General features: G+C 74.1%; 53 protein-coding genes (1 of these 53 running past the window's edge). 26 read left to right on the top strand and 27 right to left on the bottom strand.

The genetic code is table 11. The annotated features are described in order from the left end of the window. Both ACA514_RS43330 and ACA514_RS43325 read left to right on the top strand, forming a co-directional pair. Positions 1 to 1036, top strand: partial view of a protein kinase gene (locus ACA514_RS43330; protein ID WP_375047304.1) — the 3' portion only. It extends 668 nt beyond the left edge of the window; 1036 of the gene's 1704 nt are visible here — the last part of the coding sequence; its start codon lies beyond the left edge, outside the window; the stop codon is at positions 1034 to 1036. A 21-nt stretch (positions 1037 to 1057) separates the two neighbouring features. Then, the gene (locus tag ACA514_RS43325; protein ID WP_375047303.1) at positions 1058 to 2398 is read left to right on the top strand and encodes a serine/threonine-protein kinase; all 1341 of its coding nucleotides are present in this window, start codon (positions 1058 to 1060) and stop codon (positions 2396 to 2398) included. A gap of 27 nt (positions 2399 to 2425) precedes the next feature. Here the strand turns inward: ACA514_RS43325 and ACA514_RS43320 are convergent, their stop codons facing one another. The 10 genes from ACA514_RS43320 to ACA514_RS43275 form a co-directional block, all read right to left on the bottom strand. Then, on the bottom strand, positions 2426 to 3646 hold the full coding sequence (locus tag ACA514_RS43320; RefSeq protein WP_375047302.1) for a DUF6114 domain-containing protein: 1221 nt from the start codon (positions 3644 to 3646) through the stop codon (positions 2426 to 2428). Positions 3647 to 3650: 4 nt separating this feature from the next. Next, positions 3651 to 4253 carry a DUF6230 family protein gene (locus ACA514_RS43315; RefSeq protein ID WP_375047301.1) on the bottom strand — a complete coding sequence of 201 codons (603 nt, stop codon included), beginning with the start codon at positions 4251 to 4253 and terminating at the stop codon, positions 3651 to 3653. Positions 4254 to 4526: 273 nt separating this feature from the next. Beyond that, positions 4527 to 5189, bottom strand: a complete 663-nt coding sequence (locus ACA514_RS43310; protein WP_375047300.1) for a two-component system response regulator — start codon at positions 5187 to 5189, stop codon at positions 4527 to 4529. A gap of 151 nt (positions 5190 to 5340) precedes the next feature. Beyond that, on the bottom strand, positions 5341 to 6006 hold the full coding sequence (locus tag ACA514_RS43305) for a response regulator (RefSeq protein ID WP_375047299.1): 666 nt from the start codon (positions 6004 to 6006) through the stop codon (positions 5341 to 5343). Continuing rightward, positions 6003 to 7448, bottom strand: coding sequence for a sensor histidine kinase (locus tag ACA514_RS43300; protein ID WP_375047298.1), 1446 nt, complete (start codon positions 7446 to 7448; stop codon positions 6003 to 6005). Before ACA514_RS43300 ends, ACA514_RS43305 begins: the two co-directional genes overlap by 4 nt. A 108-nt stretch (positions 7449 to 7556) precedes the next feature. Beyond that, complete coding sequence (locus ACA514_RS43295) at positions 7557 to 8792, bottom strand: alpha/beta hydrolase (protein WP_375047297.1); 1236 nt, start codon at positions 8790 to 8792, stop codon at positions 7557 to 7559. After that, positions 8792 to 9934, bottom strand: coding sequence for an alpha/beta hydrolase (locus ACA514_RS43290; RefSeq protein ID WP_375047296.1), 1143 nt, complete (start codon positions 9932 to 9934; stop codon positions 8792 to 8794). The genes ACA514_RS43295 and ACA514_RS43290 overlap by 1 nt, the downstream gene beginning before the upstream one ends. Before the next feature lie 255 nt (positions 9935 to 10189). Continuing rightward, positions 10190 to 11095, bottom strand: coding sequence for a cytochrome P450 (locus ACA514_RS43285; protein WP_375047295.1), 906 nt, complete (start codon positions 11093 to 11095; stop codon positions 10190 to 10192). A gap of 119 nt (positions 11096 to 11214) precedes the next feature. After that, on the bottom strand, positions 11215 to 11862 hold the full coding sequence (locus tag ACA514_RS43280; protein ID WP_375047294.1) for a LuxR C-terminal-related transcriptional regulator: 648 nt from the start codon (positions 11860 to 11862) through the stop codon (positions 11215 to 11217). Continuing rightward, positions 11859 to 12737, bottom strand: a complete 879-nt coding sequence (locus ACA514_RS43275) for a sensor histidine kinase (RefSeq protein WP_375047293.1) — start codon at positions 12735 to 12737, stop codon at positions 11859 to 11861. Before ACA514_RS43275 ends, ACA514_RS43280 begins: the two co-directional genes overlap by 4 nt. Before the next feature lie 696 nt (positions 12738 to 13433). Here ACA514_RS43275 and ACA514_RS43270 point away from each other — a divergent pair. Both ACA514_RS43270 and ACA514_RS43265 read left to right on the top strand, forming a co-directional pair. Beyond that, positions 13434 to 14609 (top strand): Rieske (2Fe-2S) protein, encoded by a 1176-nt coding sequence (locus tag ACA514_RS43270; protein ID WP_375047292.1) that lies wholly within the window; start codon positions 13434 to 13436, stop codon positions 14607 to 14609. 206 nt (positions 14610 to 14815) lie between these two features. Beyond that, positions 14816 to 14953, top strand: coding sequence for a hypothetical protein (locus ACA514_RS43265; protein ID WP_375047291.1), 138 nt, complete (start codon positions 14816 to 14818; stop codon positions 14951 to 14953). A 28-nt stretch (positions 14954 to 14981) separates the two neighbouring features. Here the strand turns inward: ACA514_RS43265 and ACA514_RS43260 are convergent, their stop codons facing one another. The 9 genes from ACA514_RS43260 to ACA514_RS43220 form a co-directional block, all read right to left on the bottom strand. After that, complete coding sequence (locus ACA514_RS43260; protein WP_375047290.1) at positions 14982 to 15908, bottom strand: hypothetical protein; 927 nt, start codon at positions 15906 to 15908, stop codon at positions 14982 to 14984. A gap of 25 nt (positions 15909 to 15933) precedes the next feature. Further along, complete coding sequence (locus ACA514_RS43255) at positions 15934 to 16710, bottom strand: sugar transferase (protein WP_375047289.1); 777 nt, start codon at positions 16708 to 16710, stop codon at positions 15934 to 15936. 2 nt (positions 16711 to 16712) lie between these two features. After that, positions 16713 to 18062 (bottom strand): lipopolysaccharide biosynthesis protein, encoded by a 1350-nt coding sequence (locus ACA514_RS43250; RefSeq protein ID WP_375047288.1) that lies wholly within the window; start codon positions 18060 to 18062, stop codon positions 16713 to 16715. Then, positions 18059 to 19486, bottom strand: coding sequence for an O-antigen ligase family protein (locus ACA514_RS43245; RefSeq protein ID WP_375047287.1), 1428 nt, complete (start codon positions 19484 to 19486; stop codon positions 18059 to 18061). The genes ACA514_RS43250 and ACA514_RS43245 overlap by 4 nt, the downstream gene beginning before the upstream one ends. Next, the gene (locus tag ACA514_RS43240; protein ID WP_375047286.1) at positions 19483 to 20703 is read right to left on the bottom strand and encodes a glycosyltransferase; all 1221 of its coding nucleotides are present in this window, start codon (positions 20701 to 20703) and stop codon (positions 19483 to 19485) included. The genes ACA514_RS43245 and ACA514_RS43240 overlap by 4 nt, the downstream gene beginning before the upstream one ends. Before the next feature lie 8 nt (positions 20704 to 20711). Further along, positions 20712 to 21920 (bottom strand): SDR family NAD(P)-dependent oxidoreductase, encoded by a 1209-nt coding sequence (locus tag ACA514_RS43235; RefSeq protein ID WP_375047285.1) that lies wholly within the window; start codon positions 21918 to 21920, stop codon positions 20712 to 20714. Positions 21921 to 21922: 2 nt separating this feature from the next. Next, complete coding sequence (locus ACA514_RS43230; protein ID WP_375047284.1) at positions 21923 to 23071, bottom strand: DegT/DnrJ/EryC1/StrS family aminotransferase; 1149 nt, start codon at positions 23069 to 23071, stop codon at positions 21923 to 21925. Between the two features lie 3 nt (positions 23072 to 23074). Continuing rightward, on the bottom strand, positions 23075 to 24535 hold the full coding sequence (locus ACA514_RS43225; protein WP_375047283.1) for a hypothetical protein: 1461 nt from the start codon (positions 24533 to 24535) through the stop codon (positions 23075 to 23077). A gap of 184 nt (positions 24536 to 24719) precedes the next feature. Further along, entirely contained in the window at positions 24720 to 25385 is a 666-nt protein-coding gene (locus ACA514_RS43220) for a response regulator (protein ID WP_375047282.1), read from the bottom strand. 293 nt (positions 25386 to 25678) lie between these two features. Between ACA514_RS43220 and galE the strand changes: the two genes are divergently transcribed. Continuing rightward, positions 25679 to 26692, top strand: coding sequence for a UDP-glucose 4-epimerase GalE (gene galE, locus ACA514_RS43215; protein ID WP_375047281.1), 1014 nt, complete (start codon positions 25679 to 25681; stop codon positions 26690 to 26692). Here galE and ACA514_RS43210 read toward each other — a convergent pair. Together ACA514_RS43210 and ACA514_RS43205 are read right to left on the bottom strand one after the other, a co-directional pair. After that, a complete protein-coding gene (locus tag ACA514_RS43210) occupies positions 26689 to 27324 on the bottom strand; it encodes a DUF2752 domain-containing protein (protein ID WP_375047280.1) in 636 nt (211 codons plus the stop codon). The two genes, galE and ACA514_RS43210, sit on opposite strands and share 4 nt — an antisense overlap. 47 nt (positions 27325 to 27371) lie before the next feature. After that, on the bottom strand, positions 27372 to 27806 hold the full coding sequence (locus ACA514_RS43205; RefSeq protein ID WP_375047279.1) for a hypothetical protein: 435 nt from the start codon (positions 27804 to 27806) through the stop codon (positions 27372 to 27374). Between the two features lie 120 nt (positions 27807 to 27926). Here ACA514_RS43205 and ACA514_RS43200 point away from each other — a divergent pair, with 120 nt between their 5' ends. Continuing rightward, positions 27927 to 28469 (top strand): dihydrofolate reductase family protein, encoded by a 543-nt coding sequence (locus ACA514_RS43200; RefSeq protein ID WP_375047278.1) that lies wholly within the window; start codon positions 27927 to 27929, stop codon positions 28467 to 28469. A 17-nt stretch (positions 28470 to 28486) separates the two neighbouring features. Here the strand turns inward: ACA514_RS43200 and ACA514_RS43195 are convergent, their stop codons facing one another. Then, positions 28487 to 29629, bottom strand: coding sequence for an FAD-dependent oxidoreductase (locus ACA514_RS43195; RefSeq protein WP_375047277.1), 1143 nt, complete (start codon positions 29627 to 29629; stop codon positions 28487 to 28489). A 90-nt stretch (positions 29630 to 29719) separates the two neighbouring features. On the opposite strand from ACA514_RS43195, the gene ACA514_RS43190 reads away from it, so the two are divergent. Next, positions 29720 to 30313, top strand: coding sequence for a TetR/AcrR family transcriptional regulator (locus ACA514_RS43190; protein ID WP_375047276.1), 594 nt, complete (start codon positions 29720 to 29722; stop codon positions 30311 to 30313). A 3-nt stretch (positions 30314 to 30316) separates the two neighbouring features. Here ACA514_RS43190 and ACA514_RS43185 read toward each other — a convergent pair whose 3' ends face one another. Both ACA514_RS43185 and ACA514_RS43180 read right to left on the bottom strand, forming a co-directional pair. Beyond that, the gene (locus tag ACA514_RS43185) at positions 30317 to 31480 is read right to left on the bottom strand and encodes a cytochrome P450 (RefSeq protein ID WP_375047275.1); all 1164 of its coding nucleotides are present in this window, start codon (positions 31478 to 31480) and stop codon (positions 30317 to 30319) included. Between the two features lie 12 nt (positions 31481 to 31492). Next, positions 31493 to 31684 (bottom strand): hypothetical protein, encoded by a 192-nt coding sequence (locus tag ACA514_RS43180; RefSeq protein ID WP_375047274.1) that lies wholly within the window; start codon positions 31682 to 31684, stop codon positions 31493 to 31495. Positions 31685 to 31851: 167 nt separating this feature from the next. Here ACA514_RS43180 and ACA514_RS43175 point away from each other — a divergent pair, with 167 nt between their 5' ends. The 6 genes from ACA514_RS43175 to ACA514_RS43150 all read left to right on the top strand — a co-directional run bounded on the left by ACA514_RS43175 (position 31852) and on the right by ACA514_RS43150 (position 38107). Beyond that, positions 31852 to 32469, top strand: a complete 618-nt coding sequence (locus ACA514_RS43175) for a TetR/AcrR family transcriptional regulator (RefSeq protein WP_375047273.1) — start codon at positions 31852 to 31854, stop codon at positions 32467 to 32469. Between the two features lie 78 nt (positions 32470 to 32547). Then, positions 32548 to 33177 (top strand): LysE family translocator, encoded by a 630-nt coding sequence (locus tag ACA514_RS43170; protein ID WP_375047272.1) that lies wholly within the window; start codon positions 32548 to 32550, stop codon positions 33175 to 33177. Positions 33178 to 33300: 123 nt separating this feature from the next. Then, a complete protein-coding gene (locus tag ACA514_RS43165; RefSeq protein ID WP_375047271.1) occupies positions 33301 to 34635 on the top strand; it encodes a PucR family transcriptional regulator in 1335 nt (444 codons plus the stop codon). A gap of 97 nt (positions 34636 to 34732) precedes the next feature. Next, positions 34733 to 35344, top strand: a complete 612-nt coding sequence (locus ACA514_RS43160; RefSeq protein WP_375047270.1) for a TetR/AcrR family transcriptional regulator — start codon at positions 34733 to 34735, stop codon at positions 35342 to 35344. Further along, positions 35341 to 36687 (top strand): MFS transporter, encoded by a 1347-nt coding sequence (locus tag ACA514_RS43155; RefSeq protein ID WP_375047269.1) that lies wholly within the window; start codon positions 35341 to 35343, stop codon positions 36685 to 36687. Before ACA514_RS43160 ends, ACA514_RS43155 begins: the two co-directional genes overlap by 4 nt. Then, positions 36677 to 38107: a pyridoxal phosphate-dependent decarboxylase family protein gene (locus tag ACA514_RS43150; protein ID WP_375047268.1), complete on the top strand. Its 1431-nt coding sequence runs from the start codon at positions 36677 to 36679 to the stop codon at positions 38105 to 38107. The genes ACA514_RS43155 and ACA514_RS43150 overlap by 11 nt, the downstream gene beginning before the upstream one ends. Here ACA514_RS43150 and ACA514_RS43145 read toward each other — a convergent pair. Further along, positions 38104 to 40305, bottom strand: coding sequence for a hypothetical protein (locus tag ACA514_RS43145; protein WP_375047267.1), 2202 nt, complete (start codon positions 40303 to 40305; stop codon positions 38104 to 38106). The two genes, ACA514_RS43150 and ACA514_RS43145, sit on opposite strands and share 4 nt — an antisense overlap. Positions 40306 to 40564: 259 nt before the next feature. Between ACA514_RS43145 and ACA514_RS43140 the strand changes: the two genes are divergently transcribed. From ACA514_RS43140 to ACA514_RS43130, 3 genes are all read left to right on the top strand, one after another. Continuing rightward, entirely contained in the window at positions 40565 to 41146 is a 582-nt protein-coding gene (locus ACA514_RS43140) for an RNA polymerase sigma factor (RefSeq protein WP_375047266.1), read from the top strand. Positions 41147 to 41148: 2 nt separating this feature from the next. After that, positions 41149 to 42165, top strand: a complete 1017-nt coding sequence (locus ACA514_RS43135) for an LCP family protein (protein ID WP_375047265.1) — start codon at positions 41149 to 41151, stop codon at positions 42163 to 42165. Between the two features lie 139 nt (positions 42166 to 42304). Next, a complete protein-coding gene (locus ACA514_RS43130; RefSeq protein ID WP_375047264.1) occupies positions 42305 to 42724 on the top strand; it encodes a CBS domain-containing protein in 420 nt (139 codons plus the stop codon). Between the two features lie 4 nt (positions 42725 to 42728). On the opposite strand, the gene ACA514_RS43125 is transcribed toward ACA514_RS43130, so the two are convergent. Next, positions 42729 to 43928, bottom strand: coding sequence for an aminotransferase class V-fold PLP-dependent enzyme (locus ACA514_RS43125; RefSeq protein WP_375047263.1), 1200 nt, complete (start codon positions 43926 to 43928; stop codon positions 42729 to 42731). 113 nt (positions 43929 to 44041) lie between these two features. On the opposite strand from ACA514_RS43125, the gene ACA514_RS43120 reads away from it, so the two are divergent. The 7 genes from ACA514_RS43120 (at position 44042) to ACA514_RS43090 (ending at position 52984) form a co-directional block, all read left to right on the top strand. Beyond that, on the top strand, positions 44042 to 45925 hold the full coding sequence (locus tag ACA514_RS43120) for an ABC transporter ATP-binding protein (protein ID WP_375047262.1): 1884 nt from the start codon (positions 44042 to 44044) through the stop codon (positions 45923 to 45925). 87 nt (positions 45926 to 46012) lie between these two features. Next, the gene (locus ACA514_RS43115) at positions 46013 to 47218 is read left to right on the top strand and encodes a serine hydrolase domain-containing protein (RefSeq protein WP_375047261.1); all 1206 of its coding nucleotides are present in this window, start codon (positions 46013 to 46015) and stop codon (positions 47216 to 47218) included. A gap of 293 nt (positions 47219 to 47511) precedes the next feature. Next, the gene (locus ACA514_RS43110) at positions 47512 to 48312 is read left to right on the top strand and encodes an amino acid ABC transporter permease (RefSeq protein ID WP_375047260.1); all 801 of its coding nucleotides are present in this window, start codon (positions 47512 to 47514) and stop codon (positions 48310 to 48312) included. After that, on the top strand, positions 48309 to 49070 hold the full coding sequence (locus ACA514_RS43105; protein WP_375047259.1) for an amino acid ABC transporter ATP-binding protein: 762 nt from the start codon (positions 48309 to 48311) through the stop codon (positions 49068 to 49070). The genes ACA514_RS43110 and ACA514_RS43105 overlap by 4 nt, the downstream gene beginning before the upstream one ends. Positions 49071 to 49100: 30 nt before the next feature. Beyond that, entirely contained in the window at positions 49101 to 49973 is an 873-nt protein-coding gene (locus ACA514_RS43100) for a substrate-binding periplasmic protein (RefSeq protein WP_375047258.1), read from the top strand. After that, entirely contained in the window at positions 49970 to 51889 is a 1920-nt protein-coding gene (locus ACA514_RS43095; RefSeq protein ID WP_375047257.1) for a CocE/NonD family hydrolase, read from the top strand. The genes ACA514_RS43100 and ACA514_RS43095 overlap by 4 nt, the downstream gene beginning before the upstream one ends. 9 nt (positions 51890 to 51898) lie before the next feature. After that, positions 51899 to 52984 (top strand): DUF5937 family protein, encoded by a 1086-nt coding sequence (locus ACA514_RS43090; RefSeq protein WP_375047256.1) that lies wholly within the window; start codon positions 51899 to 51901, stop codon positions 52982 to 52984. Positions 52985 to 52991: 7 nt separating this feature from the next. Here the strand turns inward: ACA514_RS43090 and ACA514_RS43085 are convergent, their stop codons facing one another. Then, on the bottom strand, positions 52992 to 54008 hold the full coding sequence (locus ACA514_RS43085; protein ID WP_375047255.1) for a YeiH family protein: 1017 nt from the start codon (positions 54006 to 54008) through the stop codon (positions 52992 to 52994). Between the two features lie 71 nt (positions 54009 to 54079). Here ACA514_RS43085 and ACA514_RS43080 point away from each other — a divergent pair, with 71 nt between their 5' ends. The 3 genes from ACA514_RS43080 (at position 54080) to ACA514_RS43070 (ending at position 56063) form a co-directional block, all read left to right on the top strand. Continuing rightward, entirely contained in the window at positions 54080 to 54988 is a 909-nt protein-coding gene (locus ACA514_RS43080; protein ID WP_375047254.1) for a LysR family transcriptional regulator, read from the top strand. A gap of 10 nt (positions 54989 to 54998) precedes the next feature. Then, positions 54999 to 55343, top strand: coding sequence for a winged helix-turn-helix transcriptional regulator (locus tag ACA514_RS43075; protein ID WP_375047253.1), 345 nt, complete (start codon positions 54999 to 55001; stop codon positions 55341 to 55343). 63 nt (positions 55344 to 55406) lie between these two features. Further along, positions 55407 to 56063 (top strand): NADPH-dependent F420 reductase, encoded by a 657-nt coding sequence (locus ACA514_RS43070; RefSeq protein ID WP_375047252.1) that lies wholly within the window; start codon positions 55407 to 55409, stop codon positions 56061 to 56063. The last annotated feature ends 252 nt before the right edge of the window (positions 56064 to 56315 follow it).

Genomic DNA, 56315 nt, shown 5'->3' with positions numbered 1-56315 from the left:
GGCGGCGGTGATGACGCAGGAGGTGCCGCCGCCGAAGAACGCGGGGCCGCTGGAGCCGGTGCTGCTCGGGCTGCTGGAGCGCGACCCGGTCCGGCGGATGAGCGCGGAGCGCGCCGAGGAGGCGCTCGCCGCGGTCGCCTCGGGGCACGCGGCCGGCCAGGCCGCCGCGCAGCTCGCCTGGAGCCAGGCCACGGCCGCCGACGGCCAGGCGTCCTACGCGGGCGCTCCCGCCGGCCCCGGGACGGGCCCGACCCTGTCGGCGCCGCCTCCGGTGGCGCACCAGCACGTCCCGGTGCCGGACATGACGGTCGGCTACCCGCCCGGGACGAACGGGCAGCAGTGGGCGCCGATGCCCGGTGCCCCCGGAACGGTGGGCGTCACGCCGGGCAAGCGCCGCTCGCCGGTGGTGCCGATCATGGCCGGCTCGCTGGCGGTGGCGGCCATCGTGGCGGCGGCGGTGCTGCTCCTCCGGCCGGACGGCGGATCCCCTCCCAAGTACGACGCGTCCCAGCAGCCCGTCACCCAGGGCAGCGAGAAGCCCGCCTCGCATGCCCCGACGTCGAAGGCGCCGACGCCGGCCCCGTCCAAGACGTGGCCGGCCGGTCTCGTCAAGGCGTTCGGCCCCGGCTACTCGATCGGCGTCCCGCCCGGTTGGAAGAAGTCGACGACGAGCCGCGGCGTCGCCTGGACCGACCCGGCCACCAAGGCGTACGTGCAGGTCGACAAGACGCAGTGGACCGGCGACCCCGTCGACCACTGGACGGAGTGGAGGCAGCAGGCGATCGAGGACGGCCTGCTGAAGAACTTCCAGCAGGTCGGGGAGATCACCCAGACGAGCGTCGCGGGCCGCCGGGCCGCCGACATCGAGTTCACCTGGACGCGCTCCACCGGCACGACCCACGCCCTCGACCGGGGCGTGATCGTCAACGGGACGCCTTACGCGGTCGTGGTGGCGGTACCCTCATCCCAGTGGCGCACCAAAGAGTCACTCGTGAGGGATGTGCTCAGCACGTTCCTTCCTTCCGGGGTGGGATGACACTGGGTGGACCGTGAAGAGATGGCACAGGCACGTCTGCTCGGCAACCGCTACCGGCTCGACTCGGTGGTCGGCCGCGGCGGGATGGGCACCGTGTGGCGCGCCTTCGACGTCATGCTCGACCGCGAGGTCGCGGTCAAGGAGGTCGTCCTCCCGCCGGGGCTGAACGACGACGAGCGGGCCGTGCTGTACGAGCGGACGTTCCGCGAGGCGCGGGCGTCGGCGCGGCTGAACCATCCGGGCGTGGTGACCGTCCACGACGTGGTCGAGGAGTTCGACCGGCCCTGGATCGTGATGGAGCTCGTCCTCGCGCCCTCCCTTCAGGACCTGATGGACCGGGGGCCGCTGGAGCACCGCCGGGTGGCCGACATCGGGCTGCAGATGCTGGGCGCGCTGCGGCACGCGCACGAGAAGGGGATCCTGCACCGCGACGTCAAGCCGAGCAACGTGCTGATCACCGACTCGGGGCGCGTGGTGCTCACCGACTTCGGCATCGCGCAGGTGGAGGGCGACGCGACCCTCACCCAGACGGGCCTGGTCATGGGGTCGCCCGCCTACATCCCGCCGGAGCGGGCCCAGGGCGAGCGCGCCGTGCCCGCCTCCGACCTGTGGGCGCTGGGCGCGACGATGTACGCGGCGGTCGAGGGCCGCTCGCCGTACGAGCGGTCGGACGCGATGGCGTCGCTGCAGGCCGCGCTGTCCGAGCCGGTGCCGCCGGCGCGCAACGCGGGCCCGCTCGCCCGCGTCCTGGACGGCCTGCTGGCGCGCGAGCCGGTCAACCGGATGACGGCCGTGCAGGCGCAGCCGCTGCTGACGCAGGTCGCGACGGCGCCCCCGCCGCCACCGCCCGTCCCCAGCGCCGACGACACGGTGATGGACAGGCCGGCGCGCTACTACGCCGCCGACGACGCGTCGGAGACGGTGCTCGACCCGGAGGAGCTGGAGGCGGTCACCCGCCGCGACCCGGGGCCCGGCCACGACGCGCGCGACTCCCAGCCGCCGCGTCCCCGGCCGCAGCGGCACTCCGAGCCCGAAGAGCGGACGTTCCTGGAGACCGAGTGGGCGCCGCCCCCGCAGTCCCAGCATCCGCAGCAGCGGCCCCCGCAGACGCCGTCGCCGTGGGAGCAGCCGCAGCAGTACGCGAACTGGCAGCAGCCCCCACTGCCGCCGCCCGTGCACGACGTCCGGCGCGCGGAGCGCCGCAAGACGGTCCTGATCATCGCGGTCGCGGTGATCCTGGTGGTGGCGGCGGTGCTGGCCGGCGCGTTCATCCTGCGCCGCAAGCTCCAGATCGACGCGCTGGGCCTCGCGGGGCAGGGGCACGCGGCCACGATGGCCGTCGTCGGCCTCATGACGTACTAGCCCGGCGCCCCCGACCCCTGCCGTGCCTCAGGTGCTGATGCCGAGGCCGCTGATCTGCGCGCCGTCGGCGGTCACCGAGGGCTGCTCGGACACCACGTCCGTCATGACCATGAACGGCAGGACGAGCGGCGGCGGCTGCTCGGGGGTGAAGGTCAGCGGGATGCCCAGCAGCTTCGACGACATCTTCGTCGTGTACATGACGACGTCGCCGCTGAGCGTCAGGGCGCCGGTCTTGATCCGGCCGGTGACGCCGCCGTGCGCCGCGGTCTGGCCGACGTCCTTCAGCACGGCCTTGGACATGCTGAACTTCAGCGCCTTCACCGTCCCGCCCGCGGACGGCAGGGACGCGACGCCGTCGTAGCTGAGCCCCGACATGGTCAGCGAGCTCGCCCGCAGCGTCCCGGCGTCGGTGTAGGCGCGGGTCCCGGACGCGGCGGTCGCGGCCTTCGCGCCGGACTTGAGGCAGGAGGCCGGGTCCTTGCTGGATTGGAGCTCCCGCAGCAGCTTGCCGGCCTGGTCCTGGGACAGCCCGGACGTGTTCGCCGGGATGTCGGGGCAGGAGGGCGTCGCGGTGGGGGTGGGCGTCGCGCTCGGGGTCGGCGCGGCGCTCGGCGACGGGGTCGTGCTCGGTGACGGGGTGGCGCTCGGTGACGGGGTGGCGCTCGGCGAAGCCGCGGTCGCGGGGGCCTGAGAGGTACTGGCCGACGGCGTCGGGGACGGCGCCGGGCTCAGCAGGTGCAGGCCCAGGACGCCGGGCAGGGCCAGCGGCAGCGCGAAGGCCGTGAACCGGCCGCCGCGCGGCGCCGCGTGCGCGCCGGTCCCGTGCGCCCCGGGCTGGTACCGCGGCGGCACGTCCGGTGCGCGTGGCGCGTCCGGCGCGTCCGGCCGCTCGGGCCGGGGCGCGGGCGCCCAGGCGAAGCCGAGGGCCCCGCCGACCACGCCGAGCAGCAGCCCGACGAGGAAGCCGCCGAAGTTGGAGGTGAGGAACGACGCCAGCGACAGCAGCACGGCGAGGACGCCGAAGAAGCTGCGCTGGGCGGGCTGGAACCACATCAGCGCGCCGGAGGCGACCAGCAGCGCGCCGATCAGCCAGCTCGCCACTCCGGCGATGCCCTGGTGCACGACCAGCGGCATGGGGGCGAGGGGGATCGCGATGAGCTCCGCGCCGCCGAGGACGGCGAACACGCCTCCCCAGAAGGGGCGCGTCCGCCGCCAGCGGCGGAACCCGTGCGGTGTCGTGTCCGTCATGGCGTCAGAAGCATTCCTTGCCGAGCTTCATGCTGAGGTCGCTCAGCTTGAAGGTGCCGGCGGTGGTCGCCCACGCGACCTGCCTCACGCCGGTCAGCTTGATCGAGTCGGCCTGCTGGCCGAACATCCCGGCCGCGCCCTTCGCCCCGTTCGGGCCCTTGTCGAGGGTGCTCGCGTCCCGGCCGATCTCGATGTTGGAGAACTCGGCGTCGGCGTTCAGCTGCTCGACGTCCAGCACCAGGTCCGACGCCTGGACGGGCTTGTCACCGGTGCCCGCGGTGAGCCGCAGCGTGAACGGCCCGACCTTCATGGACTGGCACATGTTGGTGATCGTCGCGTTCTTGATCCCGGAGATCTGCACCGGGTGCTTCGTGCCGTCCTTGCTCGCGTCGACGTCCCCGTACTGGACGAAGCCCGTTCCGGTGAGGGAGTCGGCGCTGACCTTGAAGCTGCTGCCGGAGACGGCGAAGGAGGAGGCGATGGCCCCCTGCGCGGTCATGAAGACCAGGGCGCCCGCGCCGACCGCGGCGGGGGCGGCGATGGCGGCGAAGCGCTTCCAGCGGACGCGGCCGAGGCCGGTGCCCGCGGTGTCGGCGGAGTCGGTCATGGGGGCTCCTGGGGGTCTGGGGCTGGGTCGGGGGTGTGCCGTCCGGCCGGGTCCGGTGACGCGGATCACTGGCGTGACGGTGAGTGCAAGTTACCCTCAAGTACTTACTTGCGGCAAACCGGTCGGGAGCCGCGAAGGTAAAGAATTCGGGCCGCTGACCTGCAAGTTGATCACTGTCCACGCCAAGGACGCCCGTAAAGGGCGGACCGAAACCAGCTACCGTAAGTAGTCACTGACGGGCAGCAGAAAGCCCTGAGCCAGGGGTGTGCGGCGTTATCGGCGGCCGGCGGAGAACGCGTCCAGGGCGAGCCGCAGGTCGGCGACGCTCCCGTCGAGGTCGTCGGCGGGCTCCCCGGACCGCATCCGGGCCAGCGCGTCCTCGATTCGGGAGAGCCGCTCGTCCAGCGCGGACAGCAGCCCGTCGCAGCCCGCGGCGGCCGGGCTCTCGCCGTCGGCGCCCTGCTCGCCGCCCTCGGCGCCGGTCGCGTCGGCGGTGCCGTTCTCGGCGAGCGTGCGGCGCAGCAGCGACGCCTGCTTGCGCAGTTCCAGGTTGCGGTGGTGCAGGTCGAGGAAGACCGACACCTTCGCGCGCAGCAGCCACGGGTCGAACGGCTTGGTGAGGAAGTCGACCGCGCCCGCCGCGTAGCCGCGGTAGGCCTGCTCGCTCTCCCCGCCCGCCGCGGTCAGGAAGATGATCGGGACGTCCCGGGTGCGCGGCCGGGCCTTGATGTGCTGGGCGGTCTCGAAGCCGTCCATCCCCGGCATCACCACGTCCAGCAGGATCAGCGCGAAGTCGTCGCTCAGCAGCTCCTTCAGGGCCGCCTGCCCGGACGAGGCGGGCACCACCTCGACCGGCAGCGCGTCGAGCACCGCCGCGAGGGCCGTGAGGTTCTCCTCGCGATCGTCGACGGCGAGGATCCTCGTGTCGTGCGGCACCGGACTCCTTCGCTTCGCTGACGGCCTGTGCGTTCCACCTTGTCATGTCACCAGGGACGGGAACAGTGAATCGCGACAGAGTGCGAATTTCCAGGGCAGGGGCCCGCGACCCGGGTCACCGGCCCTCGGCCCGGGTCTGCGGGCCGCCCCGCTAGGGCAGCCAGCCCGGTTTGACGAGGCCCGACTCGTAGGCGAACACCACGAGCTGCGCCCGGTCGCGCGCGCCGAGCTTGACCATCGTGCGGCTGACGTGAGTCTTGGCGGTCGCCGGGCTGACCACCAGGCGGGCGGCGATCTCCTCGTTCGACAACCCCTCGCCGACCAGCGTCATCACCTCGCGCTCCCGGTCGGTCAGCGCGTTCAGCCGCGGCGACGGCGCGGGCTCCTTGGCCCGCGCAGCGAACTCGGCGATCAGCCGCCGGGTCACGCTCGGCGACAGCAGCGCGTCCCCGGCCGCGACGGCCCGCACGGCGTGGATCAGCTCGACCGGCTCGGTGTCCTTCACCAGGAACCCGCTCGCCCCGCCGCGCAGCGCCTCGAACACGTACTCGTCCAGCTCGAACGTGGTCAAGATCACGATCTTGACGTCGCCGAGCCGGTCGTCGGAGGCGATCCGGCGGGTCGCGGCGAGGCCGTCCTCGCCGGGCATCCGGATGTCCATCAGGATCACGTCCGGGCGCAGCAGGCGGGCCCGCGCCACGGCCTCCGCGCCGTCGCCCGCCTCGCCGACCACCTCGATGTCGGCCTGCGCGTCCAGCAGCGCCCGGAATCCCGCCCGGACCAGCACCTGGTCGTCGGCGAGCAGCACCTTGATCACTGACTGCCCCTCTCCGCCGGAGCGCCCTCGCCGGAGCCCCGGTCCGCCGCGTCCGCCACGCCCGCCTGGTCCGCCGCCGCGTCCGCCACGCCCGCCGGGTCCGCCGCCGGGTCCGCCGGGTCCGGCGGCTCGCCGGTGAGCGGCAGCGTCGCGCGGACGGCGAAGCCGCCGCCCGCCCGCGGCCCCGCCTCGAACGTCCCGCCGAGCGCGGCGGCCCGCTCCCGCATGCCGCGGATGCCGCTGCCGCCCGGATGGTCGTCCAGCAGGGACACCCCCCGGCCGTCGTCCTCCACCCGCACCTCGATCTCCCGGTCACGGTAGGCGATCCGGACCCGCGCCGTCACCGGGCCCGGCCCCGCGTGCCGGGTCACGTTCGTCAGCGACTCCTGGACGATCCGGAACGCGGCCAGGTCGGCGCCCGCCGGCAGCGGGCGCGGCTCCCCGGCCGTCTCGGCCTCCACCGCCAGGCCGGCGGAGCGGGCGCGGGCGAGCAGGTCGTCCAGCCGGCCGAGCCCGGCGGTGGGGGAGCGCGGCGCGGTCTCGCCCTGCGCGCGCAGCGCCCCGATCACCGACCGCATCTCGGTCAGCGCCTCCTTGCTGGCCTCCTTGATCGCGGCGAGCGCGGTGCGGGCCTGCTCGGGGTCGCCGTCCATCAGGTGCAGCGCCACCCCCGCCTGCACGTTGATCATGGAGATGTTGTGCGCCAGCACGTCGTGCAGCTCGCGGGCCATCCGCAGCCGCTCCTCGCTGGCCTGCCGGCGCTCCTCCTCGGCCCGGGTCCGGGCCCGCTCGGCGGCCCGCTGGCCGGTCATCCGGACGAGCTCGGCGGTGACCAGCACCGCCAGCGACCAGCCGACGACGAAGCTGACCCCGCCGACGCTCGGCTCCTCCACCGGGAAGGGCCCGCCGGCGGTGCCGCGCTCGGGGAGCGGCACGCCGATCAGCGCGGTGAGCCCGAAGTAGACCGACACCGCGACCGCGGTCCCCGCCCAGGTCACGAGCCGGTGCCCGGCGGCGATCGCCGCGAGCATCGCGATGCCCACGGCGGCGGCCGCGGGGCCGTAATGGTAGGCGCGCAGGAAGTACAGCCCGGTGAGCAGCCCGGTCGTCGCCAGCGTGAACACCGGGTACCTGCGGCGCAGCAGCAGCAGCGCCGGCCCGCCGAAGAGGATCGCGTAGCCGATGCCGTCCAGGTGGGTGAAGCCGTAGCCGCCCGAGCCGTCGCCCCAGCCGTGCCCGTGCCCCCAGCCGTCGCCGCGGTTCGGCGCCCCGTCACCGGACGCGCCGTGCTGCGCGGCCATCGTCCCGAAGAACTCGAGGACCAGCACGAGCAGCGGGACGACCCAGACGGGCCACGCGGACGGGCGCGGCCAGTGCGCCCGCACCGGCCCGTGCGGCACCGGCCCGTGCGGCACCGGCCCGTGCGGCGGCGAAGTGCTCATTCCTGAACGTTAGGTCATCGGCGCGCGGCGGCACGTCGGCTGGAAGGAGGCAGCGCGCCTACTCCACGGGAGGTATCTGACCTTCGGTGATGGAAAAGGATCTTCCTCTCATTCGCCCCTCAGATGGGCGCTGAGCCACTGCAGCACGGCGGGCAGGTCGTGGCGCCACCGGCCGAGCGTCGCGGGCGCACCGGGCACGAGGAGCTTGTCCACCCGCATCGGCGGTTTCGCCAGTGCCGCGAACCCGGTGGCGGCCTGGGCGTCCGGCCCGGCGGCCGCGGCGGCGGCCAGCACCGAGACGGGCGGCGGCGGGAAGTGCTGGAGCCGCCATGTCAGGTCGTCGTCGAGCCGGTAGGCCTCGCTGCCGCCGTACGGGTCGCCCGGCGCGGGCTTGGCTCCGTCCCCGTCCCCGGCGGGCTTCTCCGGCCTCCCCGCACGGGGGCCGATCTTGACGACCGTCCGGGCGCCGGTGCCGGGCCCGTCCGCGGGCAGCCCGAACCGGCCGTTCAGGGACGCGGCGGCGGAGAACCGGTCGGAGTGCAGCATCGCCAGCCGCGCGGCGCACTGCCCGCCCTCCCCGAACCCCGCCACGCCCCAGCCCGCCCGCGCCTGCGGCAGCCGGTACGTGGCGGCCAGGGCGAGCGGCAGGTCCTGCGCGTAGAAGGTCTCGGCCTGCCCGCCGGCGACGCCCGGCAGGTCCAGGCATCGCCCGCCGGGCACGAGCCCGCGCACCGGCCGCACCATCGCGTAGACCATCGGCTGGACGTGCCCCGTCGCGCCGGCGGCGCCGGCCTCCTCGGGCAGCCTCGCCTGCCGCAGCCACGCCGTCCCCGCGTCGGACGGGCCGCCCGGGACGAGCACGACGACCGGCAGCCGCCGGCCCGCGTACTGGGGCTGGAAGTACTGCGGCGGCAGGTAGACGTACGCCTGCCCGTCCAGGCCGCTGCGCGCGCCCCCGACGTCCAGCCGGTCGACCCGCCCGTCCTGCGCCGGGTCGCGGTGGTGGCCGCGCCGCTTCGGCCCCAGGGCCGTCGTCACGCGGTGCACCGGCCCGGACGGCGCCGACTCCGCGCCGCGGCTCGGCTGCACCTGCCGCACCTTCGCGTTCGTGGTGCTGCCGCCGAGCAGGTCGTCCCACGTCGCGTAGAACACGAAGTACCGGTTGACCAGCAGGACGACCGAGGCCGTCAGCAGCGCCTGCGAGGCCAGCAGCAGGCCCGTCCGGGCGGCCGCCGGCCGGACGCCGCGTCCGGCGAACCGCGGCCACAGCACCACGGCGGCGACGAGGCAGGCGGCGGCCGGGACGCACACCAGGGCGAGGAAGGCCGCGCTGACCGGCTCCATCATTCCCCCCTCAGGTGCGCGCTCAGCCACGCGATCGACGGCGGGATGTACTTGCGGAACGTCTTGAAGTTGTGGCCGCCGGTCGGCAGCAGCAGCTTGTCCACGACGAGCGGCGGCCGGGCCGCCGCCATGAACTTCTGCGCCGACGGGAAGGTCTTCTCGCCGACGTCCGCCGAGGCCACGAGCACCGACACCGGCGGCTGCGGCAGGTTCCGCAGCCGCCAGACGAGATCGTTGCTCCGCCGGATCTCCTTGCTGCCCCCGTAGAGCTCGCGGGTCGTCCGGTCGAGCAGCGCGTCGAAGTGCCCGGCCATGCTCGCCGCGGCCGAGAACCGGTCGGAGTGCAGCAGCAGGAGCTTGGCCGCGCAGAACCCGCCGGTCGAGTAGCCGGCGAGGCCCCAGCCGGTGCGGGTGCGCGCCGTCCGGTACGCCCCGGAGACGGCCTCCGGCACGTCCTGGGCGAAGAACGTCTCGACCTGGGGGCCGCCGGGCACGTCGGCGCACTCGGTGTCCCAGCCCTCCACCACGGTCGGCCGCATCATCACGTAGATCATCGGCTGGATCCGGCCCGCCGCCTGCGCCGTCCCGACGTCCTCGGGGATGTGGCCCTTGGCGATCCACACCATCCGGTCGGCGGCCGGGTAGCCGGCGATGAGCAGCACGACGGGGAAGCGGCGCGCCGCGTAGGCGGGCTGGTAGTACTGCGGCGGGAGGTAGACGTAGGCCTCGGCGGAGATACCGGTGCGGATGCCCCGGACGTCCAGGTGCTCGACCTGGCCGTCCCGCGCGGCCACATGCCTGCCCTTGGCGCCCGGGTCGAGGTCGGCCCGCACCTTCCGGACGGCCTGGCTGGCGGCCACCGCCCCGGAGGCGGCCGGCAGCGGACGCGGCGTGCGCGTCGACTCGCCGCCCGCCGCGCTGAGCAGGTCCCGCCACGACCCGTAGAACAGGTAGTAGGTGTTCACCGCCGTCAGCAGCGTCAGCAGGACGGCGATCTGGCAGCCGGCGAGCAGCAGCAGACGCCCCGCGGTGGCGCGGACCCCGGTGCCGGCGGCGCGCGGCCACAGCCACACGGTGCCGCCCAGGCACGCCGCGGTGACCAGCGACAGTACGGCGAGCAGACCCGAACTCGTCAGCCCCATGACCAGCCCCCTCTGGTGCCGCGCTCGCACCGCGGGCGCGCGACGGGTGACTCTGCCGACATACGGCGTCGTCCCAGCGAAAGTTCAGCGGACGGTCCACCGTGCGTGGACCGTTCCGGCGCGGCCGCCGGCCGGGCGCGGACCGCCGGTCACGAGGACGGGCGGCGGTCTCGGGCCGTTTCGGGGGTCGCTCGGACGGCGGCGGTGCGGCGCCGCGATCCGGTGAGATGGCGCACAGTGCGCACGGGCCCGCTCTCAGCCGTTCCAGCGGATCGGAAGCCGCTCGAAACCGTGACGGGCGCTGGACCGCGACATTACCGGTTCGCCCGCCGGTCGCGCGAGCGCCGGCCGCTCCAGCAGCGCGACCAGGAACGCCCGCAGGTGCACGCGGGCCAGGCCCGCGCCCAGGCAGGCGCGCCCGCCGAAGCCGAAGCACAGGTGGGGACGGGCGCCGTGCGCGAACCGCTCGGGCATGAACCGGCCGGGCTCGCGGTACACCTCCGCGTCGTGGTTGGCCGACACGAGCCACAGCGCCACCCGCTCGCCCGCCAGCAGCGGCACGCCGCCCACCTCCGTCGCGCGCCGCACCTGCCGCCGCACCTGCAGGACCGGCGTCCACCAGCGCAGCATCTCCTCCACCGCGCTGTCGATCAGCTGCTCGTCCGCGCGCCCCGCGCGCAGCGCCGCGTACCGGCCCGGATGGCGCAGCAGCGCGTACAGGCCGCCGGCGAGGGTGTTGCGCAGCGTCTCCGGCAGGTCGTGCGCCACCTGCCGGACGAAGTCGACCGCCTCGCCGCGCGGGATCCGGTCGAGCATCGCGGCCATCGGGGGGTCCATGTCGATCGGCGCGCGGCCGGGCTCGTCGTCCGGCAACGCGTCGGGATCGCCGCGGCCCGCCCCGGCCCACGCGGACGGGCCGTGCAGCACGCCGTCGCCCTCCGGGAGGAACAGCTGCGGCCGGCCGAGCGCGTGCTCGACGTCGGCGTACCGCAGCACGGCCCACGCGCCCGGCCGCTCCGCCGCGTCGCCGTCCTGCCACACCACCGGCGTCCGGGACCGCAGCCGGTCGAGCCGGTCGTGCGGGACGCCGCGGGCGAAGGCGTCCGCGCAGCCGAGGACCGCCGCGTCCGAGACGGGCAGCGCGCCTCCCCGTCGAGGCATGGGAACCCCTCCTTCCGAGGGGGACGTTAACGCGTCCCGGCCGGACCCTGTATGTCCGGATTCGGCCGTCCTCCGCCGTGCCGGCGCCCGGTCCGGGCGCGATGCCCGGTCCCGGGCCGTCAACCGGCCAGCCACTCCCCGGTCTCGACACTGACCAGGCCATGCCTGGCCGCCTCGATCACCGCCTCCCGCTGGGAGTGCACGCCGAGCTTGCTCAGCACGCTCTGCACGTGGCTGCGCGCGGTGCTGCGGGTCACGCCCATCGCCTTGGCCAGCGCCTGGGTGGACTCGCCGCGCGCGAGCCGGGTCAGCACCTCCCGCTCGCGCGGGGTGAGGAACCGCGCGACCCGCTGCGCCTGGTTGCGCGGCCGGGCGGCGACGCTCCGCGCGACCTGGTCCACGACGACCTCGCCCCCGGCGACCCGGCGCAGCACCGTGAGGATGTCGCCCGCCTGCTGGCCCTTGTGCGCGAACCCGCGCACGCCCGCCGCGACGCCCGCGTCCAGCACGTGCTGCTCCAGGAACCCGGTCAGCACCACGAAGAGCGTGTCCGGGGCGGCGGCGCGCAGCCGCGGCATCCAGTCCAGCGCGGTGCCGGACGGGAACTGCAGGTCGATCAGGCAGAGGTCGGCCTGCCGGCCGCGCAGCACCGGCAGCGCCTCCTCCGGCGAGTAGGCGACGCCGACCACCACGTGGCCGGCGTCCGACAGCACCAGCGACAGCGAGTCCGCGAAGACCGCGTGGTCGTCGCAGACGACGACCCTCATGGATGCGGCCGCCAGTCGTCGGCGTGCGCGTCGGCCGGCACCCCGTCCGCCGCGCCACCGGGCGCGTGCGGGAGCAGCGGCTCGTGCACGGGCGGCGCCGACGGCAGCAGCATGCGCACCCGGGCCCCGCCCATCTCGCAGGTGCGGATCTCCAGGCTGCCGCCGTAGCCGGAGATGAGGTCGTGCACGATGCCGAGGCCGAGCGAGGCCAGCCCGCGCCGCGCCCCGGCCGGACGCGCCTGCGGCCGGCCGGCGCCGGACCGCCCGCCGCCCGGCTGCGCGCCGTTGGACGACGGCGCGCCCTGCGCGCCCGCACCGGCGGCGGGGCCGGTGCCGAAGCCGGGGCCGTCGTCGTCGACCTCGATGACGACCCACCCCTGGTCGACCTCCACCCGGACGTCGACCCGGCCCTCGGCGACGCGGCAGGCGTTGTCCAGCACGTTGCGGACGGCCCGCCACAGCGCGACCGGGTCCATGTGCGCCCACGCCTCGCCGCCGCGGAAGCCGACCTCGTGCGGGGTGGCGAGCCGCATGCCGGTCACGACCTCGGCGGCGAGCTCGTCCACCCGGATCCGCTCCGGGCTCGGCAGGGGCTGGTCGTCGTCGTCCTCGTCGAGCCGGCGGAGCAGGTGGTCGAGCCAGCGGGTCTCGCCGAGCAGCTGCTCGATCCGCGCGCGGCTGCCGTCGCCGACGTCCTCGGCGACCACGACCGCCGACGCCAGCATGATGATCGTGCCGAGCTCGTGCCGGATGTCGTGCCGCAGCCGCCGCTTCCACAGGGCGTGCTCGCCGGCCGTCTCCGGTGCGGCCGGCGGATCCGGCCGCACGGCCTCCCGCGCGTCCTCCCGCACCGGCGCGGCGGCGAGCGTCCCCACGCCCGCACCGCCCGCCGGGGAGGATCGTGACCGCCCGTTGATCATGAATGGACCCCCGTCCGTAAATTCCAGCACCGCCTTCGACGGTCACCCCCCGTGCCCGGTCGTGTCCAGTCAATTGACCGCAACAGACCGGTGCCTGACCGGAAGTGGACATGCCCGGATCCGGGTAAACTCGGGTCTTTCTCCGCGCGTCTAAGTCAGGATTGTCAGTTCGGCTTGTGACATTTTCTTCATGCCTACGGCGTAGCCGCTTTGCGCATTGCTGCGGGTGCGCCGGCGCGGCCGGCGAGAGACAGTCGCAGCATGCCGACGGTCACATTTACCGGACACGCGGGGGTGTCGGTGCACGCCCGGGCGTTCCACCTGCTCGCAGACCCGTGGCTCGCTCCAACAGGGGCCTTTATCGGGGCCTGGCACCAGTACCCCAGAAACGATCACCTCGACCTCGATCGGTTGCTCGCCGCGGACTGGGTGGCGGTCTCGCACGAGCACCTTGATCATTTCGACCCCTGGGTCATCGGCCGGCTTCCGGAGCGGACCCGGATCCTCATTCCGCGCTATCCCGGCCCGGCGTTCAGGGAACGGATGGCGGAAGCCGCGGGTTCCCGCCAGGTAATCGAGATAGCGCCCTGGGAGCAATTCCCGCTCGACAATCGGGGCTCCTGGATAACAGTCATTCCGGAACTCTCGCCGATGTGCCATGACGCGGCCTTTCTCATCGTCGCGGACGGGCGCGGGATCCTGCACTGCAACGACGCCCGGCTCACCGCCGCGCAGGCCCGCCGCGCCAAGCACCTGGCGGGCGGCCGGCTCGACCTGATGGCGCTGCAGACCTCCGGCGCGTCCTGGCACCCGATCTGCTACGAGTACCCGGCCGGGGAGATGGCCAGGGTCTCGATGGACAAGCGGACGTCCAAGCTGCGCGCGGCGCAGCGGCTCGTCCGGCAGACCGCCCCGGAGCTCGCCGTCCCGTTCGCCGGGCCGCCCTGCTTCCTGGACGGCGAGGTCGACCACCTCAACTGGGTGCTCGGCCAGCGGGACGGGGCGTTCTGCGACCCCGAGGTCTCCACCCGGTGGCTGCGCGAGCACCTGCCCGGCCAGCGCTGGGACTGCTTCAAGCCCGGCGACCGCGTCGACCTGGACACCGGCGAGGTCGACCGCGACCCCGTGTCGGCGGAGTTCTCCTTCGCCGACGACGACCGCCCCGCCTACCTCAAGCAGTACGCCGAGGACCGCAAGGAGCTGATCGAGGGCGTCCTCGCCGAGTACCCGGAGCCGGGCCCGGACCTGTACGGCCGGTTCGCCGCCCACTTCGAGCACCTCGGCCGCCTCAGCGACTACTTCCTGCGGCAGATCGCGATGCGGGTCCGGTTCGAGATCACCGGCCCGAACGGCGGCGCCTGGGACGTGGACTTCGCCCCGGACGGGCTGACCGTCGGAGAGGCGGCCGCCGGCGTCCGGCCGCACTACCGGATCACCACGGCCGGCCGCTGGCTGGACTCCGTGCTGACCGGCCGGATGGCCTGGGAGGACCTGCTCATCTCCTTCCGGCTCAGCCTCTACCGCGACCCCGACGTCTACAACGACTACCTGGTGGGGCTGCTCAAGCACGCGAACGTGCCCGCCCTGAACGCCGTCGAGGCGTACGAGACGGGCCGCGACGAGAGCGAGCGGATCACCGTGGAGTGGGCCGGCGGGTGCTACGACATCCCGCGCTACTGCCCGCACGCCGGCGAGGACCTGTCGGTCGGCGCGGTCATCCGCGAGGGCCAGGTGCACTGCCTGGCGCACAACTTCGCGTTCGACCTGGCGACCGGCGCGTGCGTGAACGCGCGCGCGGCGAACCTGACCAGCCGCCGCGTCTCCTGACCCTCGGAACACGAGGGCCCGCGGCTCGGGCCGGGCACGCCGACAGGGGCGTGTCCGGCCCGGCTGTTCCGCGCTGCCGGTGTGCGGTGTTGTGTTAGGTTTCTCGTGGTTACTGGGGGGTTGAAGGGGTGCGCGTGAACCGCGGGGCTTTGGCGGCTTTCAAGGACGGACTAGGCCGCAGGCTTCGGGTCAGGAAACCGAACCGGGTGCAGCTGGGCGTGATGGCCGTGGTGTTCGTGCTGCTCGTCGGCGGTATGGAGGTCCTGGCGCTGAAGGCCGGGTCGTTCAACCTGCCGCTGCCGTCGGACGGGCATCCGGCGGTCGCCGACCACACCAAGAAGTGACCGGGTCCCTCGCGGGTGCGGGGGCGCCTCACATGCCGGTGTTGCGGGCCTTCATGATGCTCTGCAGGTCGGGATGGTCGCCGCCGGACGCGTCCGCCAGCGACGGGCACGCCCACTCGGACTGGTGCCCCCACGAGTAGGAGATCTCCAGCCGGGGACGCGGCGTGAGCTTGTCCCAGCGGGCGAGGATCCTGCGGAACTGCGCCTGGGTCGGCAGCCAGTACTGCTTGTCGCCCTTGGAGCAGCCCTGCCCGAACGTCTGCAGGACGGGCGCCACCTTCGCGCGCGGGATGCCGGCGTCGTCGGCCATCCGGACCATCCGGTCGATCGCCCCGATGTTGCACGAGTCCTGCACGTCCGCCGAGCCCTTGCAGGGGTAGGGGTCGAGGCCGTAGAGGTCGACGCCGACCCGCCGCGGCGCGAGCTGCTTCATCGGCCAGTCGGTCAGCGAGACGAAGGAGAGCTGCCCGGGCGCGTTCTGCCGGATGTAGTCGGCGCGCCGCCGGATCTCCCCGGCGATCTTCGGGCAGCGCCCGGTGTCCGGCTCGTCCGACAGGTACCACCCGTACACCTTCGGGTCGTGCCCGTACCGCCGCACCGCCCGGGTGAACCCGTCGTAGTCGAGGTCGAAGGAGCCGCAGGTGAAGTTGCCGACCCACAGCAGCGCCTGCATCCCGTCCGGGACGGCCGCGACGAGCGCGTCGTCCGGCTTGACGTCCACGAGGTCGTAGCCGAGCTGCTTCAGCTTCGGGTAGTCCGCCGGCTGGGTGTTCAGCGCGATGCGGCGGGTCTGGCCGGGCGGGGCGGCGGGCGTCCCGGGCGTCGCCGACGGGCCGCTGTAGCGCTCCTGGCCGCCGGACGACGACCTGTGCTGCAGGTAGAGGAGGAACCCGGCCACCAGCACCACCGCGGCCGCGACGGCCGAGACCTTGAACCGGACGTCCCGGATGTCCATGTCTCCCTCTCCCCGATGCGGGTCTCTACGCCGCGGAGCCGGGCTCCTCGGCGGTCGTGCGGGCGGCGCCGGCGTCGGCCGCGGGCGCGGACGTCGTGCCGGATGCCTCCTCGACGGTTCCGTCCGCCGCCACCTGGAGCGGCGGGATCGTGAACCCGAGGATGTGCCTGACGGTGTCCCACAGCGCCCGCAGCGTCTGCCGCATCGACGGGTCGCGCAGGTAGACCGCGTCCACCGCGACCCGCGCCGGGACGATCCGCTCGATGTAGTTGACGAGGTCGACCTCCTCGCCGGGGCCGAGCACGTCGAAGTCGCGGAACCGGACCTCCGACACCCCGGTCAGCCCCGGCCGGTGGTCGAAGATCCACCGCGAGTGCGCGTCGTAGTGCACCGCGAGGTCGTAGGTCTCCGGGCGCGGCCCGACCAGCGTCATCTGCCCGCGCAGCACGTTCACCAGCTGCGGCAGCTCGTCCAGCGACCACTGCCGCAGCAGCTTGCCGATCCGGGTGAGGCGCGGGTCGCAGTTGGCGGTGACGGTGAGCCCGCCGACGCCCTGCCGCATCGTCCGGAACTTGTACATGGTGAACGGCCGGCCGCCCTGCCCGACGCGGGTCTGCCGGAACACCCCGGGACCGGGGCTGGACAGCCGGACCAGCAGGTAGACGAGCACCAGCGGCACGCTGAGCAGCACCAGCCCGGCGAGCGCGCCGGCGACGTCCAGGGCGCGGCGCGCCGCCGAGGGCGCGACGCCGTCGGACGGGTCGACGGGCCGCGTGGCGAGTTCGGTGTGGTCCTCGGACATGGTCACCCCTTGCTGTGCGGAGCAGGGTCTTCGGCTGCGGCGGGTTCGGTGCCGGGTTCGCGGGCGACGCCCTTGCGGATGTGCTGGAACCAGGCCATCAGCGCGGCGGTGGTGGCGACGAACGAGATGGACGTGGCGATCGCCGCGCCGACGGCGCCGTGCCGGGGGATCAGGATCGCGCCGATCACGACGACGACCACGAGCCCGATGCCCTGCCCGGTGGACGCGGCGCCGGGCCGCCCCACCCCGTACAGGTAGGCCATGATGAGCCCGGTGACGCCGAACGTGACGACGCCGGCGAGCCGGATGTAGGTCGGCAGGACCGCGTCGTCGAACACGTCCCCGAAGATCCACGGCAGCGCCGTCCCGGCGATGAGCGCGAGCGGGACCGCGGCGGCCACCGAGACGCCGAGCGCGGGCAGGATGAGGCGCGCGGTGCGTCTCGTCGCCGTCGCCCGGTCCTCCTTGGCGAAGTCGGGGTACAGCACGTAGTTCACGGCGAGGCCGGGCAGCTGCACCAGCTCGGCGAACTTGCTCGCGACCGTGTAGACGCCGAGCACCTTCGGGCCGGCGAGCGCGCCGAGCAGCGCCATGTCGAACCGCAGTTGCAGCAGGTCGATGAGCTGCCCGACGTAGCCGCGGACCCCGTATCCGGCGATCGTCCGGCCGAGGCGCCGGTCGGGGCGCCCCCAGCCGCGGAAGAACCCGCGCGTGGCGAGGCGCCGCGCGATCCACGCCGCCGCCGCGAGGTCGGCGAGCACGAGTCCGGCGATCAGCGCGCCCGGCCCGTACCAGCCGGTCAGCAGCACCAGGTAGATCGGGACGAACACGAACTCCTCGACCGCGATGGCGAGGCTCGCGCCGGGCTGGTCGTCGGTGCCCTGCAGCAGCCCCTTGCCGACCGACACGAACCCCTGCGTGAAGGACGGCGCCGCCGCGGCGACCGTGATCCAGATCCCGAACGACTTGAAGAACACCAGGTAGGCGAGCGGGCTGAGGGCGAGCCAGCCGAGCCCGCCGAGCACCGCGCCGATGACCGTCAGCGCCGCCAGCGTGGGCCGCACCCGGCTCTGGTCGTAGGAGTCGCGGGCGAGGAAGTAGGGGGCGGCGCCGGGCAGCCCGGCGCTGGACAGCTGGCACAGCAGCCCCGGCAGGATCCGCACGAGCGTGAACGCGCCGACGAGCTTCGGCCCGCCGATCCGCGCGACCAGGATCGTCGCGATGCCGAGCGACCCGAGCGCGCCGATCCGCCCGGCCATGTTCCCCGCGACGAGCGCGAGCAACCGGCGCCGCAGGCGTCCGGCGTCGGCGTCGGCGGCGGGAGCCGCCGGTGGCCGCTGAGTGTCCGTCATCGGGCTCCCTCCGTGAGGTCCGGATCATCGGCAGTGCGCGACCCCGCCGGGGTTCCAGGGGGCCGCCCGTCCGGGGCCGCGCGTCTTCCGAAGAGGTCGAGGGCGGCGACCAGGCCGAAGAAGGCCCAGCCGTGCCGGTAGTGCAGGGTCTGGTAGAAGAGCGCGGAGACCAGGAACACCGCGAGGAGCGCGCCGAACATCTCCGGGTGCGGGACGAGCGCCGCGTACCGGGGGGTCAGCGCGCCCCGCCGCGCGATCCGCACGCACCGCTGGATCAGCACGAACAGCAGCGTGACCAGCGCGACCCCGCCGAGGAACCCGCGTTCGAGCACCGCGGCGATGTAGTCGTTGTGCGCCTCGCGGACGTACCCGTACTGCCGCGCGAGCATCTGCGGGCGGGTCTGGTTGGGGCCGATGCCCCACGGCCGCGTCTGCTCCTCCAGCATCTGGATGGTCGCGGCGTTGACCGAGCTGCGCGACTCGGTGCTCTCCCCGGTGGTGCGGCCGATGGAGTCGCGCAGCACGGGCGACATCTGGCTGGCCTGGTCCAGGTAGGGCTGGATGTCGACGGTGGTGACCACGGCGGCGCCGGTCCCGGCGATGAGGAACGCCAGCGCGCCGACCGCGAGCGCGTGGTGCGCCTTGCCCTCGCGGAACAGCCGGAACAGGTAGCCGAGCAGCAGCGCGACGCACAGCGCGAGGAGCCCGCCGTTGGAGCCGGTCAGCCCCTCGGCGGCCAGGATGACGGCGCAGACCGCCCAGCGGTGCCAGGTCTTCCGCGGGTACCGGGTCGCGCGGACGATGAAGAAGACGCAGATGAACCAGTTGGAGGCGTAGTTGGCGTCGCCGAAGGTGAACATCGCGCGCTCGCCGTCGAGCTGCTTGCCGGACATCGCCTCGATGCCGAGGAGCATCCCCAGGATCTCCACGACCGCGTAGAAGGTGCCGATCACCACGAACGCGCGCAGCGCGAGCCGGAGCATCCTCGGGTCGCGGCCGAGGTTGGCGATGCTCACCGCCCACATCAGCACGAACAGGTCCTTGACCAGGGTGAGCGTGCCGGCCTGGTTGACGACCGCGGCGATCCCGCCCGCGATGATCGTCATCAGGGTGGGGATCAGGAACGGCCAGCGCACCGGCAGCCTCCGGGTGCCCGCCCACAGCAGCGTCACCGTGGAGAGCCCGATGAGCGCGAGGTCGGGCAGCCCGGTGTTGCCGGGGCCCGGCGGCAGCCCCGCCGGCATCAGCATCGGCAGCGACGCGATGCCGAGCACCAGGGCGACCGACGTCAGCGGCCACCGCCGCCGGAGCGCCGGCGGCTCCGGCGGCTCCGGCGAGGCGGCGGCGGGCGGCGCCCCGGCCGGGGCCTCCCGGGGCGGGAGACCCCTGCGCGCCCCCGACCGCGCCGGGATCAGTGCGGTCATGGGCGCTTGGAGCTTCCTCGGTAGGTCTCGTCCAGGACGGTCCCGAGGTGCGCGGGGGAGAACCAGTCGCCGACCCGGCCGCGGGCCCGCTCGGCCATCCGCGCGGCGGCGGCCGGGTCGTCCAGCAGCGCGCCGATCGCGCCGGCGAGCTGCTCGGGGTCCTCGGGCGGGACGAGCATCCCGGTCTCCCCGGCCAGCACCAGGTCCTGGTTGGACGGGACGGCCGTGGCGACCAGCGGGATCCCCGCGCCGATCGCCTCGACCAGCACGCACGGCAGGCCCTCCCAGCGGGACGGCATCGCCATCAGGTCGAACGCGGGCAGCACGTCGGCGACGTCGTCGCGGTGGCCGAGCCAGCGCATCCGCTCGCCGATGCCGAGCCGGGCGGTCAGCTCGTCCAGCTCGTCGGCCATCGGGCCGCCGCCGACCCACAGCCCGAACACGTCGTCGGGCAGCCGGGCCAGCGCCTTGGCGAAGATCTCCGGGCCCTTCTGGAACGTCAGCCGGCCGATCGCGCCGACCACCTTCACCCCGAGCGGCAGGTCGAGGCGGCGGCGGGCCTGCGCCCGGGAACCGGCCGCGGTCGCGTAGGCGTCCACGTCCACGGCCGGCCACGACAGCCGCACCCGCTCCGGCGTGGCGAGGCCGAGCCGCAGCGCGGTCGTCACCGTCTCCGACCCGATCGCCAGGAACGCGTCGGTGCGCTTAGCGGCGATCCGCTCCAGCCGGATGTAGACGCTGCGCCGCGCCCACGACTGGAACTCGTTGAACGGGAACCCGTGCCAGGTGTGCACGATCCGCGGGATCCCCGCGCGGGCCGCAGCGACCCGCCCGATGACGCCGCCCTTCGCGCTGTGGGTATGGACGACGTCGTAGCGCCCCTCGGCGAGCACCCGCGTCAGCGTCTTCAGCGCGGCGAGGTCGTCGCGCGGCGAGATCTGCGGGACCAGCGGCCCGACCTGCACGATCTCCATCCCGGCGGCGTGCGCCTCGGGGGTCAGGTCGCCCGCCGCGGCGTTCCCGACCGCGTCGTCCCCGTACAGGACGGTGTCGCGGGCGGCCCGCGCCTCGCTGTCCATGCCGACGCCGCCGGTGACGACCGCGCGCTCGTACTCACCGTCCGGCAGCGCGAGCGCGCCGTTCAGCGCGACCTGGCCGGCGCCGCCGTTGAACCGGGTGATCACCGTGGCGACTCGGAGCTTCCTGCTCGTACTCAACGCGCACCTCACAGGCCGGGAGGATCGGGGCTGCACCCCGCGTCACACAGACAAGACGGACCGGGCGGCGGCGGGTCCCCGGCCGGGAGCGGGCGCCGCACCGGGTGGTACTCCGGCAGCAGCCGGCGCAGCAGCATCCGGACCCGGCCGTCGTCGCCGGCCCCGGCCGCCGCCGCCAGCTCGTCCAGCAGCTGCGGCAGCCCGGCCGGCGGCGGCGCCGGCCGGGTCGCCCAGATCTTCGGGTGCGCGGTGCGGATCCGCCGCTCGGAGTCGGCGAACGCCTTCTCCGCGAGCTTCTCGCCGGGCCCGAGCCCGCTGAACCGGATCGTCACCTCCGGCAGCCGCAGCTGCTCGGCGTACCGGTGCACCAGCTCGACGACGGGGACGGGACGGCCCATGTCGAGCACGAACGTCTCCGCCTCCTCCGCCAGCGCCGCCGCCTCGATCAGCAGGCCCGCCGCCTCCGCCACCGTCATGAAGTGCCGCGCCACCTCCGGATGGGTGATCGTGACGACCTCGCCGGAGGAGATGCGGTGCGCGAGCAGGCTGAGCAGCGCCCCGGCCTCGCCGATGACGTTGCCGACGCGGACCGCCGCGAAGCACGTCGGGCCGCCCGTCGCGGTCTGCAGCAGCAGCTCGCCGAGCCGCATCGTCGCCCCGAGCACCGAGGTCGGGTCGGCGGCCTTGTCGGAGGAGACGAACACCAGCCGCTGCACGTCGTGCCGGACGGCGCTGTCGACCACGTGCCGGGTTCCGACCACGTTGTCGGCGACGCCCCGGCACGGGTCCTGCTCCACCTTCGCCAACTCGTTCTGCCCGGCGGTGTGGAACAGCAGCTCGGGCCGGGCGTCCCGGACGACCCGGTCGACGCGGGCGCCGTCGCGCACGTCCGCCTCGGCGACCGCGACCCGGACCCCGCCGGCCTCCGCGGCGAGCTCCCCGGCCAGCCGCGCGAGCCCGCCCGCGTCCTTGTCGACCAGGCACAGCGCCGCCGGCTCCAGCCGGCCGACCTGCCGGCACAGCGCCGACCCGACCGTCCCGCAGGCGCCGGTGACCAGCACCCGCCGGCCCCGGACGAGCCGCCGCCCGCGCAGCCCGGCCAGCGCGACCTCGTCCCGTCCCATCAGCAGCGCGAGCGGGCTGACCGGGACGGCCGGGGGCGGGGCGGACGCGGTGCGGCGGGCGAGCCGGGGCAGGTGCGGCGGGAACCATCGCACGGTCAGCTCCGGGCCCGCAGTGCCTCGGTGAGCGCGGCGATGACGCGGTCCTGCCCGTCGGCCGTCAGCCCGGGATACAGCGGAAGGGACAGCAGCTCCTCGCCGACCCGGTCGGTCACCGGCACCCGCGCGCACTCGTCGGCGCCCAGGATGTCCCGGTAGGAGGTCATCTGGTTCGCGGGGATGAAGTGCACGGACGTCGACACGCCCGCCGCCTCCAGCTCCGAGCTGACCGCGTCCCGGTCCGGGACCCGGACCTGGTAGAGATGCCAGGCGTGCTGGATCCCGTCCAGGTCCCGCTGCGGCAGCGTCAGGCCGGGCAGGCCGCGGAACGCCTCGTCGTAGGCGGCGACGATCTCCGCGCGGCGGCGCTGCCACTCCGGCAGCGCGGCGAGCTGCGCCCGCCCGATCGACGCCTGCACGTCCGTCATGTTCGCCTTGAGGCCGATCTGCTTCACGTCGTACCGCCAGCTCCCGCCCGGCAGGTACCGCTTCCAGGAGTCCTTGCTCATCCCGTGCAGCCGCATCGCGCGGACCCGCTCCTGAAGCCGCTCGTCGCTCGTCGCGATGGCGCCGCCCTCGCCGATCGGCATGTTCTTGGTGGCGTAGAAGGAGAAGCACGCCGCGAACGACTCCGACCCGACGGGCTTCCCGCCGCGCGCCGCGCCCGGCCCGTGCGCCGCGTCCTCGACGATGCGCGTCCGGTCCAGCCCGGCCGCCTCCGCCAGCGCCGCCACGTCCACCGGGTAACCGCCCTGGTTCTGCACGATCATCGCGGCCGGCCTCACCCGCGCGGCCGCCGCGGCCACCGTCTCCGGGCTCGGCACCAGCGTGTCCGCGTCGATGTCGACGAGCACCGGCCGGTGCCCCGCGTGCAGGATCGCGTTGATCGCACCGCAGAACGTCAGGCTAGGCGTCAGCACCGCCGACCCCGGCGGCAGCTCCAGCGCGCGCAGGCACAGCTCCAGCGCGGTCGTGCACGAGGCGACCGCGACGACGTGCGCGGCGCCCAGGTGGTCGGCGAACTCCTGCTCGAACGCGGCGGTCTGCGGCCCCGTGGTGATCCACCCCGAGTCGAGGACCTTCACCACGGCGTCCGACACCTCGTCGGACAGCGACGGAATCGTGAACGGAACGGTGGACTGAGCCATCAGCTACCCCTTGATCTTGCGGGACGTGGCGATGACGCCGAGGAGCGGCCAGCCGGACGCGGCGACCAGGTCGCGGACCGTCTCCAGGCCCGACACCCGCGTCACCGGCCCGACCACCACGACCACCCCGACCTCGTCGTCCGATCCCGGATCGATGTCCTCGAACGCGTGCACGTGGCAGACCCCGCGCACGGGCACCGGAACCGGCTGGGTGACGTCCGTCGGGGACACCGCCGCGCCGGACTTCTTCGTCATCACGGCGGTGCCGCCCCCGGCGCGGACCACCGACGTGCTCCTGCCGGTGCCGGGACCGGAGCTGTTCAGCGGCGGGCCGTCGGCCGCCCCGCCGGCGGACCCGTCCTCGGGCCCGTCCTTCTCCGGCTCGCCGTCCTTCGGCGCGCCGTCCTTGGGCTTCCCGGCGGACGCGCCGGTGGCGGTGCCTCCGCCGTCGCCCGGCCGCTGCCGCACGGGCCGCGACCCGACGACCTTCGTCCGGTCCCCGTACACCGCCGACGCCACCGACGACACCAGGTCGGCGGGCAGCGGGCCGGGCGCGCCGACCAGCGTGACGTTCCCGACCTCCTCCTTGCGGGCGGCGAGCCGGACCCGCCGGCCGAGGTCGGCGAGCTCCGCCGGCCCCCGGTCCGCCCACCCGAGCAGCGGGACGCCGAGCCGCCGCGCGACCCGGCGCTGCCCCGGGATCGTGGGACGCGCCATCTCCGTCAGCACCGCGATCAGGATCCCGGCGACCAGCCCGACCAGGCCCGCGACCGCCGCCATCATGACCGCCGGGTTGCTCTTGGGCGCCAGCACCGCCGGCTGCACCACCGAGGCGTTCCCGGCGGCCAGCAGCTGCGCCTGCAGGTCCGAGCGGTTCGACCGCAGGTCGGTCAGCTCCGCCTGCACCCGCTCGCGCTCGTTCGCGGCGCCGATGTCGGGGTTCGGCTGCGCGCCGGCCCGCCGCGACAGCGGCCCGAGCTTCTTCTCCAGTTCGCGCACCCGCTTGTCGATGCCGGCGAGCTGCTGGTTGATCGCGCCCTGGTTGGAGTCGTTGATCTCCTTCACGACGGCCGCGCCGATCGCGTCGGTCATCCTCCGCGCGGCCTGCGGGTCCTTGTCCTTCACCGACAGCTCCACCACCGTGGAGGTGCCGAGCCCGGCGACCGAGATGTTCTTGGCGAGCCCGCTGGTCGACCGGTGCAGGTGCAGCTGCCCCGTGACGCCGGTGAGCAGGTTCTCGCCGGTCGCGAACGCCTTCACCTGGCTGACCACGGTGCTGACGCCGGCGTCGCCCGCCGCCGCGTCCGCCGCCTTCGCGGTCGCCTGCAACCGCGTCTTGGCGACGGCGGGCGGGTCCTGCCGGCTCATCAGGCCGCCCACCAGGACCAGCGGGACGACCGTCATGACCAGCAGGAGCGCCCAGTAGCTCCGGGCCACCCGCGCCGCGACCTCATCGATCTCCACTGGTCTCCCCTCCGGCCTGCTGCATCGGTAGGGCCGAGCGTAGGAAGGCCCGTAGCCTCCCGAATCGCCCAAACGACGACCCCCCACTACGCCGTTTGCACCAGAGTTGGCCCGCTGACCCGCGGCGGGCCGCCGCCGTCCGGCCGCGCATGACGGCGACCCGCCGCGACTCCGCGCCGGACGGCTAGTCGCTGGAGCCCGGGCGCATGCCGGCGCGCATGGCGAGCGTGATCGCCTCCAGCGCCGAGTGCAGGTCGAGCTTCGCCAGCAGGTTCTGGGTGTGCGTGCGGACGGTGTTCGCCGACAGCCCGAGCCGGTCGGCGATCTCCGCGCGGCCCAGGCCGTCGACCATGCACTGCAGCACCTCGCGTTCGCGGGGCGTCAGGTCCGCCAGCAGCCGGGTGCCGCCCGCGTCGCGCGCCTCGCCCGCGACGAGCCGGCGCAGCACCTCGCCCAGCACCTCCGGCGGGAGCCAGCCGCCCTGCCGCGCCGCCGACCGGATCACCCGCGCGACCAGGTCGGCGCCCTCGGTCTTCGACAGCCAGCCGACCGCGCCGCGCCGCACCGCCTGCACCAGGGTGTCCAGGTCGCTCATCGCCGTGAGCACCACCACCCGCACGTCCGGGTGGTCCTCGCGGACGCGGTCCAGGACGTCCAGGCCGCTCTCGGCGCCCAGCGTCATGTCGAGCACGACCACCTGCGGGCGCTCGGTGCCGACGAGGGCCAGCGCGTGCCGCACGTCCGCGGCGATCGGCAGGATCACCAGGTCGGGCTCGCGGCCGAGCCGGGCGGCGAGCGCCTCGGCGAACAGCGCGTGGTCGTCCACGATCAGGACCCGGATCGGTTGCATCCACCGACCATGACCGGTGCGGACGCGATCCGGATCCTGCAAACGCTGTAGTCGTTTCGGACAGGCCGCGGCGGCCGGGGCACCGGGCACGGAACCCGTCCCGCGCGCCCGTCCGGGGATCTTCGCAGGTGGCGGGCGCGCGCAGGAGAACCGTGCGCGGACGCCCCGGTCCGGCCGCGGGTTCACCGCCGTCCGGACCCGGACAACCTGGAGCGCGGTCCGTTGACCGGCCGCGACCGTGTGCCGATCCTGTCCGTGACCGAGCAGGGACGCACCGGCGCAGGGGATGCCATATGAAAGTCCTGATCACAGGGGGAGCCGGCTTCATCGGCAGCACGATCGCGTCGGCGTTCGCCGAACGCGGGATCACGCCGGTGGTGCTCGACAGCCTCATCACCGGCCGGCAGGAGTTCACCGACGGGAAGATCTTCTACCAGGGCGACATCGGGGACGGGGACCTCGTCGACGCGATCTTCCGGGAGCATCCGGAGATCACCGTCGCGGTGCACTGCGCCGCGCTGATCGTGGTGCCCGACTCGATGCGGGACCCGCTGCGCTACTACCGGGTCAACCTGGGGCGGACCCGCGACTTCGCCGAGCACCTCGTCCGCAACGGCCGGGACCGGATGATCTTCGCCTCGACCGCGGGGATGTACCGGCCGGAGGCGGACCTGTCGGTGTCGGAGACCTCGGCGCTGGAGCCGCAGAACCCCTACACCCGCTCGAAGATGATGGCCGAGCTGATGCTCGAGGACGTCTGCCGCGCCACCTCGCTGCGGGTCGTCTCGCTGCGCTACCTCAACCCGATCGGCGCCGACCCGCGGCTGCGCACCGGCCTGCAGAGCAGCAAGCCGACGCACGCGCTCGGCAAGATGATCGAGTCGTACGAGCTGGGCGTCCCGTTCAAGATCACCGGAGTGGACTGGGACACCCGCGACGGCACCGCGATCCGCGACTACATCCACGTCTGGGACATCGCCCGCGCGTTCTGCGAGGCGGCGGACCGGTTCGACTCGATCGTCCCGCCGCTGCGCCCCGCCGGGGAGGGCTCCGGCTACGAGGTGATCAACCTCGGCACCGGCGACGGCACCACCGTCCGGGAACTGGTGGACGCGTTCCGCGAGGTCGTCGGCGAGGCGTTCGTCGCGGAGGAGGCCCCGGCCCGCCCCGGCGACGTCGTCGGCGCGTTCGTGAACCCGGCCAAGGCGTGGGAACTGCTGCGCTGGAAGCCGGAGTACACCATCGGGGACGCCATCCGGCACTCGCTGCAGTGGGCCGAGCGCCGCCGGGAACTCGACGTCGCCTAGGTCCGCGCCGGCCCGCCCGCCCGGGGCTCGTCCGGTTCCCTCCACCCTTCCGCCGGAGGGACCGGACGAGCCGGGCGGGCGCCGCGCCCGAACCGGCGCACGGCCGGCAGCACGACGAGCATCTGGACCGCCGCGAGGGCGGCCGCGATGGCCACCGCCAGCCCCATGCCCATCACCTGGTGGCGGAAGTCGCCGTCGCCGTGGCGCAGCATCTCCGAGTGCGACGCCTGGTACGCCCACAGCCCCGCCACGGCGAGGACGGCCAGCGCCCACACCACGGCCGGACGCGGCGCCCGCACGTTCACCCACCGTCCGGCGGCGAGCCCGACGGCCCACCTGACCAGCACCAGGACCGCCCCCGGCACCACCACGAACGCGAGCGGGTTGTACTCCCACGCGGTGGCGGCGTCCCCGCGCATCAGCGCCTGCACCGCGCGGGTCCCGCCGCACAGCGGGCACACCATGCCCACCAGCCGGAGCGGGCTGTGCAACGCGATCGGCGGCAGCCCGAACACCGCCATCGCGGCCCCCGCCGCCAGCCCGAGCACCGCCAGCACGCGGAGCCCGCGATGCCGGTCGTCCCGATCCCAGCTGAACCGCACGGGCACCAGCCGCGCCATGGCCGTCGTCATCCCCCCGTTCTACCCCGCCCCGGCCACCACAGGAAACGGTCCCGCGGTCAGTTCGTCCCGATGAACTGGTGGTCGGTGCGGATACGGCCCTCGTCGTCCAGGGCGATGACGTCCAGGCCGCCGCCGACGGCCTCGCCCGTGCTGACCGAGACCGTCGACCAGCGGACGGCGAGCACGTTGGGCATAAGGACGGTGGCCTTTTCGGCGGCCTTGAAAGTGCGCTCCCCGGGAGCGATGAACATGTCGTAGGCGCGAGAAACCCTGGCGTTCAGGGCGTCGTGTCCGCGGACCTCCAGCGGCGGAATGGGAAAGGCCAGGTTGCCGGCGGCTTCGCGGATCTCCTGGGGCGGGTTCACCAGGACCTGGACACCGTCGGGCGCCCACAGTTCCCGGATGAGAGCCCGGCGCGTCCCCGGGTCGGGTTCGGTCCATTGCGCGATGTAGCGGTCGGCCCATTCGTTGGGTTCGAGTTGTTCGTTCATGTGCAGCAGTGTGCGGCGTAAGCTGCGGCGATGCGATTCCCTGGAGGGAATGGCGGCGCGATGAGTTTCCGGGCGGCGCATGGTCTCAACCAGGGGTCGACCGATCGATGGAGGCACAGCGTGGGCGAACTTCAGTACCAATGCATGATGTCGCTGGACGGGTTCATCGCAGGTCCGGGTGGCGACATGTCGTGGATGGCGGACTACCTCGGCCCGGATCCGGCCGTGGACGAGGTCATGAGGCGGACGGGCGCGCTTCTGGTGGGAAGGCGCACCTTCGGCGGCGATGATCCGCACAAGGGCACCGAGCAGGAAGGCGAGCCGTACGGCGGCGGGTGGGACGGGCCGCAGTTCGTGCTCACCCACAGCCCGCCGGACGCCTCCGTCCCCGGCGTCACCTTCGTCGGCGACCTGGAGAGCGGTGCTGCGGCGGCGAGGGCGGCCGCCGGCGACCGCGACGTCGGCGTCCTCGGCGCGCAGGTCGCCGCGCAGTGCATCGCCGCCGGCCTGCTCGACGAGGTCTTCGTGTCCGTCGCCCCCGTCATGCTCGGCGACGGCGTCCGGCTCTTCGACGACCCGGGCGGCGCGGCGGTGAATCTCGAGCGCCTCCGTGTCATCGAGTCCCCCGCGGCGACGCATCTGCGCTTCCGCGTCGTCCGCTGAGGGGACGTCCGGGCGGTTCAGTTCCGCTGATGCGCGGTGAACCGGTCGACCAGGCGGGTGACGGGGTCGGGGCCGAACATCAGGTCCAGGGAGGCGGCCGATTCGGAGGCCGAGGCTTCGCTGCGCGGGAAGAGCGCCTTCTCGTAGGCCGCGAGGGCGGCCTCGATGTCGCCGGGGTGGGCGGCGATGGCCTGGCCGAGTTCGGCGCCGTCGAGCATGGCGAGGTTGGCGCCCTCGCCGGCGAACGGCGACATCAGGTGCGCGGCGTCCCCGAGGAGCGTCACGCCGGGGACCCGGTCCCAGCGGTGGCCGACGGGCAGCGCGTGGATGCGGCGCGGCACCGGCGCGCCGTCGGCCTCGTCGATCAGCGTCCGGAACGCGGCGTCCCACCCGGTGAAGCGGGCGAGGACGGCGGCCTTGGCGGCGGCGGTGTCGGTGAAGTCGATGCCGTCGAGCCAGTCCTCGCCGGTCCGGAAGGCGGTGTAGACGTGCAGGCCGCCGTCGGTCTCGCGGTGGGCGAGGATGCCGCGCTCGCCGTCCAGGGCCAGGAAGAAGCCGCGGCCGATCAGGGCGGCGCCGCCGGGATGGCGGGCGTCGGCGTCCGGCAGGTCGAGTTCGACGAAGGAGATGCCGGTGTAGGCGGGCCGCGCCGGGGACAGCAGCGGACGGATCCTGGACCAGGCGCCGTCCGCGCCGACCAGCAGGCCGGTGGTGATCGTGGCGCCGTCGGCGAAGGTCACCTCGTGGCGGCCGTCGCCCAGCGGCCGGGCACCGGTCGCCTTGGCGCCCCACCGGACGGTGCCGGCGGGGAGCGGGTCCAGCAGCAGGTCGCGCAGTTGACCGCGGTCGACCTCCGGGCGGCCCCCGGTCCCGTCGTCCTCCTCCTGCAGGGCGATGGTGCCGTCCCTGTTGGCGACGCGCATCGCCTGCCCGCCCGGATGGACGATCGCCCGGAACCGTTCGTGGAGGCCGGCGGCGCGCAGCGCGGCCTGCCCGGAGTCCTCGTGGATGTCGAGCATGCCGCCCTGGGTGCGGGCGTCCCGGCCGGCCTCCAGGTCGAACACGGCCGCCTCGATGCCGTGCACCCGCAGGACGCGCGCCAGCGTGAGGCCGCCGAGGCCGGCCCCGATGATCGCGATGGAGTGGTGAGCGGTGGTCATGGCGAACGCCTCCCCGATTCAGTAGAACGACTATGAAACCATAACGACTATGAGTTCATAGTAATTCCAGCGGCGTCGTAGGATGAGCCCATGGCACCGACGGACCAGGGACGGCGCGAACGCAGGAAGGCCGCGACCCGGCAGGCGCTGGCCGACGCAGCGCTGCGGCTCTTCCTGGAGCACGGCTACGACGGCGTGACCGTCACCCGGATCGCCGACGAGGCGGACGTGTCGATCGCCACGCTGTTCAAGCACGTGCCGGACGGGAAGCAGGCGCTGATCTTCGACGACGGCACCGAGCGCCGGGAGGCGATCCTGGCCGCCGTCCGGGAGCGGCCCGCCGGCCGGACCGCGCTTCAGGCCCTGCACGGCTACCTGGCCGAGCGCGGCCCGTTCGCCCGCGACCTGCCTCCCGGCCTGCGGCGGCGCCGCGACCTGGTCATGGGCACCCCGGAACTGCGGCGCTACCAGCGCCTGCTCTGGCTGCGCGCGGAGGGCCCGCTCGCCGGGCTGCTGGCGGCGGAGGCCGGCCGCGCCGAACCCGCCCCGGCGGACCGGGCTCTGGCCCGCTACGTCCTGGAAGTCCCGGAGCTGGCCGGCGAAGCGCCCGACCCGCGCGCCGCGCTGCGGGAGATCTTCGAGCACCTCGAGAGCGGCTGGAGCACCCCCGTCAGAGAGGCCTGAGGGTCACCGGGGCGTGAGGGTCACCGGGAATTCGGTGACGCCGCGGACGAACGAGTTGCGGAGCATGCGGGGGCCTTCGGAATCGGCCCATTCGGCGGTGTCCACGCGGGCGATGAACTCCTCGAAGAAAATGCGCAGTTCGAGGCGGGCCAGGGACGCGCCGAGGCAGAAGTGGGGGCCGAGGCCGAAGGCGATGTGGTCGCCCGGCCGGCGGGTCACGTCGAGGACGTCCGGGGCGTCGAACACGGCCTCGTCGCGATTGGCGGACCCGTACATCAGCAGTACCTGGCCGCCGGCCGGAATGGCCACTCCGGCCACCTCGGTGTCGCGGGCGGCGACGCGGCACATGTTGAGGATCGGGGTCGTCCAGCGGACGAATTCTTCGACGGCGTCCGGAATCAGGGACGGGTCGTCGCGCAGTTTCCGCCATTCCTCCGGGTGCCGGATGAGGGCGTCGAGGGCGGTGGCGATGACCGTCCGGGTCGTCTCGGCGCCGCCGACGAGAAGGAGCAGGGCCTCGTGGGCGAGGTGCTCGTCGTCGTAGCGCGGCTGGTCGGGCGCCGCGTTCGACCATACCGACAGCAGGTCCTCCGACGGCCGGGCGCGGCGCTCCTTGGCCATGTCGAGGACGGCGAGCGCGAACTCGCCGACCGCGTTCATCGACTCCTCGGTGACGTAGCGCTCGCCGCCGCCCGAGACCACGGCGGTCGCCGACCAGTGGACGAGCTGCGGCCACTCCTCCTCGGGGAAGCCGAGCAGCCAGCCGATGACGCGGGCGGGCAGCGGCGCGGCGAGCGCCGGGATCGCGTCCACGGTGCCGGCGTCGAGCGCGGTGGTGATGCAGTCGACGGTGGTGGCGCGGACCTTCTCCGCATACCGGGACACGCCACGCGGGGTGAAGCGCTGGTAGACCATGCGGCGGCGGTGCATGTGCTCCGGGTCGTCCATCCCGATCATGGACGGGTCGGACTGCAGCTGCGGCCGGTATCCGCGGGAGCTGATCCACAGCTTCGGGTCGCGCTCGATCGCGAACACGTCGGCGTGCCGGGACACGCCCCACAGGCGGTTCGCCTCGTCGTGGTAGACGGGCGCTTCGGCGCGGAGCCGCGCGTAGACGCTCCACGGGTCGGTCGCGTACATCTCGCCGTCGAGCAGGTCGATCTGCATGGTGGCCTCCCGTCAGTGGTCCACGGCGGTGACGCGGCGACCCGGCGCGCTTTCGGACGGGCCTGTGCGGTCCCAGGCCGCGACCCGGCGGCCGGACCCGGCCAAGGCGCGGGCGCTCGCGGCGCCGGGGCCGGGGCCGGACGCGCCGCCGGTGGCGACGACGCCCGTGGCGGGCGTGGACGCGGGGGTGGCAGGAGCCGCCATCCGGTGCCTCCTTGGCTCGGGACTGCCGTCTAAACTAACGTCGCCGCCAAGCAAGCGGTAGGTACACGATCCGGAACCGGCCGCACCGGGCCGCCCGGCCCGCGCCCGGCGGCGCGAAACGGCCGAAGGTGCGGGAGAATGGGGGACGGGCACGGCGAGGAGGCGTTTTGAACGGCGATGTGCGGTTCACCGTCACGCGGACGCTGACCAAGGATCAGCAGGCCAGGCGCGAGCGGCTGATCGACGCGGCGCGCGATCTCGCGCGCGAGGGCGGCTACCCGGTCGTCACCATGCACGACGTGGCGGACCGCGCCGGGGTGGCCCGCGCGACCGTGTACCGCTACTTCGCCACCAAGGACCACCTGCTCACCGAGGTCGCCGCGACCTGGGCGCACCGCATCACCGGCGACATCGACGCGCTGGCGGTCGGCGACACCCCGGTCGAGCGGCTCACCGCGCTGCTGGAGCGGATCGTCGAGGTGGCGGCGCAGGAGCGCACCCTGACCTCGGCCATCATCCAGGCCGTGACCTCGGACGACTCCAGCGTGGACGACGCCCGCACGGTGCTGTTCCTGTTCGTCCGCGACCGGCTGTCCGCCGCGATCGGCGAGCCGCTGCCGGCGCGCGACGAGGTGGAGATCGTGCTCGGCCACATCCTGCTCGCCGCGCTGGTCAGCCTGGCCTCGCTGCGCCGGCCCACCGAGGAGATCACGGACATGGTCCGCACGTCCGGGCGGCTGGTGTTGGCCGGCGCGCTGGCGGACGCGGACGCGGCCCCGGCTTGACCGGCGCCGCAGTGGTCCATTTTCTGCGGGCCTCATTGGCTCTGTAAGGCGGACCATGGGGCTCGTAGCGTTCGGCGGGTGACGAACCCACTGCTGTTCCTGCTCGCCGCGCTCACCCTCGTCGCCATCCCCGGACCCAACCACCTGTACATCACCGCGCGCAGCATCGGAGAGGGGCGCCGCGCGGGCGTCGCGTCCGCGCTCGGCGTCGAGTCGGGGATGCTGGTGCACATCGCCGCCGCGGCGGCCGGGCTCTCCGCGCTCGTCGCCGCGTCCGCCACCGCGTTCGGCGTCCTGCGCTACGCGGGCGCCGCCTACTTGGTCTTCCTCGCCTACCGGACGCTCCGCGCCCGCGGCGACCACGACGCGCCGCTCCTCCGGCCCCGGCCGCTGCGCCGCGTCTACCTCGACGGTGTGCTGGTGAACGTGCTCAACCCGAAGGTCGTGCTGTTCTTCCTGGCGTTCCTGCCGCAGTTCGTCGACCCGCGGGCCGGCGCCGTCCCGCTGCAGATCGTCGTGATGGGGCTGGTCACGGCACTGATCGGGCTCACCGCCGACCTCGTCTACGCGTTCGCCGCCGGATCCCTCGGCGGATGGCTGCGGGCCCGGCCCGGGTTCCGCCGCCGGCAGCGGTACGCCACCGGGCTCGTCTACCTCGGCCTCGGCGCCGCCGCCGTCCTCGCCGGACCCGGCGCCCGGCGGGCCTAGGTTTCCGATGAACGCTTTGTCAGTCGGCTTATAAGCGCCCGACCGCAATGCGTCTCCGATCGTGCAGCCCGCCGCCCGCCGGCTCGGTAACTTCCGGAACGACCCATCGGGGGAGGTGCGAAGGTGACGACGAGCCTGAAGGCTTTCGCCGGTGCGTCCGGCGGGCCGGGGGAGACCGGCGGGGCGTCCGCCCAGGGCGGGGCCTCGCCGCTGAAGCCCTGGGCCGGCGTTCCCAGCGAGCTGTCGGAGATGTTCCGGCCGCACCTGGAGGCCCTCGCCGAGGAGATGATCGAGGAGATCCTCGCCGGGATCCCCGAGTACTCGCGCCCGCAGGACGAGGAGTACGCGCGCCTCGTCCGGGCCGCGGTGGAGGGCGCGCTGCGGCAGTTCGTCGACCTGATCATGGACCCGGAGAGCTCCTGGGAGGCCGTCGCCGCCGTCTACCGGGAGATCGGCTGGGCCGAGGCCCGCGAGGGCCGCGACCTCGACATCCTGCAGACCTCGCTGCGGCTCGGCGCCCGCGTCGCCTGGCGGCGGCTCGCCTCGGAGTCCGAGCGCTACAACATCTCCCGCCGCACGCTCGCCAGCATCGCCGAGGCGATCTTCGCGTTCCTGGACGAGATCGCCCGCGCCGCCACCGAGGGGTACACCAAGGCCCGCGAGCAGGAGGCCGGCGAGCTGGAGCACCGCCGCCGCCGGCTGCTGGACATGCTGCTCGCCGAGCCGCCCGCCGCGCCGCAGGCCGTCGCCGACCTCGCCCGCCTCGCGCAGTGGCGCGTCCCCCGCACGGTCGCGGCGGTCGTCCTGTACGAGCGGGGCCAGCAGCCGTTCTCGCACCCGTCGCTGCCGCCGGACGTCCTCGCCGACGTCAACCGGCGCGAGCCCTGCCTGCTCGTCCCGGACCCGGAGGGCCCCGGGCGCGGCCGGATGCTGGAGTCGGCGCTGCGCAACTGGGTCGCCGCGCTCGGCCCGACCGTCCGCACCGAGGACGCCGCGAAGTCGCTGCGCTGGGCCCGCGAGGCGCTGCCGCTCGCGCGCCGCGGCATCCTGGCGTCCGACCGGCTGATCCGCTGCGCCGACCACATGCCGGCGCTGGTGGTGTTCAAGGACGAGGAGCTGGTGCGCGCCGTCGCCGACCTGCGGCTGGCGCCGCTGAAGACCGTCCGGCCGCGGCACCGCGAGCGGCTCATGCGGACGCTGCTGTCGTGCCTGCAGAACGGGTTCAACGCCACCGAGGTCGCCACCCGGCTGCACGTCCACCCGCAGACCGTCCGGTACCGGCTGCACCAGCTCGAGGAGCTGTTCGGCGAGCGGCTGTACGACCCGGAGACGCGGCTGGAGATGGAGATGGTGCTGACCGTCTGGCTCACCACGCCGCCGGAGGGCCGGCCGGGCGCGGAGGTGATCCCGCTGGACGGCCCGCGCCGCCGCGAGCAGGACACCGCCGCCGCCGAGTAGCGCCGCCGAGTAGCGCCGCCGGCGAAGATCGGCACGCACCCCCGCGCGTCTCCATCAAACGATTGACCGAGACGCGGCGCGCCTCTACGGTGAGCGCATGACCAGCGACTCCGGCCGGGAACGCGTCATCGACGCGGCGACCCGGCTGTTCGCCGCGCACGGCTACGACGGCACCTCCACCCGCATGATCGCCGAAGCGGCCGGACTCAACATCGCCACCGTCGCCTACCACGCGGGCGGCAAGCGCGACCTCTACCTCGCCGTCATGGAACGCGCCCACCGGGCCGAACGTGCGGCCCTGGAGGCGGCGGTCGCCGAGATGACGCCCGACGCGGCCGGCGTCCTCGCCGTCGTCGACCGCTACGTCGACTTCTGCGCCGCCCGCCCCGAGATCCCCGGGCTGTGGATGCACCGGTGGCTGTCGGACGCCGCCGACGTCGCCCACCTGGAGAACACCTACGTCAGGCCGCTGATGGAGACCGTCGTCGACGCCGTCGGCAAGGTTCTGCCCGAAGGCGCCGCCGAGGAGGTCGACGTCGAGTACGTCGCCTGGACCGTCGTCTGGTGCACGCACGGGTTCGCGCGCGGCGGCGTCCTGCGCTCCGACGGCCTGCGCCACGGCATGGACGACGCCGCCGCACTGGCCCGGTTCCGCGCCAACCTGCGCCGCATCGTCACCGCGGGCCTCAACCTGGGCGCCACGGCGTGACCGCCGCGCTCGCCCGGCGGCGGCTGCTCGGCTACGGCGTGGGCTCGGTCGGCACCGGCGTGTTCTCCGCCGTCCCCGGCCTGCTGCTCCTGTACTACCTGACCGACGTCCTCGGCGTCTCGGCGGCGATCGCGGGCGCGGTGCTGGTCGTCCCGAAGGCGTGGGACGTGGTGCTGAACCCGATCGTCGGCGCCGCCAGCGACCGCGAGGCCGTCCGGACCGGCCGCCGCACCCGGCTGCTGCTGGTCGGCGGCGCGACGCTGCCCTTCCTGTTCGCCGCCATGTTCGCCGTCCCGGTCGACTCGCCGGGGTTCGGCGCGGGCTGGGCCGCGGTGACGTTCCTGCTGGCCGCGAGCGCGTTCGCCTGCTTCCAGGTGCCGTACGTCGCGCTGCCCGCCGAGATCTCCGACGAGCCGTCCGAGCGCGGCCGGGCGATGGCGTGGCGGGTCGTGTGCCTGACCGTCGGCATCCTCGTCGCGGGCGGCCTCGCGCCCGCCCTGTCGGACTCCGCCGGGGGAGGGCGCGCCGGATACGCGCTGATGGGCGTCGTGATCGGGACCGTGATGGGCGCCGCGTTGATCACCAGCGCGCTGGCCAACCGGTGGATCCCCGCCACGCCGGGGCCGCGCCCGCTCGGCCTCGCCGCCGCGCTGCGCGCCGCGCGCGGCAACCGCCCGTTCTTCGCGCTGCTCGGCGGCTACGTTTCGCACACCCTCGCCGTCGCCATCATGCTGGCGGGCGCCCCGTACGTCGCGACCTACCGGCTGGACGACTACGGGCTGACCTCGGCGATGTTCGTGTGCATGGTCGGACCGAGCGCGTTCGCCGTCCCACTGTGGCGGAAGATGTCCGTCCGGTACGGGATCGTCCCCTGCTATGTGACGGCGCTCGCGATGTTCGCCGTCACCGGCTTCGCGTCCTACCCGGCGATCTCCGCCGGGTCCCGCGCCGGCGTGCTGGTCCTCGCGGCGCTGACCGGCGTCTGCTACGCCGCCGTCCAGCTGTTCCCGCTGTCGCTGCTGCCGGAGACCGTCCACGCCGACAAGGGACGCACCGGGCAGGCCCAGCCCGGCGCGTTCACCGGCCTGTGGACGGCCGCCGAGACCGGCGCCCTCGCCCTCGGCCCCGGCGTGTTCGCGCTGGTCCTGTCGCTGTCGTCGTTCCGGTCGTCCGACCTCGACGAACCCGTCCGGCAGACCGGCTCCGCCCTCACCGGGCTGACCGCCGGATTCACGATCATCCCGGCGCTGCTGTTCCTGCTGGCCGTCCCGCTCCTGCTGGCCTACCGCCGGCTCGCCGCCGCCCACCGAACCGCCGAGGAGGCCCAGGCCCATGCCGTCTGACCCCACCGCCCTGCCGGAGCACGGCCGCCCGGCCGCCGACCTGCTCACCGAGCTCGCCCGGTTCCGCGACGCCGACCTGCCCGTGCGCGGCGGCCAGGTCACCGCCTACGTCTACGACACCGGACGCGAGGCCGTGCACGACCTCGCCGCCACCGCCTTCCAGGAGATGCTCGAGGTCAACTGCCTCGACCCCACCGCGTTCCCGAGCATCGTCGCGCTGGAGCGGCGCATCGTCGCCGTGGTCGCCGGCAGGCTCGGCGGCGGGACCGGCGTCTTCACCAGCGGCGGCACCGAATCGATCATGCTCGCGGTGAAGGCCGCCCGCGACGCCCGCCCGGTCGCCGGACGCCCCCGCGTCGTCCTGCCCGCCACCGCGCACCCCGCGTTCCACAAGGCCGCCCACTACCTCGGCCTCGACGTGGACCGCGTCCCGGTGGACGGCGACTACCGCGCCGTCCCGTCCGCCGTCGCCGCCGCGATCACGCCCGACACCGTCCTGGTCGTCGCCTCCGCGCCGTCCTACCCGCAGGGCGTCATGGACCCGGTCGAGGAGATCGCCGCCATCGCCGCCTCCGCCGGGGTGCTGTGCCACGTCGACGCGTGCGTCGGCGGCTGGGTGCTGCCCTGGCTCCGCGACCTCGGACGGCCCGTCCCGCCGTTCGACCTGTCGGTGCCCGGCGTCACGTCGATCTCCTGCGACCTGCACAAGTACGGGTACGCGCCGAAGGGCGCGTCGGTGGTGCTGTTCGCCGACGAGTCCGTCCGCCGGCACGCCTACTTCGCGTCCGCCGAATGGCCCGGCTACACCGTCATCAACGCCGGCGTCCAGAGCAGCAAGAGCGCCGGCCCGCTCGGCGCCGCCTGGGCCACCCTCAACGCGGTCGGCGCGCAGGGCTACCGCGACCTCGCCGCGACCGCCATGACGACCGCGGAGCGGTTCCGCGCGGGCGTCGCCGGCATCCCGGGGCTGCGCGTTCTCGGCGACCCGGCCGTCCCGCTCGTCGCCGTTGCCTCCGACGACCCCGCCCTCGACGTCTTCGTGATCGCCGACGAGGCCCGCGCCCGCGGCTGGTTCTTCCAGCCGCAGCTCGCCTACCAGGGCATCCCGCCGAACCTGCACTTCACCCTGACCGGCGTCAGCGACGTCGACGCGCTGCTGTCCGCGCTCGCCGACGCCGCGAAGGCCGCCCGCGCGGCCGGCCCGCCCGACGTGCCGGCCGACCTCCTCGCCGCCCTCGCCGATCTCGACCTGGACGGCCTGGACGACGCCGGGTTCACCGGCCTCCTCGCCGCCGTCGGCGTCGACCTCGACGGCGGCGGCCCCGAGATGGCCGTCGTCAACGCCGTCCTGAACGGCCTGCCGCCGGCCACCCGCGAGGCCCTGCTCGTCCGCTTCCTGTCCGCCCTCTACGCCGGCTAGTTCACCCTGATCAGGCGCTTCAGGTAGGACGGCTCGTCCAGCGCCGAACCGAGGACCAGCGGCACCGTCGCCGCACCGGCCGTGACCTCGCCGACCCGCTCACCGGTACCGCCCCGGTGCGGCGGGTCGCCCTGGATCCCGACCGGCACCCGCAGCCCCGGCCATCCCACGACCGTCACCGGGGACGCGGCGCGCAGCGGCGTCGTGCCGCCGAGCCCGTCGTCGACCTCGCCGACCCGGGCGCCCTTCGGTGCCAGGGTCGCCGCCGCCATCGCGTTCTCCGCCGCCTGGATGAGCTGCCCGGCCGCCTCCACGGCCCCCTGCGCGCTCGGGGACTTCTGCGCCATCACCGCGCCCAGCACCAGCGTCGGCACGCCCCCGACCTTCTTACGTGCGGCGAACACGTAGTTCCCGCCCGCCGCGTCGGTGTAGCCGGTCTTCCCGCCGACCACCCCGTACTGCCCGACCAGGACGTTCCCGCCCGGCCGCGCCGGGCTGCCGTCGTCCGGCACGTACGCCCGCCGGTTCACGATCTCGGTGAACGCCGGCACCTTCATCGCCGCCCGCAGCAGCTTCACCTGGTCGGCCGCCGTGCTGACCGTCCCGGAGTCGTATCCGCTCGGGTCGGTGTAGCGGGTGCCGGTCATCCCGAGCTCCCGCGCCGCCGCGTTCATCTTCGCGACGAACGGCTGGTCGCCGCCCGAGTCCCAGCGCGCCAGCTCGTGCGCCAGGTCGTTCGCCGAGATGATCAGCAGCGCCTCCAGCGCCTTGCGCTCGGTCAGCCGCTGCCCCGCCGTGATCCCGAGCAGCGACTCCCCGCGCTTCTTGCGCGCCGGGATCTCCGCCACCCCCTGCGGCGACACCGCCAGCACCGGCCCCGGCTCACCCGTCTTCAGCGGATGGTCGCGCAGGTACACGTACGCCGTCATCACCTTCGCGACGCTCGCCGTCGGCGTCGGCGTGGAGCCGCCGGACGACCCCATCGTCCCGAGGCCGTCCACGTACACCTCCGACTGCCCGGCCGCGGGCCACGGCAACGAGGGCGCCGCCCCCGCGAACACATGGCTGGACGCCAGGCTCAGCTTCACGGTCGGATCCGGAACCGGCCGCACCAGCTGCCCGGCCACCACGCCCACGACCAGCAGCAGCGCGGCGACCAGCACGATGAGCCCGCGGCGCCGCCTCGGCCGCTCCTCCACCCCGGCCAAGGGCGGGGCCGGCGCGGGCGCCTGCGGCGCGGGCGCCTGCGGTGCGGGTGCTTGCGGTGCGGCGACCTGCCAAGGCCCGCTCTGCGCCGGGTGCACGGGTGCCGCTGGGCCCTGAGGCGGCGCGCTCTGCGCCGCGTCCCACCGGACGGACTCGGGCCGGAACTCGCCTGCGGGCGCCTGCTGCCCCCACGCCGGTGCCGCGGCACTCTGCTGCGGCGTTTCCCACCGGACGTCGCCGCCCGCCTGCTGCCCCCTGGTCTGCGGCTCCGGTGCGGGCACGTCCCACGGGCCCGGCAGCCGCTCGACCCGCGTCACCGCGGCCGGCGAACCACCTGCTCGCGGCCACCGGTCGCCCTCCGGGAGGGCCGCCGCCTCGGGGTGCTCGTCCTCCTCGGCGACCGGCGCTCCACCCTCGTCGGACGCTGTCCCCTCATCCTCAGAGGACGCATCCGGCTCGGGCTCGTCGGGTGCGGTGGCCTGGGGAGACTCGTCCTGCGAGGGCTCGGCGTCCTCCGATTCCGGCGGCGCCGGCTCCTGGTCGGCAGCGGCATCCTCGGATTCGGCGTCTTCGGCGGGCTCCTCCGCGGCGTCCGTCTCCGGCTCTTCCTCTTCCGCGTCCCGGGAATCCTGTGGTTCTTCGGGATCTTCCGCCGCCGGCTCGGTATCAGCCTCCGCGTCCGCAGGGTCCGAGACTGGCGGCGCATCCTCCTCGGAGGCTTCGTCCTCCTCCTCGACACGCGTGTCCGCTTCTTCGCCGGGGGCCGGTTCGGCGGGAACCTCGTCGTCCTCGGTGCGCGGGAGGTCGACGTACCAGGGGCCCTGGCCGGCGGGCTTGGCGGGACGCCGGATGTCGGGCCTGGTGAGGGAGGCGTCCTTCGCCGACGGGGCGGGCGCGGGGACGCGGAACTCGGCGGTGGCGGTGCGGCCGGGTTCGCGTTCGACGTCCTCCGGGCGGTCGTCCGGCTCCGGTTCCTGCGGGACGTCGTTCACGGGCCTGCCCCCTCCTAGGCTCGATGATCACGCATGCGGACGGGGGGCGGTCCTGCGACACGGATCCCCCGACCCCATTGAAAGATGTCCACTTTAGCGACGCGGTTCGCTTTGTTATGCATCAGTGATCTGCGGACGCGCGGCGCGCCGCCGCTCCATGGTGCCGCGCGGCCGTGAACCCGGGGGCGGGGTTGCGGAGATACATCGCTGACAATGTCCCCCCAACGGGAAGGCCGGTCCGCATGCCATGGTGTTCGCGATGACCGCACCCCCCACGGTTCCGGCGTGCGACGCCGAACTGATCGAGCGGTCGCGGGCCGACCCCGAGGCGTTCGCGGTGCTGTTCGACCGCTACTCCGCGATGCTCTACCGCTACGTGTCGCGCCGGCTGGGTCCGGAGACGGCCGAGGACGTCGTCGGCGAGACGTTCCTCGTCGCCTTCAGCAAGCGGCACCGCTACGACCTGGCCCACCAGGACGCCCGGCCGTGGCTGTTCGGGATCGCGACCAAGCTGGTCGCCCGGCACCACCGGTCGGAGGCGGCCCGGTACCGGGCGCTGCGCCGCAGCCCGGTGGACGGTCCGGCCGAAGGGCCGGCCGAGCGGGTCGCGGCGGGGGTGACGGCGTGGGCGTCGCGTCCGGCGCTCGCCGCGGCGCTGGCCGCGCTGCCGCGCCGCGACCTGGACGTGCTGCTGCTCGTGGCGTGGGGCGACCTGGCCTACGAGGAGGCGGCGCGGGCCCTCGGGATACCGGTCGGCACGGTCCGGTCCCGCCTGAACCGGGCGCGGCGCAAGGTGCGCGCGGCGCTCGGCGACACCAACCCGATGGACGAGGAGGAGTGACCATGGACGATCTGGACCTGCTCCGCGACCTCGGCCGGGACCTGGAGCACGAGCCGCCGGCGACCCTGCCGCGGCAGCGGCACCGGCTGCTGCACGCGGCGCACGCGCGCCGCCGGTTCCGGATGCCCGGAGGCCGCTGGACGCTGTTCGGGGTGGTGGCGGCGGTGACGGCGGCGGCGATCCTCGTCCCGGCGTTCGTGCTGCACGGACGGGGCGCGCGGCCGGTGGCGGCGAAGACCCCGGGCGCCGCCGCGAAGTCGATGAACATCCTGCTGGTGGGGTCGGACGCGAGGGGCGGCCGCCCGGCGCGGTCGGACACGATCGTGCTGGTGCATCTGCCGGCCGACCGGGCGCGCGCCGAAGCGGTGAGCATTCCCCGCGATGCGATGGTGGACGTCCCTGCGTGCACGTCCGCGAAGGGCGACCCGACCCTGCCGTACCAGGGGTTGATCAACGGGGCGTACATCCTCGGCGGGGTGCCGTGCCTGCTCAAGGCCGTCGAGAAGGCGACGCTCGTGCCGGTCGACACCGTGGTGGAGATGGACTTCCGCGGGTTCAAGGGCATCGTGGACGCGCTGGGCGGCGTGCCCGTCACCGTCCCGAAGACGATCCTCGATCCCCAGGGGCGGCCGCTGCTGCCGGCCGGGCGGCAGGTCGTGAACGGGGAGGGGGCGCTGGCGTTCGTCCGGGCCCGGCACGGGCTGGGCGACGGGTCGGACCTGGACCGGATCAAGCGGCAGCAGCAGTTCATGGCCGCCGTGGCCCGCAAGGCGAAGAGCGGGGTGCTGACCAATCCGGTGCGGCTGGCGCGGTTCACGACCGCGGTGGCGCGTGCGGTGCGGACGTACCCGCGGATGGGGCCGGGGGAGCTGGAGGCGTTCGCCAGGAGCCTGCAGAAGACGGATCCGGGCGCCGTCCGCTTCTTGACGGTGCCGGTGCGTCCGGCGCCGAAGGACCCGAACCGCATCGTCTTCGACGATGCGCGCGCGCGGCGCGTGTTCGCGGCGTTCAAGAAATAGGCGTTCAGGATTAGCGGACGGGCCCGCGGGCGCCGATGAGTGGCCGCCGTTCTGCCGGGTAGGGCCGGAACCGTCCCGGGGGCTTCCGGCTGGTCCCGGTGCTCCCGGCGGAACGACCACGAGGCTCGAGGAGTGTGCAATGGCCACGAAGATCCGCGACATCATGACCGGTTCCCCGACGTCGGTGTCCCCGGAGCTCGACATCGTCACGGTGGCGCGGGCGATGCGCGACGAGGACATCGGCGCCGTGCTCGTCGCCGAGGGCGACGACCTGAAGGGCCTGGTCACCGACCGCGACCTGGTCGTGCGCGGGCTGGCCGCGGGCGGCGACCCGGCCCAGGCCAAGATCGGCAAGCTCGCCAGCAGCGTCACCGCCACGGTCGGGCCGGACGACTCGCTCGACAAGGCCGCGCAGATCATGCGCGAGCGGTCGGTGCGGCGGCTGCCCGTCCTGGAGGACGGGCGCCCCGTCGGCATCGTCTCCATCGGCGATCTCGCGATGGAGAAGGACTCCGCGTCGGCGCTCGCCGACATCAGCGCGGCCCGCGGCAACACCTGAGCGATCAGGGGAGCGCCGCCAGCAGGCGCTCCAGGTCGTCTTCGTCGTTGTAGTAGTGCACGGAGGCCCGCACGGCCGCGTCGAGGCCGTGCGGGTCGTAACCGTGCTCCCTCGGCATCGCGACGCTGACGTTGACGTCCCGCTCGCGCGCCGCCGCCTTGATCGCGGCGGGCGTGTGCCCGTCCACGGTGAACGACACGATTCCCGACTGCTGTGCGCCCCGGTCCCGGACGGTGACGCCGGGCCGTTCGGCCAGCATCCGCCGGAGTGTCGCGGCGAGGGCGGTGACGCGCCGCTCGATCGCGGAGATCCCCAGCGCCGACGCGTAGTCGGCGGCCGCGCCCAGCCCGATCTGCCCGGCGAAATACCGCTCCCAGGTCTCGAAGCGGCGCGCGTCGTCGCGGATCTCGTAGCCGTCCGGCGCCTTCCACTCGGCGGCGGTCAGGTCGAGGAACGGCGGCTCCAGCGTCCGGGCGATCTCCTGCCGCACGTACAGGAATCCCGTCCCGCGCGGCCCGCGCAGGTACTTGCGGCCCGTCGCGGACAGCATGTCGCAGCCGATCTCGGCGACGTCCACGGCGAGGTGCCCGACGGACTGGCAGGCGTCCAGCAGGTAGAGGACGCCGTGCTCGCGGCACAGCCGGCCGACCTCCGCCGCCGGGTTGACCAGCCCGTTGTAGGTCGGGATGTGGTTCAGCGAGACCAGCCGGACCCCGCCCTTGGCCAGTTCGGCCTCCAGCGCGTCGAGGGCCAGCGTGCCGTTCGCGTCGTCCGGGACCACCTCCACCCGGGCGCCCTTGGCCGCGGCGATCTGCTGGTAGGCGATCGCGTTGCTCGAGTACTCGTTCGTCGTGGTGAGGATCCGGTCGCCCTCGGCGAACGGGATCGCGTAGAACGCCATGTCCCACGCCCGCGTGGCGTTCTCCACGTAGGCGATCTCCTCCGGCCGCGCGCCGATCAGCCCGGCGACCGCGCCGTAGAAGTGCTCGACCGCCTCGGCGTTCCGTTCGGCCGCCTCGTAGCCGCCGATGGTCGTCTCCAGCGCGAAGTGCTCCGCGACCGCCTCGATGACGGGCGCGGGGGGCAGCGCCGCCCCCGCGTTGTTCAGGTGCGCGACCCGCGCGCAGCCCGGCGTGTCCGCCCGCGCCCGCACGACGTCGATGTCGGTGTCGGTCCCCACGTTCCGCCCCTCTTCGTAGATCACCTCACAGATTGTCGTACCCCCGCGCCATCCTTGGCCATGGTGGCGGCTTGACCTCAAGATTCCTTGAGGTTTCACGATGGACGTCCCGGACCGACGATCGCTGAGGATTGCCGATGGACATGGAAGTCACCGCGTGGATGTCGCTGCACCACGCCATGAACGCGCAGGACGACCGCCGGCCGTTCTCCCGGGCGACGCTGCGCCGCATCGCCGCCTTCGCCCGCCCCCACCGCCGCCCGCTGTCGGCGTTCCTGCTGTTCAGTGTCGTGATGGCGGTGCTGGCCGTGGCGACGCCCGTGCTGGCCGGGCGGGTGGTGAACGCGATCGTCGACCGGTCCGCGACGTCCACCGTCGTCGGGCTCGCCGTCGTGATCGCCGTGCTGGCGGTCGCCGAGGGCGGGCTCGGCCTCGCCAACCGGTGGCTGTCGGCCCGCATCGGCGAGGGGCTGATCCTCGACCTGCGCACCGCCGTCTTCGACCACGTCCAGCGGATGCCGGTCGCGTTCTTCACCCGCACCCGCACCGGCGCGCTCGTCAGCCGGCTCAACAACGACGTGATCGGCGCGCAGCGCGCGTTCAGCGACACGCTGTCCGGCGTGGTCAGCAACCTCGTCACGCTGCTGCTGACGTTCGCGGTCATGGTCGGCATCTCCTGGCAGGTCACGCTGCTCGCGCTGCTGCTCCTGCCGGTCTTCGTCCTGCCCGCCCGCCGGATGGGCACCCGCCTCGCCGGGCTGGAGCGCGAGGCCGCCCGGCACGACGCCGCGATGAGCACCCAGATGACCGAGCGGTTCTCCGCCCCCGGCGCCACCCTGGTCAAGCTGTTCGGACGGCCCGACCGCGAGTCCGCCGAGTTCGCCGCGCGCGCCCGCCGCGTCCGCGACATCGGCGTCCGCACCGCGATGCTGCAGCACGTGTTCATCACCGCGCTGACCATGGTGTCGGCGCTGGCGCTCGCGCTGGTCTACGGCCTCGGCGGATGGATGTCGCTGCGCGGCCACCTCGACGCCGGCGCCGTCGTCTCGCTCGCGCTGCTGCTCACCCGGCTGTACGCGCCGCTGACCGCCCTCGCCAGCGCCCGCGTCGAGGTGATGAGCGCGCTGGTCAGCTTCGAGCGCGTCTTCGAGGTGCTGGACCTGCGGCCGCTCGTCGCCGAGAAGCCCGAGGCGCGCGCCGTCCCCGACGGGCCCGTCGCGGTCGAGTTCGACGACGTCACCTTCGCCTACCCGGCCGCCGACAAGGTGTCGCTCGCCTCGCTGGAGGAGGTCGCGACGCTCGACACCCGCGGCGGCGTCGACGTCCTGCACGGCATGTCGTTCCGCGCCGAACCCGGGCAGATGGTCGCGCTCGTCGGCTCGTCCGGCGCCGGCAAGTCCACGATCGCGCAGCTGCTGCCGCGCCTGTACGACGCCGACTCCGGCACCGTCCGGCTCGGCGGCGTGGACGTCCGCGACCTGTCGTTCGAGTCGATCCGCGCGACGCTCGGGATGGTCACCCAGGACGGGCACCTGTTCCACGAGTCGATCCGCGACAACCTCCTGCTGGCCCGGCCCGAGGCGTCCGAGGACGAGCTGTGGGACGTGCTGCGCCGCGCCCGCCTCGACGCGCTGATCGAGGGCCTGCCGGACGGGCTCGACACGATCGTCGGCGAGCGCGGCTACCGGCTGTCGGGCGGCGAGCGGCAGCGGCTCACCATCGCCCGGCTGCTGCTGGCCCGCCAGCGCGTCGTCATCCTCGACGAGGCCACCGCCCACCTGGACTCCACGTCCGAGGCCGCCGTCCAGGAGGCCCTGGCCGAGGCGCTCGGCGGGCGCACCGCCGTCGTGATCGCGCACCGGCTGTCCACCGTCCGCGCCGCCGACCTGATCCTGGTCGTCGAGGAGGGCCGCATCATCGAGCGCGGCACGCACGACGAGCTGCTCGCCGCGGGCGGCCGCTACGCCGACCTGTACGAGACGCAGTTCGACACCCGCCCGCCCCTCCAGCCCGTCGGCTGAGACCCGCGGCCCGGCCGGGCGGACCACCGATGAGTTCCGGGGCGCCGGACGGTCTGCCCCTCAGAAGAACCGATGAAGGAGCGAAGGATGAGCGACGACGGCGGCCTGTCCCCGGCGGGCCTGGACCGGATGCGCCGGGTGCTGACCGGCTTCGTCGAGCGCGGCGAGCTGCCCGGCCTCGTCGCGCTCGTCCACCGGCGCGGCCGCACGCACGTGATCGAGGCCGGCACCCTGGAAGCGGGGGGAGCGGCCCCGATGCGCCGCGACACCCTCTTCCGCATCGCGTCGCTGACCAAGGCGGTCACCGCCGCCGCCGCGATGATCCTGGTCGAGGAGTGCCGGCTCCGCCTGGACGACCCGCTGCACGACGTGCTGCCCGAGCTCGCCGACCGGCGCGTCCTGCGCCGCATCGACGGCCCGCTCGACGACACCGTCCCCGCCGACCGCCCGATCACCCTGCGCGACGCGCTGACCTTCACGCTCGGCTACGGCGTGTCGTTCGTCCCGGAGGGCCTGCCGCCGATCACGCAGGCGATGCGCGACACCGGCGTCGACAGCGGCCCGGAGGGCCCGTCCTGCGGCCCCGACGAGTGGCTGAAGCGGCTCGGCGCGCTGCCGCTCGCGCACCAGCCGGGCGCCGGCTGGCTCTACAACACCGGCGCCGACGTCGCCGGCGTGCTGATCGCGCGCGCGACCGGCCGCCCGTTCGAGGAGTTCCTCCGCGAGCGGATCTTCGAGCCGCTCGGGATGCGCGACACCGGCTTCACCGTGCCCGCCGCCGACACCGGGCGGATCGCCGGGTCCTACACCTCCGACCCCGGCACCGGCGCGCTCGCCCGCCGCCCCGACCCGCGCGACGGCGCCTACGACCGCCCGCCGGTGTTCGCGGGCGGCAGCGGCGGCCCCGGCCTGCTGTCGACCGTCGACGACTACAACGCCTTCCTGCGGATGCTGCTGGACGGCGGCCGGCACCCGGGCGGGCGGCTGCTGTCCCGCCCGTCCGTCGAGCTGATGACCAGCGACCAGCTGACGCCGGAGCAGAAGGCGGGCAACGAGATGTTCCTCGGCTCGGGCGGCTGGGGCTTCGGCCTCGCCGTCGACGGCCGCCGCACCGACCTGTTCGTCCGCCCCGGCCGGTTCGGCTGGACGGGCGGCCTCGGCACGTCCGCCTACGCCGACCCCGGCGAGGACATGATCGGCGTCATCTTCACCCAGCGCGCCATGACCTCCCCGCAGCCGCCGCACTACTTCCAGGACTTCTGGACCACCGCCTACGCCGCCATCGACGACTAGCGCGCGCCTCTTCAGGGGACCGGCCGTTCCCCGCCCGGACACGGGCGGGAAACCGCCGGTCCCTTCGCCGTTCGCCCGCCGCCTCGCGATGTGAGGGTGCGGCCAATGATTAACGCATTGGCGCAACGATCCTGGTCAGTCACATAGCCTGCGCCTAGTGTGAGCCCACCGGCGACGCCCGTCCGCGGTGGACGCGAGGCCGGCCCGGGCCCCGGCCCGCGTGCCACCGGCCGCCGGGCCGCGGGCCGCCGAACCGGAGCCCCCCGGTGGACGCCGTGACGATCGGAGCGAGTGTGAGCGACTTCCTGCATACGTTCTTCGACTGGTCGGAGATCCGTGGCGCACTCCCGACGCTGCTGACGGAAGGGCTGCGCAACACGCTGCTGATCGCGGTGCTGGCCATCCTGTTCGGCCTGGTCGTCGGCGTGCTGCTGGCCGTGCTGCTGCTGTCGCGGCGGCGGCTGGTGCGGCTGCCCGCCCGGCTCTACGTGGACGTCTTCCGCGGGCTGCCCGCCATCGTGACGGTCAGCCTGATCGGCCTCGGCCTGCCGGCGGCGGGGGTCCGGCCGTTCGGCCGCAACCCGCTCGGCTACGCGGTGATCGCGGTCGGGCTGATCTCCGCCGCGTACTGCGCGGAGATCTTCCGGTCCGGCATCCAGGCGGTGCCGCCCGGGCAGCTGCAGGCCGGGCGCAGCCTCGGGATGTCCTACCTGAAGACGATGCGGCTGGTCGTGGTCCCGCAGGGGATCCGCAACGTGCTGCCCGCCCTCGCGGGGCAGTTCATCGTCGACATCAAGGAGAGCTCGCTGGTCTACCTGCTCGGCCTCGGCGTCGGGCAGCGGGAGCTGTACTTCATCGCGCAGGAGCGGCAGGCCGCGAGCTACAACGCCTCGGCGCTGGTCGCGGCGGGGCTCTGCTACCTCGTGATCACGATCCCGCTGACCTACCTCGTCAACTGGCTGGACCGGCGGATGCGCGAGGGCGGGGGCGGGGCGCGGCGGGCCCCGGCCGCCCTGGCGCAGGAGGACGCGCCGGGCGCCGCGATCGCCACCGCCGACATCACCACCGGTGCCGCAGTGAAGGAGCGGGCATGACGACGACGGCTGAGACGGCGAAGGGGACCGCGACCGCGATCAGCGTCCGGGACCTGCGCAAGTCCTACGGCGACACCGAGATCCTGCGCGGGGTGAGCTTCGACGTCGCGCAGAGCGAGGTGCTGTGCGTGCTCGGCCCGTCCGGGTCCGGCAAGTCGACGATGCTGAAGTGCCTCAACCTGCTGGAGCGGCCGAGTTCGGGCACCGTCGTCGTGTCCGGGACGACGCTCACCGACCCGAAGGTGGACGTGGACGCCGCGCGCGCCCGGATCGGCATGGTGTTCCAGCACTTCAACCTGTTCGGGCACCTCAACGTGCTCGACAACGTCACGCTCGCGCTGCGGCACGTCCGCGGCATGGGCAGGGCGGAGGCCGAGGAGATCGGGAACGCGCAGCTCGCCCGCCTCGGGCTCGGGCGGCTGGCGCGGCAGCGGTCGGGGAACCTGTCCGGCGGGCAGCAGCAGCGCGTCGCGATCGCCCGGAGCCTCGCGATGAGCCCCGAGGTGATGCTGTTCGACGAGGCCACCTCCGCGCTCGACCCCGAGCTGGTCGGCGACGTCCTCGCGGTGATGCGGGAGCTGGCCGCGACCGGGATGACCATGGTCGTCGTCACCCACGAGATCGGCTTCGCCCGCGAGGCCGCGGACCGCGTGATGTTCATGGACGACGGGCTGATCGCGGAGGAGGGCGAGGCCCGCGCGGTGCTCGACGCCCCGTCCAGCCCGCGCTTCCGCGAGTTCCTCTCCAAGGTTCTCTGACCCCCCTTCACGAAAAGGCAGGACATGCAGATGAACAAGGCCCTCAGCGTCCGCTTCGCGGCGGGCGGCGCGGTCGCCGCGGCGGCCCTGACGCTCGCCGGGTGCGGCGGCGGCGACTCCGGCAAGGACAACCCGTACGGGCTGGAGGAGGCCGGCACCGTCCTCGCGGCGGTCTCCACCGACCAGCCCCCGTTCGCGACCGCCGACAAGGGCGGCAAGCCGCAGGGGTTCATCGTCGACCTCACCGACGAGGTCGCCGAGCGGCTGAAGCTGAAGGTGGAGTACAAGGCGAGTGCGGTCCCGGCCGCGCTGCAGGGCCTGTCGTCCGGCCAGTACGATCTCGCGGCGAGCGGGCTCGGCGTCACGGCGGAGCGGCAGAAGCAGGTGTCCTTCACCAAGGGCGTCTACTGGAGCACGACGACCGTCCTGACCCGCAAGAACTCCGCCGCCACCCGGCTGACCGACTTCTCCGGCAAGCGGGTCGGCGACATCACCGGCGCCGTGCAGCAGGAGTTCGTGAAGTCGAAGATGCCGGGCGCGAAGCAGGTCCAGTTCCAGAACCAGAACTCCGCGGTCTCGCAGCTGCTGTCGGGCAACCTGGACGCGTTCGTCGTCGGCGGCCCGGACGCCGACGCGTACCTGAAGAAGTACAGCGCGCTCAAGCCCGCCGTGTCGGCGCCCGTCGACCACGCGACCGCCATGGCCGTCCAGAAGAAGAACACCAAGTTCCAGCAGGCCTTCGACGGCCAGCTCGGCGCGATGGTGCAGGACGGCACCTTCCTGAAGATCTACAAGAAGTGGTTCGTCGAGGCGCCGCGTCCGGAGCTGGTGAAGATCTGGCCCGCGCTCGGCTCCCAGGTCGGGCAGGGCGCCGAGGGCACCCAGGGCGGTTCCTCTTCATGACGGTGATGGAATCGGGGGCCGTCGCCGAGGAGGCGGAGGAGATAGCGCTGCCGGACGGCGGGTCGGTGTGGCGGCGCGTGGTGCGCACCGCCATGCGCGACGGCGCCGTCCTGGTGGCGGACCTGTACAGCCCCGACCGCGAGCTGCAGGCGCGCCCGGTCCTGCTGGAACGCACCCCGTACGGGCGGCGGGCGCGGCGCGAGTCCGACGGCCTGGACCGGCACGGCGAACCGGTGTTCCCGGACCGGTCCGCGGCGATCTTCGTCGGGCGCGGGTACAACGTCGTCCGCCAGGACTGCCGGGGGAGGGGCGACTCCGACGGCCAGTTCGTGAAGTACCTCGGCGAGGCCGAGGACGGCTACGACACCGTCGAGTGGATCGGCGCGCAGCCCTGGTGCGACGGCCGCGTCGCCACCACCGGCGTGTCGTACTCGGCGCACGTGCAGACCGCGCTGGCCGCGCTGTCGCCGCGCCACCTCGCCGCCATGTTCGTCGACTCCGGCGGGTTCGCCAGCGCGTACGAGGCGGGCATCCGGATGGGCGGCGCGTTCGAGCTCAAGCAGGCGACGTGGGCGTACCGGCACGCGCTGAACAGCCCCGCCGCGCACCGCGACCCCGTCGTCCGGGCGTCGCTCCAGTCGCAGGACCTGCCCGCCTGGTTCCACGCGATGCCGTGGCGGCGCGGCGCGTCCCCGCTGCGCGCCGTCCCCGAATACGAGGAGTTCCTGCTCGAACAGTGGGAGCACGGTCCTTTTGGCGAGTACTGGGAGCGGCTCGGGCTGTACGGGCGCGGCTCCTACGACCGGTTCCCCGACGTGCCGAGCCTGCACATGGTCAGCTGGTACGACCCGTACGTCCTGACCGCCGTGGAGAACTTCCGGGCACTGACCGAGACCAAGTCCAGCCCGGCGTACCTGGTCGTCGGGCCGTGGACGCACGGCGCCCGCAGCGTCCGGTACTCCGGGGACGTGGACTTCGGGCCCCGCGCCGTCCTGGACGGCAACCTCGCCCCCGACTACTGGGAGTTCCGGGCCCGCTGGTTCGCCCGCCACCTCGGCGGCGGCGACGCGGGCGAGGACTTCCCGCGCGTCCAGTACTTCCTCATGGGCGGCGGCAGCGGCCGGCGCACCGCCGAGGGGCGGCTGGACCACGGCGGGGAGTGGCGCACCGCCGCCACCTGGCCGCCGCAGGAGGCGACCGACGTCCGGCTGTACCTGCGGCAGGACGGCTCCCTCACCGCGGGCCCGCCGCAGGACGGCGCCGACGACCGGCTCGAGTACGACTTCGACCCGGCGAACCCGGTGCCCACCATCGGCGGGCAGATCACCTCCGGCGAGCCGGTCATGCACGGCGGCGCGTTCGACCAGTGCCCGACCGACGACACGTTCGGCTGCGAACCGCCGCACCTGCCGCTCGCGTCCCGTCCGGACGTGCTGGTCTTCCAGACCGAGCCGCTGGAGGCCGGCGTCGCGATCGCCGGTCCGGTCCGGGTGCGGCTGTCGGTGGCGTCGAGCGCACCGGACACCGACTTCACCGTCCGGCTCATCGACGTCCACCCCCCGAACGCCGACTATCCCAACGGCTACGCGATGAACCTCACCGACGGGATCCTGCGCTGCCGGTACCGGAACTCGTTCGCGCACCCGGAGCCGATGCGGCCCGGCACCGTCTACGAAATCACCGTGACGGCCCCCGACACCGCGAACCTGTTCGCCAAGGGCCACCGCATCCGGCTGGACGTGTCGTCGAGCAACTTCCCGCGCTTCGACGTCAACCCGAACACCGGCGGCCCCGAGGCGGCGGCGCGGCGGCGCGTCGTGGCCGTCAACGAGGTGCACCTGTCACCGGAGCACCCGTCGTGGCTGTCGGTGCACGTGCTGGACGACCCGTCCGGCCACGGCCCCGGCCGGGACTAGGATTCGGCCATGGTCGTCACGCTCGACGTGGAAGGGGCGCAGGCATCGCACTTCGCGGTCGGCACGTCGCCGTTGGCGGAGCTGATGGCGTGCCTGCACACCCTCGCCGAGCCCGAACACCATCCCGAGTCGCGGGCATGGCTCGCCCGCACCCGCGGGGCGCTGCCGGAGTCCCTCGTCCAGGAGCTCAACCGCTTCGCGCCGCTGTGGGCCCGGTATCGCTGCCGGCTGTTGCTGCCGATGCGCCGGCCCCTCGACCGCGAACTGTCCGCCGAGCTGGACGGCCTCGCCCGCCTCGACGCGGACGAGTTCACCCGGCTGGCGGCGTTCGCGATCCGCGGCCTGACGTTCGAGGGCGCCTACGAGCTGCGCGACGCGGCGGCGCAGCGGGCCTTCGTCAAGGCCAGCGAGCGCCGCTCGTTCTCCCGCGGCGAGCTGGCCCGCGCCCTGGTCGAGGACCCGCGCGGGTTCCGGGAACGCCTCACCGACACCCTCGAACGCTGCGCCGCCGCGTTCTTCGACGCCGAATGGCGCCGCATCGGGCCGCGCCTGAAGGACACCGCCGCGCCCGTCCGGGAGCAGCTCCGCAAGGAGTCGCCGCTGACCGTGCTGACCTCGGTCAGCCCGACCGCCACCGCGACCGGGCAGCCCGCGCGCGTCCACTACGACAAGCTCCAGTCGGCGACGGGGAAGGTCGTCGAGCGGGGCTGCTTCCTCGTCCCGACCCTGCACGGCTGGCCGCACCTCATCCTCAAGACCGGGGACGACGGGCTGCCGCTGGTCGTCCACTTCATCGCCGGGGACTGGGAGCAGCGCCCGTCCGCCCGCCAGTCCCTCATCCGCGACCGGCTCGCCGCGATCTCCGAGCCGGGCCGGTTCGAGATGTGCCGGCACCTGCTCGGCGAGCCCATCACCACGTCCGAGCTGGCGCAGCGGACGGGCATCTCCGAGCCGCAGGTGTCCCGGCACCTGCGGCGGCTGCGGGAGGTCGGGCTGATCACGTCCCGCCGCGAGGGCCGCATGATCTACCACCGGCTGCACGCGCAGCTCCTGCTGTCGCTCGGCTCGGACGTCCTGACCACGGTCATGCGCTAGCCCCGATTCAGCGCGGGATCACGGTCAGCGCGGTCAGCGCGACCGTGCCGACCAGCAGGGTCGACAGCGCGCCGAGGACCAGGCCGCGCCGTCCCGTCTTCACCAGCTCCTTCACGCGCACCGCCGAGCCCAGGCCGAACATCGCCGCGGCCAGCAGCACCGTCGAGACGTCCTTCGCGCCCGTCAGGACCGCGCCGGGGACAGCACCGGCGCTGCGCAGCGCCAGCATCACCAGGAACCCGACGACGAACAGCGGCACGATCGGCGGCCGCTTCCCCTCCGCGTGGACGCCGCTGCGCCGCTCCACCAGGCCCATGCCCGCGACCATCGGCGCGAGCAGCACGACCCGGGTCAGCTTCACGATCACCGCCGTCCCGACGGCGGCGGCGCCGGCCGGAGAGGCCGCCGCGACGACCTGCGCGACCTCGTGGACGCTCAGCCCCGCCCACATGCCGAGCGACTCGCCGTCCAGCCCGAACACGTGCGCGCCGAGGAACGGGACGACCGCGATGGCCGCGCTGCCGTAGATCGTCACGAGCGTGACGCCGGTCGCGACGTCCTCCCTCCTGCTGCGCGCCACGCTGTCCATCGCCACGATCGCCGAGGCGCCGCAGATCGAGAACCCCGTCGCCACCATCAGCGCCAACCCCTCGGACACCCCGATCAGCCGGCCGAGCACCAGCGTCCCGGCGAACCCGGACAGGACGGTGATCACGACCACGGCCAGCATGCCCGGCCCCAGCCGCAGCACCTCTCCCACGCTGAGCTGCAGGCCGAGCAGCACGACGCCGACCCGCAGGAACTTGCGGGTCGCCCACTGCAATCCGTGCGCGGTCGCCTCCGGCAGCACGCCGCCCACCAGCACACCGAGCAGCACCGCCACCGTCAGCGCGCTCAGGGCCGGCACCCACCCGTTGACCACCATCGCCGCCGCCGCGCCCGCCGCCGCCACCGCGACGCCCGGCCCCGTCCGCCCCATCCGCACCCTCAACCGCTCCGGGTGAACCGCCTCCACTGCGCTCATGTGTTCGACCCTCCGGCAGCCCGAGCCCCGCCGGAAGCGGTCGATTCGACCTCACGTCATAGCCTGGGGGCATGGCACAACCCCCGGACATGGAATCCCTCCAGCTGCTGGTGCACGTCGCCGACCAGGGCAGCCTCACCGCCGCGGCGGCCGAGCTCGGCATCAGCCAGCCGTCGGCCAGCAAGCGGCTGTCCCGGCTGGAGCGCCGGCTCGGGCTGCGCCTGCTCGACCGCACCCGCCGCGGCTCCGCCCTCACCGCCGACGGCGCCCTCGTCACCGGCTGGGCCCGCCGCGTCCTGGACGACCTCGCCGCCCTCGACGACGGCGCCGCCGCCCTCCGCCGCGCCCGCACCGCGCAGCTGTCCGTCGCCGCCAGCCTCACCATCGCCGAATACCTGCTGCCCGCCTGGATCGGGGAACTCCGCCGCGCCGACCCCGACCTGCACGTCGGCCTCCAGGTCACCAACTCCGCCCGCGTCTGCGAGCTGGCCCGGCACGGCGAGATCGACCTCGGCTTCATCGAGTCGCCCGGCCGCCCGTCCGGCCTGCGCTCCCGGGCCGTCGCGGGGGACCGGCTCGTCCTGGTCGCGCCGCCCGGCCACCGCTGGACGCGGCGCCGCCGCCCCGTCGACCCCGCCGAGGTCGCCGGCACCCCGCTGATCACCCGCGAGGCCGGCTCCGGCACCCGCCAGGCCGCCGCGCAGGCGTTCGCCGCGCACGGCCTGCGCCCCGTCCCGCCGCTGCTGGAACTCGGCTCCAGCACCGCCGTCCGCAACGCCGTCGTCGCCGGCGCCGGCCCCGCCCTGATCAGCGAGCTCGTGGTGACCGCCGACCTCGCCGCCGGCACCCTCGCCGAGATCGAGATCGCCGGGCTGACCGTGGAACGCTCCCTGCGCGCCGTCTGGCGCCCCGGCACCGACCCCGCCGGCCCCGCCGCCGCCCTCCTCGCCCAGGCCCGCCGCCCCGCCGGCGCGGCGTAACCTGCCGGATGTGGTCGCCCATGACGTGTTCCTCGCCGACTGTCCCGCCCGCACCACCCTGGCGCTGATCTCCGACACCTGGTCCGTCGTCGTGGTCACCGCCCTCGGCCGCGGCCCCGCCCGGTACGGCGAGCTCCGCGACAAGATCGGCGGGATCAGCAACAAGATGCTCACCCAGACATTGCGCCGCCTGGCCGACAACGGCCTCGTCGAACGCCGCGAACTGCGCACCGCCCCGCCCGGCACCGAGTACCGCCTCACCGACCTCGGCCGCAGCCTCCTCGTCCCCGTCTGCGCGCTGTCCCGCTGGGCCGAGGAGAACACCGACGCACTCCTCGCCGCCCGCCCGTCCTAGGAACCGCCGGGTTCCCCACGGCCTCCTACATTCCTTCCCCTGACCCCAACGCAGGAGGCCGTCATGAAGATCGGTGTGCTCGGAGCGGGAATGATGACCGAGGCCCTCGCCGCCGGCTGGGTCCGGGCCGGACACGACGTCCTGATCGGCGGCCGGACCCCCGGCAAGGCGACGGCACTCGCCAAGCGCATCGGCGCCCGCGCCGGAACCCTCCGCGAAGCCGCCGAGTTCGGCGACGCCGTCCTCGTCGCCGTCCGCCGCGAAGGCCTCGCCGACACCATCACCGCCACCGGCGGCGCCCTCGCCGGCAAACCCGTGATCGACTGCGGCAACGCCGTCGACGTCACCGACTTCTCCCAGGTCACCTACCAGGACGGCACGTCCATGGCCGAGGAGATCGCCCGCCTCGCCCCCGGCGCCCACGTCGTCAAGGCGTTCAACCAGGCCCACGCGTCCGTCTGGGCGATGACCCCGCCCGCCTTCGACGGCCGCCCCCTCGCCGTCCCCTTCGCCGGCGCCGACGAGGCCAAGCCCGCCGCCCGCACCCTGATCAGCGACCTCGGCGCCGCCCCGCTGGACGCCGGCGACCTCCGCCAGACCCGCAACCTGGAGGCGATGGCCATCGTGGTCATCCGCCTGCTGTCCTCCGGCCACGACCCCCGCTCCGTCTTCGCCTTCACCACCTCCGTCCCCGCCCCGCCCCCGCCCGCTGACCGGTAGAGGCCGTGGGAGAGGCAGTAGTCCATAGCGCAGAGGCGTGCTCGGTGCTCGGGACGGGGTGTGGGTTAGTTCTCGGAGGGGCCGAGTGTTCGGGACGGGGGCGAAGGGTGTTCGGGACGAGGGGTGAGGGGTCGGCCGTGCGGTGGGGTGGCGCTGGCGTACGGGGCCGCCCCTCCAAAGTCAAGGGCGCCTTCGGCGTCGCTTCGCGATGGACTTCGTCCACCCTTGACTTTGGAGCCTCTGCGGCCCCTG

The organism is Actinomadura sp. NTSP31 (genome assembly GCF_041951385.1).
Taxonomy (GTDB): domain Bacteria; phylum Actinomycetota; class Actinomycetes; order Streptosporangiales; family Streptosporangiaceae; genus Spirillospora; species Spirillospora napierensis.
This window is presented reverse-complemented; position numbering and strand designations above follow the sequence as displayed.

Bases quoted from the DNA above. Each gene is read 5' to 3' on its own strand.
- ACA514_RS43325 (WP_375047303.1), top strand. From the start codon at position 1,058: ATGGCACAGGCACGTCTGCTCGGCAACCGCTACCGGCTCGACTCGGTG.
- ACA514_RS43320 (WP_375047302.1), bottom strand. From the start codon at position 3,646: ATGACGGACACGACACCGCACGGGTTCCGCCGCTGGCGGCGGACGCGC.
- ACA514_RS43315 (WP_375047301.1), bottom strand. From the start codon at position 4,253: ATGACCGACTCCGCCGACACCGCGGGCACCGGCCTCGGCCGCGTCCGC.
- ACA514_RS43300 (WP_375047298.1), bottom strand. From the start codon at position 7,448: ATGAGCACTTCGCCGCCGCACGGGCCGGTGCCGCACGGGCCGGTGCCG.
- ACA514_RS43295 (WP_375047297.1), bottom strand. From the start codon at position 8,792: ATGGAGCCGGTCAGCGCGGCCTTCCTCGCCCTGGTGTGCGTCCCGGCC.
- ACA514_RS43290 (WP_375047296.1), bottom strand. From the start codon at position 9,934: ATGGGGCTGACGAGTTCGGGTCTGCTCGCCGTACTGTCGCTGGTCACC.
- ACA514_RS43285 (WP_375047295.1), bottom strand. From the start codon at position 11,095: ATGCCTCGACGGGGAGGCGCGCTGCCCGTCTCGGACGCGGCGGTCCTC.
- ACA514_RS43280 (WP_375047294.1), bottom strand. From the start codon at position 11,862: ATGAGGGTCGTCGTCTGCGACGACCACGCGGTCTTCGCGGACTCGCTG.
- ACA514_RS43270 (WP_375047292.1), top strand. From the start codon at position 13,434: ATGTGCCATGACGCGGCCTTTCTCATCGTCGCGGACGGGCGCGGGATC.
- ACA514_RS43260 (WP_375047290.1), bottom strand. From the start codon at position 15,908: ATGGACATCCGGGACGTCCGGTTCAAGGTCTCGGCCGTCGCGGCCGCG.
- ACA514_RS43255 (WP_375047289.1), bottom strand. From the start codon at position 16,710: ATGTCCGAGGACCACACCGAACTCGCCACGCGGCCCGTCGACCCGTCC.
- ACA514_RS43250 (WP_375047288.1), bottom strand. From the start codon at position 18,062: ATGACGGACACTCAGCGGCCACCGGCGGCTCCCGCCGCCGACGCCGAC.
- ACA514_RS43245 (WP_375047287.1), bottom strand. From the start codon at position 19,486: ATGACCGCACTGATCCCGGCGCGGTCGGGGGCGCGCAGGGGTCTCCCG.
- ACA514_RS43230 (WP_375047284.1), bottom strand. From the start codon at position 23,071: ATGGCTCAGTCCACCGTTCCGTTCACGATTCCGTCGCTGTCCGACGAG.
- ACA514_RS43220 (WP_375047282.1), bottom strand. From the start codon at position 25,385: ATGCAACCGATCCGGGTCCTGATCGTGGACGACCACGCGCTGTTCGCC.
- galE (WP_375047281.1), top strand. From the start codon at position 25,679: ATGAAAGTCCTGATCACAGGGGGAGCCGGCTTCATCGGCAGCACGATC.
- ACA514_RS43210 (WP_375047280.1), bottom strand. From the start codon at position 27,324: ATGACGACGGCCATGGCGCGGCTGGTGCCCGTGCGGTTCAGCTGGGAT.
- ACA514_RS43205 (WP_375047279.1), bottom strand. From the start codon at position 27,806: ATGAACGAACAACTCGAACCCAACGAATGGGCCGACCGCTACATCGCG.
- ACA514_RS43195 (WP_375047277.1), bottom strand. From the start codon at position 29,629: ATGACCACCGCTCACCACTCCATCGCGATCATCGGGGCCGGCCTCGGC.
- ACA514_RS43190 (WP_375047276.1), top strand. From the start codon at position 29,720: ATGGCACCGACGGACCAGGGACGGCGCGAACGCAGGAAGGCCGCGACC.
- ACA514_RS43185 (WP_375047275.1), bottom strand. From the start codon at position 31,480: ATGCAGATCGACCTGCTCGACGGCGAGATGTACGCGACCGACCCGTGG.
- ACA514_RS43180 (WP_375047274.1), bottom strand. From the start codon at position 31,684: ATGGCGGCTCCTGCCACCCCCGCGTCCACGCCCGCCACGGGCGTCGTC.
- ACA514_RS43160 (WP_375047270.1), top strand. From the start codon at position 34,733: ATGACCAGCGACTCCGGCCGGGAACGCGTCATCGACGCGGCGACCCGG.
- ACA514_RS43150 (WP_375047268.1), top strand. From the start codon at position 36,677: ATGCCGTCTGACCCCACCGCCCTGCCGGAGCACGGCCGCCCGGCCGCC.
- ACA514_RS43140 (WP_375047266.1), top strand. From the start codon at position 40,565: ATGACCGCACCCCCCACGGTTCCGGCGTGCGACGCCGAACTGATCGAG.
- ACA514_RS43135 (WP_375047265.1), top strand. From the start codon at position 41,149: ATGGACGATCTGGACCTGCTCCGCGACCTCGGCCGGGACCTGGAGCAC.
- ACA514_RS43130 (WP_375047264.1), top strand. From the start codon at position 42,305: ATGGCCACGAAGATCCGCGACATCATGACCGGTTCCCCGACGTCGGTG.
- ACA514_RS43120 (WP_375047262.1), top strand. From the start codon at position 44,042: ATGGACATGGAAGTCACCGCGTGGATGTCGCTGCACCACGCCATGAAC.
- ACA514_RS43115 (WP_375047261.1), top strand. From the start codon at position 46,013: ATGAGCGACGACGGCGGCCTGTCCCCGGCGGGCCTGGACCGGATGCGC.
- ACA514_RS43105 (WP_375047259.1), top strand. From the start codon at position 48,309: ATGACGACGACGGCTGAGACGGCGAAGGGGACCGCGACCGCGATCAGC.
- ACA514_RS43100 (WP_375047258.1), top strand. From the start codon at position 49,101: ATGAACAAGGCCCTCAGCGTCCGCTTCGCGGCGGGCGGCGCGGTCGCC.
- ACA514_RS43095 (WP_375047257.1), top strand. From the start codon at position 49,970: ATGACGGTGATGGAATCGGGGGCCGTCGCCGAGGAGGCGGAGGAGATA.
- ACA514_RS43090 (WP_375047256.1), top strand. From the start codon at position 51,899: ATGGTCGTCACGCTCGACGTGGAAGGGGCGCAGGCATCGCACTTCGCG.
- ACA514_RS43085 (WP_375047255.1), bottom strand. From the start codon at position 54,008: ATGAGCGCAGTGGAGGCGGTTCACCCGGAGCGGTTGAGGGTGCGGATG.
- ACA514_RS43080 (WP_375047254.1), top strand. From the start codon at position 54,080: ATGGCACAACCCCCGGACATGGAATCCCTCCAGCTGCTGGTGCACGTC.
- ACA514_RS43070 (WP_375047252.1), top strand. From the start codon at position 55,407: ATGAAGATCGGTGTGCTCGGAGCGGGAATGATGACCGAGGCCCTCGCC.